Here is a 56,932-nt window from a genome sequence, read left to right on the forward strand (position 1 = left end):
CTTTATCGGCCCACGGCTTTCCGAAGACGGCCGGCCTGCTCTGCGCAGTGTCGCCTAGCGCATGTCGGCCAAAACTGTGCAGCGGCTTTGGGATCACGACACGCCCAAAATGAAAGGTATGCAGGGATGAACGCCATGACTGATCTTGGCCTCTATCGCCACCTCGACCAGATGGCGCCGTGGAACGACAGGCTGCAGGTGCTGGAAGTAACCGGCGTCAGCGACGAGGCGCCCGACGTCAAGACCTTCACCTTCCGCTCCGACAACCAGACCTGGTTCCGCTACAAGCCGGGCCAGTTCGTCACGCTGGAATTGCCGACACCGGACGGCCCGCTGATGCGCACCTACACGCTGTCGTCATCGCCGTCACGGCCATTCTCGATCGCGGTGACGGTGAAGGCGCAGGCGGGCAGCGTCGGCACGCGCTGGATGTTCGATCACCTGACGCCCGGCTCGCACGTCAAGGCCTATGGACCGGGCGGCGACTTTTCGCTGCACAGCCACCCGGCGGCGAAATACCTGTTCATCTCGGCCGGTTCGGGCGTGACGCCGATGATGTCGATGCTGCGCTGGCTGAACGACTGCGCGCCGTGGACCGATGTCGGCTTCGTCAATTGCGCACGGCGTCCGGAAGAGATCATCTTTCGCAAGGAACTCGAACTGCTCGGCGGCCATATGCCGGGGCTGTCGCTCGGCTTCATGATCGAGGAGCGGTCGAGCCGCGAGGGCTGGTACGGCCATATGGGCCGCATCGACGCCATCCGACTGCCGCTCCTGGCGCCCGATTTCCGCGAACGCGAAATCTTCTGCTGCGGCCCCGACCCTTTCATGCGCGCCGTGCGCGGCATGCTGGAGGCCGCCGGTTTCGACATGGCAAAATACCATCAGGAGAGCTTTGCCGCGCCGGCGGCGGAGGAAATCCCGGCGCCGTTTGCCTCGCCGGCTGAAGACGGCGCGGCGATTTGCGTCCAAGCCGCGACGCCGATCCGCTTCGCGCTTTCGGATGTCGACGCCGATTGTGTCGCCGGCCAGACCGTGCTGCAGACGGCGCGCGCCTCGGGTGTGCGAATACCGGCCGCCTGCGAATTCGGCCTGTGCGGAACTTGCAAAGTGAAGAAAGTCTCCGGCAGCGTCGAGATGAGCCACAATGGCGGCATCCTCGATCATGAGATCGATGATGGCTTCATCCTGGCCTGTTGTTCCAAGCCATTGTCGCCGCTTGAAATCGAGGCTTGATCCGCCCGGCTTTCGACTGAACCCGGAAATGGTCCCGCGTTGCCGGCAAAGGTTACCTTGCCAAGGAAGACCTGAAAGTTTACAGGCGTTGTTGGTGGAAGCGGTCCTGCTGGCGGGCAGGAAATGCAGGACGGGGCAACAATGACGCATGACTCCCACGCCTATGCGGTAGCGAGCCGGGATATCGTTTTCGAATCTTTCGATGGCGAGGCCGTGGTGCTCAATCTTGCCAATGGCAAATATTTCGGCTTTTCCGATTCCGGCAGCAAGGTATGGCAGGCGCTTTCATCCGGCGCGGACGCCCAGGCTCTGGTCGGGCTGAGCGCCGGCGGCTCGACAATAGGCCAGGCCGAACTCGAACGCTTCATATCGCAATTGGTCGAATTGGGTTTGCTGGTGCGCTTGGACGCGGCGGCGCAGCCTTTGCCGGGCGATTTGCCTGCCGAGCTTGCCGCCACGAACGAGCCGCTCAATGTGAGCATTCACGACGACCTCGCCGACCTGATCGTCGTTGATCCCATCCACGAGGTCGAGGAACCTCTCGGCTGGCCGGCGGTCAAGCAGGCTTCCTGACGGGGCGGCCGCAGCGTGATGGAAGGCGATTGATGCCGCGCGTCACGCTCGAAACCTTGCCGGATTACGCCAGGTATCTCATCGCCGCCGCTGAAGGCGCGGCCGCGTGCTATCCGACCATGCGAAAGGTTCGCCTGCCCTGGCTTGAACTGACCGTGCATCTCGGTCACGGCGTGCTTGCCGATGCATTGGGCCATGCTTTTGTCGAGCCCGGGCATGACCAGCCGGCACCGTCCACGGGTCGCATCTTCATCGCGCATCCCGGCGTTGACGGCATCCCGGAGCCGGCGCACTGGGGCGATGCCCATTTCACCGAGCACGGTTTTGCCAAACGGCTCGCCGAAGCCGGTTTGCGCGGGCACCATTTCCACGACCTGGATTTCTGGCAGGTCTACGATCCGCACCGCCGCGTCGGCGTGCAGCTGATGGCCTCGGCCGATGCCTTTCCGCCCTGGGAGCCGGGAGCACCGCTGCGCGCCTTCCTGCACTGGGAATATGCCGCGCGCGGCATGCGGCTGACGCATGCCGGCACGCTTGGCATCGACGGCAACGGTATTCTGCTTGCCGGCTCGGGCGGGGCCGGGAAATCGGGGACCGTCGCCGCCGGCCTGCTTAACGGGCTCGACAGTGTCGGCGACGACTATGTGCTGATCGATCTCACCGACGGCGTGACCGCGCGCCCCCTTTTTTCGACGTTGAAGCAGGACACGGAAGGTTTCGCCCGGCTTGGCCTGCGGCAGCGGCTAACGGCGCAAGGCCCGCTGAACTGGCAAGGCAAGCACACGTTCCATATTCATGATATCGCGCCTCGGCCGGTGCCCGCCATGCTGGACATCGTCGCGCTGGTGGTGCCACATATCAGCGGAGGCGGAGCAAGTTCGATTATGCCGGTGTCGCGCAGGGATGCCATGATTGCCTTGGCGCCGTCCGGCATCGCCCAGATGCCGGGCGAGCGCGAAAGCGGCTTTCGCTTCTTCAGCGAATTGACGCGCCACCTGCCGTGCTTCCGTTTGTCCCTCGGCATCGACCCGGCAGAGATCGCCCGCACGATCGAGGATTTCCTGACACGAGGCGCCCGGTGAAGCTCAGCGTGATCATGCCTGTGTACAATCGCGAGCGCTATGTCGTCTCGGCGCTGCGCTCGCTCGTGCGGCAGCAAGATGCCGCCGATCTCGACATCATCGTGATCGACGACGGCTCGACCGACGGGTCGCCGGAGGCCGTGCGTTCGATGATGGCCGAGAACCCCTGCATTCGTCTTTTCCGGCAAGAGAACATGGGCGTGACCCGGGCTCGCAACGCTGGTCTCAGACTGCTCACGCCGGAAACGGAGCTCGTGTCGTTCCTCGATTCGGATGATGTCTCGCCTGCGGGACGATTCAAGGCCGATATTGCATGCTTTGACGCCGACCCCGCTCTGGAGCTTACCTATTCCCTGATGATGATGGTCGAACACATCGACGACGATCTGCTGGAACCCTGCCCCGGCAGCCATTTCATGACCGTGCGGGGAATTCATCTGTCGTCGGGCATTTTCTCGCGTAAGCTCATCGAACGGATCGGCGGCTTCGATGAGGCCTTCGGCCAGGCCGAAGACACAGACTACCTGCTGCGCACCTTTGAAAGCGGCCCCAGATTCGTCCTGCCGGATACCGTATCGCTTTACTACCGACGTCATCCCGGCAACATGACGAAGCAGGTCGACACATCCCTTCGGGAATTCTTGCGGGCCATCCACAAATCGATGAAACGGCGCAAGGCCGACCCTTCACTGCGCGGGATCGAAGGCATATTCGATGTCAAAGAACTCGCCAACTGGCGCTTCATGTAGCATGCGGAGCTATGGCGTCGTCATACCGGCCTTCAACGCCAGCGGCACCATCGCCGAGACGCTGCGATCGGTCGCGGCGCAGACAGTGCGGCCTGAGCTGGTGGTGATCGTCGACGATGGATCCAGCGACGATCTCGCGGCGGCGATCGGCGGAACGGACCTGCCGCTGCAATTGCTGCGCCAGGCAAATGCCGGACCTGGGAGCGCCACGACAAGGGGCATCGCCGCCTTGTCGACGCCGCTCATTGCAACACTCGATGCCGACGATCTGTGGCTGCCGAGCAAGGCCGAAACACAGCTCGCGCATCTCGAAAGGCATCCCGCAACGTCGGGCGTTTTTTGCCATTTGCGAAACTTCCGCAATGACCGGCCCGATGCACCCGAGGACGCGATCGTACCCGGTTGGTCGCGGACCACGATGCTGATCCGGCGCGAGGCCGCCGAGACCGTCGGACCAATCGTCGATCCGCCGGGCGGCCGCGGCGAAATGATCGACTGGATCGCGCGGGCACGCGAGACGGGCCTTGCCCTCGACATGGTGGAAGAGGTGCTGGCGCTGCGCCGCATCAGGCCCGGCAGCCTGTCCTATGGCCGCGATGCGGCGCGCGACCGCGGCTATCTCGAAGTGGCGCGGCTCGCCATGCTGCGACGGGCCCGGAACAAGGCCGGCGCGGGCTGATGGCGGGCATTCGCCGCATCAGCCGACGTTTCCCGGACTATGGCTGGTCCTGGCCGACGGGCGGGCTCGACCAACTGCTCAAGGCCGCCCTTCTTGCCGATGAGGGCGCGGCTGCCGGTTGCGCCTTGCAGTGGCTAAGCGCGAACGACATCGACCTCGTCTCCTTCAGGGAACACCGGCTGCTGGCCGCGATCTGCGACCGGTTCGGCCGGAAATTGGCCGGCCATTCCGCGTATCCGCGCCTTGTCGGCCTGCAAAAGATGCTGTGGACCAAGTCGCGCATGGCGATGCGCGAGGCCGAACCGACGCTGCAGGCGATGACGGATTCCGGCTGCCTGGTGATGCTGATCAAGGGTGCCAGCCGCATTGCCTTGAACGCCTCGGCGCAGCGTGGCCGGGTGGCGCACGACATCGACATATTGGTGCGGCCGCAGGACATGCCGGCGGCGTTCGGCGTGCTGCGCGACGGCGACTGGCAGATCGCCACCGGGGTGAGTCCCCAATATCTGAGGACAAGGCTGGCGTCGCTGCGCTCGATGAATTTTTTCAAGGGCAGTTATGGCGATATCGACCTGCACCAGCTTGCCTATGACGGTTCGCAGCAAAGCGACGAGGATGACCAGGCGATCTGGCGGCGCGCGGCGGCGGCCGAATTCAGCGGTGTCGGTGTGCTGGTGCCGTCGCCGGCGGACCGCGTCGCGCTCGCCATCGCGCATGGCGGGCTCGATGCCCACACCCACAGCGATTGGCTGGTCGATTGCGCGGTGGCCATTCGCGCCGGCGGCGTCGACTGGGACGTGTTCCTCGATGTCGTCGCCAGGCGTGGCCTTGCCGTTGCCGCGGCGGTGGCGCTTTCCTACCTTGCGCTCGATGTTGGCGTGACGGTGCCTGACAAGGTGCTGGCGCGCGTGCTGGAGATGGCCGACCGCACCGGCCTTGCACGCTGGTCGGCGGTGCTGCAGGCCAAGCCGCGAACCGACTTCGGCAGGCTGACCTGGCTGTCGCGCGGCTTCGCCAAGCAGTTGCGGCTGAGACGCAAGAGCGGTCGGCTGCGGCAGGAGCCGCCCGCCAAGGCATGGCGCGGCAGAGCATGGCGCGGCAGGCAGGCACCTCGCGAGCCGCTGGAAGGACAGTCGCCCCTGGCCTTCTCGCAGACCATACCGTGCCCTGCGACGGCAGGGGAGATGATGCTGGACATCACGATCAGGATCAGCGTCCCGCCGGTCCGGCGCCGCATCGAAATGGAGATCAATGTGGGCGACGACCACGTCGCGCGTCTGCGTGCGATGGCCATCAGCCGGTCTGGTGGAGAGCGGGTGCTGTGCTTTCGCGGCAAGGTTACGTTCGATGGCCGACAGCATGCCCTGACGCTGGAAGCGCGGCCGTCCCGGCAGTTCCGCCAATGGGACGATCAGGCGACGGTCGCCGCCTACGGCGCTTTGCCTTTCCATCTGGTCTCGGCGATTTTTTCACCGCTGCGCTGAACTGAACTATCGCTGGTCGCCCAAAGGTCGGCGGCGCCGTGCGGGGCGCGAACCCTCGCCTATACGGCGCCCTCGTCGGGCTTCGTCACCCGCCGCAACGTCAGATTGATCCTGCCGCCATTCTTGAGCAGCGCCGAGGTCGAAGGGTAGATGCGGTCGACGCCATGGAAGGCAAGACGGCCCTCGCCGCCAAGCACGACGACATCGCCGCTTTTGAGCCTGAACGATTTGGTGGCGCCATCGCGGGTAGTCTGGCCGACCCTGAACAGGCAATCGTCACCCAGCGAGACGGAGACGACGGGTGCTGAGAAATCGGCCTCGTCGCGATCCTGATGCAGGCCCATCTTCGCTTCCGGCGTGTAGAAATTGATCAGGCAGGCCTGCGGTGGATTGGGATAGCCCGACACCTGCCGCCACAGGTCGAGCAGACTGTCGGGGATAGGCGGCCACGGCTCTCCGGTCAGCGGATGCGTCGGCTGGTAGCGATAGCCGCGTTCCTTGTCGGTGACCCAGCCGAGAGGGCCGCAATTGGTCATGCGCACGCTCATCTCCTTGCCGGTCCGAGGCATGGCCGGCACGAACAGCGGCGCCTGCTGGACAATGCTTCTCACCTCCTCGACCAGCGTCTCCTGGACGGCGCGGGACAGATGGGCCGGCATGTGACGGATGCCTTTGGGCAGAACGAGCATGGGTTGGCTCATGTGAATGGTTCGGAGCCTCAGCATGCCACCGCCAGACGAAAACGGCGACCCGAAAGCGGTCGTGGTTTTTACGAGCGATGGCCGCAGCGAATTCGTCTTGGCCAAATGGCGGTTGACGAACAAAGATGACTAACATAGTCAAGATTTAGAACCGGACCGGTTGACGCAAGAATTTTCAGCTTCCGCGTCCAGAGAAGCCGCGGGCAGCCAACGAGAGCGAGGGATATGGAAGTGACATTTCTTCAAGGCTTCAACGCGATCGAACGGGGCTGCATCTGGTCGCGGCGAGGGCTGCTTGCCACGACATGCCTGGCGACGCTGGCTGGTGCCTACCAAGCCTCCGCCCAGCAGGCAGGCACCCAGGCATCGGGCGGCGCCACCGTGCTCGAGCCCATTACGGTCAGCGGCGAGGCCGGCGGCGACACGTCCCCCGAGGACGACAAGACGGTGGCCGCCAAGCGCAGCTCCGGTGCGACCAAGACGGACACGCCGCTCATCGAAACGCCCCGCTCGGTCTCGGTGGTGACACGCAAGGAACTCGATGAGCGCGGCGCGCAGGACATTATCGAGGCGGTGCGTTATTCCTCAGGCGTCAGCACCGGCGCTTACGGATTCGACCCGCGATTCGACCAGATCTATATCAGGGGCTACGACGCAACCACGCTCGGCGACTACAAGGACGGCCTGCGCCAGCCCTATATCAACTACGGCACGTTCCGCACCGACCCCTACTCGCTCGAACGCGTCGAGGTGATCAAGGGACCGGTATCGGTGCTTTACGGCGCGGGAACGCCGGCAGGCATCGTCAACAAGGTGCCCAAGCTGCCGACCGAGGACAGGATCAGGGAAGTCGAACTGCTTTATGGCACGAAGGACAGGGCGCAGGCCGCCTTCGATTTCGGCGGTCCGGTCACCAAGGGCAGTGACGATTTCCTCTACAGGATCGTCGGCCTGGCGCGAAACGGCGACACCAATTTCGACATCGCCGACGACCGCTATTTGCTGCAGCCGTCGTTCACCTGGAATCCGGACGCCGCGACGTCCTTCACCATCTATGGGCTGGTGCAGGCGGACGAGACCGATTCCAATGTCGGCGTGATCACCGATCCGTCGGGAAAGGTCCACACCCTGCGCGAGAGCGACCCCGACTATGACCATCAGAAGATCCGGCAGCAGCAGGTCGGCTACAAGTTCGAGCACGACTTCGGCGGCGGCATCACGGTGCGCCAGAATGTACGATACTCCCATCTCGACCTGAGGTCGCGCTATCTCGCGGTTTCCGGTTGGACAGGTACGGTCGCGCATCGTTATGCGACCTCAATTCGCGACGAAATGAACGTTTTCCAGGCCGACAACCAGGTCGAGGCCAGGTTCGACACCGGGGCGCTCGCCCACACGCTGCTTCTCGGCCTCGACTACACGAACCTGACCTCGTCCTTCGGCTATGGGTTCGATCCGCCCGATCCGGCCTACGATTTCGACATTGCCAACCCGACCTACGGTTTCTCCGGCCCGACCCCGGACACCACGTTCTCTGCGTCCGACGCGGATCTGAGCCAGACCGGCGTCTATGCGCTGGATCAGGTCGAACTGGACAAATGGCGTTTCACGCTCGGTGGCCGCCAGACCTGGGTCGAGCAGACGCGCGACTATTTTGGGGGCGGTTCCGAAGCGGTGGACAAGAACGCCTTCAGCATGCAGGCCGGCGCCCTCTATCTGTTCGATAGCGGCGTCGCGCCCTTCGCCAGCTACGCGACGTCATTCGAACCGATCTCGAACCGCTCGGCCGATGGCGGCGGCATTCTTCAGCCTACGAAGGGCGAACAGTTCGAAGTGGGGGTCAAGTACCAGCCACCGGGAACGGATATCCTGCTGTCCGCGGTCGCCTACCATCTGGTCGAGAAGAACAAGCCGGTAGTCGTCGATCCCAATGCGGGCACCTATCGTTCACTGGGCGAGGTCACCAGCAATGGTTTTGAACTGGAAGCCCGCGCGGCCGTCATGGACGGGCTCGACGTGATCGCGGCCTATAACTACAACCATGCCGAGATCACGGGCGCAGGCCCTGACTCGACGGAGTTGGACAAGGTCCCCGCCGTCACCCCCGAACATGTCGCGAGCCTCTGGGCGAACTACAAATTCGACGAGGGCAGTGCGGCACCCGGCCTTTCGGTGGGAGCCGGCGTGCGGCTGCAGAGCGCGACCTATACCGACACGTCAAACACCGCCAAGAACGATGCCGCCGTCTATCTCGATGCCTCGGCGTCCTACGATTTCGGCGCCATCGACAAGAGGTATGAAGGTGTCTCGGCCGCTTTCGCCGTCCGCAACATTGCCGATGACCGCGCGACGGTGTGCAATTCCGGTTATTGCTACATGGGCCAGGGCCGCAACATCACGGCTTCGCTGAAGCGCCGCTGGTAAAGGCAACGCCGCGCGCCTTTCGGACGCGCGGCGCACTGATTTCAGCGTTTTGACACAACCATGCCCGGCGATTAGCCAAGCTCTGGAATACGCAGAACCTGGCCCGGATAGATCTTGTCGGGATGGGTCAGCATCGGCTTGTTTGCCTCGAAGATGACCGTGTTCTTGGCGCCCTGGCCCTTACCATAGCTCTTTTCGGCGATCTTCCAGAGATTGTCGCCCTTCTGGACCGTATAGAAGGTCGGCTCCTTGGCTGCGGCCGCCGTGCCGGAAGCCGGCGCGACCTGTAACTCGTCAGCCTGCACCTTGGAAACGCCCAGCGTGTTGCCGACGGCGATGACCGCCTTTTCGAAGATCGACTGGTCCTTGACGACGCCCTTCAGCACCGCCGTATCGCCCTGGACAACGACCTGCACGCCATCGGTACCGAGCTTGTGTGAATCGAGCTCTTTCTTGAGCGTGTCGGCGGTGGGTGCGGCTTCCTCGTCGCCGCCGATGCCGAGCTTCTTGCCGACGTTCTTGACGAAATCGAACATACCCATCTCTAGGTCTCCCTTGCTGTGGCAACAAGGGAAACCTCGCATCCGCAACGCAAAATTGAAAGTGGTTTTGCGGGCACGATTTGCGTGTTGCTCAATCGTTCTCCACGCGACCGCGCAGCTTCTTGATCGTACCGCGCCCCGCCTTGCTCTTCAGCCGACGCTCGACCGCGCCTTTCGACGGCCGTGTCTTCTTGCGCGGCGGCGGCGGCGGTTCTGCGGCCTTGGCGACCAGTGCCGCCAGCCTGGTCCGTGCGTCGGCGCGGTTTTGCTCCTGTGTGCGAAAGCGTCCGGCCTCGATGACGATGACACCATCCTTGGTGGCGCGCTGGCCGGCAAGTTTTATGGTCCGCTCGCGTACGCGGTCCGACAGGCCCTCGGCGTTCCGCGCGTCGAAGCGAAGCTGCACCGCCGTCGCCACCTTGTTGACGTTCTGGCCGCCGGGACCGGACGAGCGGATGAAATCCTCGTGCAGGTCGCCCGGGTGAATCACGGCTTCGCCCGATATGATGATGTCGTCGTCGATCGGCATGCCGCAGTCATGGCGCGGCGGACCGAAAAAGAAAAGGCCCGATCGAAAGCGCAGCCCCTAACTGGCATATACGATCCTGATCACGACGCCCAGGCGAGTTCGCCAAGATGGCGACGAAGCCATTTCGTCTCTTCCGACGCCGTGCGCCCGAAATGCCGTTTGAAGTCGCGGCTGAATTGGGACGGGCTCGCATAGCCTACCAAAGCCGCGACCTCTGCGATCGTCCTGTTCTGGCGTGCTATCATCAATCGTGCTTCGTGGAGCCGTATCGCCTTCACGTACTGCATTGGACTGTTGCCGGTCAGGCTCTTGAAATGGACATGGTAGGAAGGAACGCTCATGCCCACGTCTTTTGCCAGATCGCCGATCGAAATTTCAGAACCGTAGTTCTCTCGCAACCAGGCCAGGCTCTGGACAATCCTTCCAGACGTGCCTTTCTGCTGCAGCGCCGCGAGCATTGCACCGCCCTGCGGGCCGACCAGCACCCGGTAATGCAGTTCGCGCAGAATGCCGTCACCAAGGACGAGAGCTTCAACGGGGCTGCGAAGTGCTACAAGGAGGCGCAGCAGGACATCCTCTATTTCGGGGGCCATCCTGCTTGACACGAGACCTCGCGACTTGCCGCTCGCCGGTTCGGCATGCATCTGCGCTTGCATGGCGAGCTCGGCTGCCATCTGCATATCGAACTCAACATAGACCGCAAGCAATGGTCGCTCCGAACTGGCCATCGATTTCATGCGGAATGGAACGGGCACCGAAACCGCCAGATAGTGTTCCTCGTCGTAGAGGTAGATTTCCCTTTCGAGGATACCTTGCTTGCTTCCCTGTAATACGAACACCGCGCCTGGCTTATAGAGGACCGGTATGTCGTGAAGCACGGCTTCCGTCCGGAGTATGCGGACGCGGCTGAACGCGGTCGGATTGTAGCCGCGACGAGGGGCGAGAGCTCCGGCCAACTCGACCAGCTTGGATCGTCCGTGTTTGGGAGGAATAGGATTTGGCAACAAATTCAGAGAATCCGCGATCGAAACGCTCGGTTCCTCATAATATTTGTCAACTCATCACCAATCAAGGAAAGCTTGCGGATCATGTCACAGAAGACCTTCTTTATCACCGGCGCGAATTCCGGCTTCGGCTTGGCCATAGCTTCCGCGGCTATCCAGATCGGCCATAAGGTGATTGGCGCCGTTCGCTCGGAGACATCACGCGCAGCGCTCGCCGACGTTCTTACCGCAGTTCGACCGGTACTGTGCGACGTAACGGAATTCGACGCCATACCCGACGTCGTCAGGCAGGCGGAGAACGAACATGGACCGGTTGACGTGCTGATCAACAATGCCGGCTATGGGCATGAGGGAGTGCTTGAAGAGTCGCCGATCGAAGAGATGCGGCGTCAGTTCGACGTGAATGTCTTCGGCGCTGTCGCCGTCGCTAAGGCTTTTCTTCCCCGGTTCCGGGAGCGACGTCGTGGATTCATCGTCAATGTCACGTCGATGGGCGGCATGATTACCATGCCCGGCATTGCTTACTATTGCGGCAGCAAGTTTGCGCTCCAGGGCATATCGGAGGTGATGCGTTCGGAAATGGCCCCGTTCGGTGTCCGCGTGACCGCGGTCTGCCCCGGCTCGTTCCGGACGGATTGGGCTGGACGATCAATGGTCCGCACAGAGAGATCAATCACTGACTACGACGCGCTTTTTGATCCGATACGTGAGGCGCGACAGGTAAAGAGCGGCAAGCAGCTCGGTGATCCCGATAAACTGGCAGCCGCCGTTTTAGGCTTGGTCGACGCCAGTGATCCGCCGCCGCAGCTTCTGCTTGGCAGCGATGCTCTCAAGCTCGTGTCGGACAGAATCGAACGTCTCCGGCAGGAAATCGAGGTGTGGAAGTCTGTCACTGTCTCGACCGACGGCTGACGGCACCGACGTCCTGCCTGCGCCTATTCCGCCGCTTCCTGCATGTGCGGCGCCGCGCCGAGGACGGAGGCGTCGACATGGCTTTCGAACTTCTCGAAATTGACGGCGAACATGCCGACCAGCCTTGCCGCTTGCCGGTCATAGGCCGATTTGTCGGCCCAGGTCGATCGCGGATCGAGGATGGCGCTGTCGACACCAGGCGCCGCCAGCGGCACCTCGAAGCCGAAATTGGCGTCGGTGCGGAAAGCGCCTGCCTTCAGCGAGCCGTCGAGGGCAGCGGCGAGCAAGGCGCGCGTCGCCTTGATCGGCATGCGCTTGCCGGTGCCATGGGCACCGCCGGTCCAGCCGGTGTTGACCAGCCAGCAATCGGCGCCGTGGCGAGCGATGAGCTCGCGCAGAAGATTGCCGTATTCCGACGGATGGCGCGGCATGAACGGCGCGCCGAAACAGGTCGAGAAAGTCGCTTCCGGCTCGGTCACGCCCCTTTCCGTTCCGGCCACCTTGGCCGTGTAGCCGGAAAGGAAATGATACATCGCCTGCGCCGGCGTCAGCCGGGCGATCGGCGGCATCACGCCGAAAGCGTCGGCGGTCAGCATGATGATGTTCTTCGGGTGACTGGCGCGCCCGGTCTTCGAGGCATTGGGGATGAAGTCGAGCGGATAAGCGCAGCGTGTGTTTTCGGTGAGCCTGCCGTCATTGAAATCCGGCATGCCATCGGCGTCGAGTACGACGTTTTCCAGCACGGTGCCGAAGCGCTGCGTGGTGGCGAAGATCTCCGGCTCGGCTTCCGCCGACAGCTTGATCGTCTTGGCGTAGCAGCCGCCTTCGAAATTGAAGATGCCGTGCGGACCCCAGCCGTGCTCGTCATCGCCGATCAAGGTGCGCGACGGATCGGCCGACAGCGTGGTCTTGCCGGTTCCCGACAGGCCGAAGAAAATAGCGGCATCGCCGGCCGGTCCCTCATTGGCCGAGCAGTGCATAGGCATCACGCCTTTCTCCGGCAGGAGGTAGTTGAGCATGGTGAACACCGACTTCTTCATCTCGCCGGCATAGGAGGTGCCACCGATCAGCACGATCTTGCGCGTCAGGTCGACGGCGATCACCGTTTCGGTGCGGCTGCCGTGGCGGCCGGGATCGGCGCGGAAGGACGGCAGGTCGATGATCGTCATCCCGGGCACGAAGTGTTCGAGTTCGGCCGCCTCGGGACGGATGAGCAGGTTACGGATGAACAACGAGTGCCAGGCAAGTTCGGTGATTACCCTGGTGGGCAGCTTTAGCTCCGCGTCGGCACCGCCGACCAGATCCTGCACATAAAGGTCCTTGTCCCCGGCATGGGCCTGGAAATCGGCGAGCAAGGCGTCGAACTGTGCCGGCGAGATCGCCTTGTTGTTGTCCCACCAGACTTGCGGCTCGGTGGCGGCGTCGCGAACGATGAACTTGTCCTTGGGCGAGCGACCGGTGTGCTGGCCGGTCTCGGCGAGCAGCGCGCCATGCGCGGTCAGCCGGGCTTCACCGCGCCGGATCGCTTCCTCGTAGAGCGCGGCCGCGCCGAAATTGTAGCGCACCGTGCCAGAGGTTTTCAGACCGACACGATCGATCGCGCAGGCAGGATTGCGTTTGCCGACTTCCGACATTGGTGACCCTTCTCAAGATTTGCCGCATCTTTGCCGGCGTATTTCCGGCACACCCACTAAGCAGGCTCGGATGGTCAGAACCAGAAAAGCCAAATGATATCAAATCATTAATCGATTTAAATATTTTGAAAGTTGTTTAAATCGTTTATATATGCGAAAAGTTTCACGGTTGCCCAAAGGATTGGCGAGGTTCGTTCGTCCAATCCATGTCGAGGTCGGATTGTGGCCGGCGGCACCCCGCGCGTGACAGCGGTTAAGGCCTATGCCACATTTTGTACCTAATTTGTCCTGCAAAAGCCCCTTCTCTACGACAGAAGGGACAGCTCATGAGGGAGCCGCTTGAAATGGCAACAATCGCGCTTGTCGATGACGACCGCAACATTCTGACGTCGGTGTCGATCGCCCTCGAATCCGAGGGATATCGTGTCGAGACCTACACGGATGGTGCGTCCGCGCTGGAAGGCCTGGCGGCCAGGCCGCCTAATCTCGCCATCCTCGACATCAAGATGCCGCGCATGGACGGCATGGAGCTGCTGCGCCGGATGCGCCAGAAATCCGACCTGCCGGTGATCTTCCTGACCTCCAAGGACGACGAGATCGATGAATTGTTCGGTCTCAAGATGGGCGCCGACGACTTTATCCGCAAACCGTTCTCGCAGCGCCTGCTGGTGGAGCGGGTGCGCGCCGTGCTGCGCCGTGCCAGTGCCCGCGAGGCCGCGGCAAAAGCGCCGAGTCAGCAGGCCCGCTCGCTCGAACGTGGCCAGCTCGTCATGGACCAGGAACGCCATACCTGCACCTGGAAGGGTGAGCCGGTGACGCTTACCGTCACGGAGTTCCTGATCCTGCATTCGCTGGCGCAGCGTCCCGGCGTGGTAAAAAGCCGTGATGCGCTGATGGATTCGGCCTATGATGAGCAGGTCTATGTCGATGACCGCACGATCGACAGCCACATCAAGCGGCTGCGCAAGAAGTTCAAGGCTGTCGACGACGACTTCGAGATGATCGAAACCCTTTACGGAGTCGGATATCGGTTCCGCGAAGCGTAATTTGATGTATGTCGAGCAAAAGCGGTCCCCAGTGTGGGGCTGCGACATACATCAAACCTGGGACTAGCGGGAGCTGCTGTTCGATGGCAGTGGAAGCACAGCGAACAAGACCGGCGGGCGCCGCCAGGCGGCCGTCGCGCATCATGCCTTCCTTCGTGTCGAAAATCACGGTGCCGATGCGCCGCTTCCTCGGCCACCATATCTTTTCCAGCCTGACGCGGCGTATTCTTTTCCTCAATCTCGCCGGGCTGGCGGTGCTCGTCACCGGCATCCTCTATCTCAACACCTTCCGCGACGGGCTGATCGACGCGCGCGTCGAAAGCCTGATGACGCAGGGCGAAATCATCGCCGGCGCGATTGCGGCGTCGGCGACGGTCGAGACGGATTCGATCAGCATCGACCCGGAAAAACTGCTTGAGCTGCAGGCCGGCGAAAGCCTGGGGCCTGGCTCGGACCAACTCGACAATCTGGATTTTCCGATCAATCCCGAGCGCGTGGCGCCGGTCCTGCGGCGGCTGATCTCGCCGACCCGCACCCGAGCCCGCATCTATGACCGCGACGCCAATTTGCTGCTCGATTCGCGCCATCTCTATTCGCGCGGTCAGATCCTGCGCTACGACCTGCCGCCGGTCGAGGAGGAGGAGCCCGACCTTGTCGAGCGCGTCCAGAAATTCATCTTCGACTTCTTCCGCAACACCGACCTGCCGGTCTATCACGAACAGCCCGGCGGCAACGGCGCCGCCTTCCCGGAAGTGGTCAAGGCATTGACGGGCAGTCCGTCGACCATCGTGCGCGTCTCGGAACAGGGCGAGCAGATCGTCTCGGTGGCGGTGCCGATCCAGCGTTTTCGCGCCGTGCTCGGCGTGCTGATGCTGTCGACCGAAGGCGGTGATATCGACAAGATCGTCGCCGCCGAACGCAAGGCGATCCTGCGCGTCTTCGGCATCGCGGCGCTCGTCACAGCCATCCTGTCGATGCTTTTGGCGTCCACCATCGCCAACCCGCTGCGCCGGCTGTCGGCGGCGGCCGTACGGGTGCGTCGCGGCGTCAAGAGCCGCGAGGAAATCCCAGACTTTTCCGACCGCCAGGACGAGATCGGCAATCTGTCGATTGCCGTGCGCGACATGACCAACGCACTCTATGCGCGCATCGAGGCGATCGAAAGCTTCGCGGCCGATGTCTCGCATGAGTTGAAGAACCCGCTGACGTCGTTGCGCAGTGCTGTCGAAACATTGCCGCTGGCGAAGAATGACACCTCCCGTGCGCGCCTGATGGAGATCATCCAGCATGACGTGAAACGGCTGGACCGCCTCATCACCGACATTTCCGACGCCTCGCGCCTCGATGCGGAATTGGCGCGCGAAGATGCCGGCACCGTCGACCTGAAGAAATTCGTCACCGACCTCGTCGCTGTTTCGCGTGAAACCACGCGTAACAAGAAGGCGGTCGAGATCGAGCTCAAAGTCGCCAAGCTGCCGCAGGGCGCCAAGGGCTATGTCGTCGTCGGTCACGATCTGCGCATCGGCCAGGTCATCACCAATCTGATCGAGAACGCCCGTTCCTTCGTCCCCGAGGACCATGGCCATATCAGCCTGTCGCTGGCGCGCGCCGGCAAGTTCAACATCCTGACCGTCGACGACAACGGTCCCGGCATCCGCGCCGACGCCATCGACCGCATCTTCGAACGTTTTTACACCGACCGGCCCGCCGGCGAGGCGTTCGGCCAGAATTCCGGCCTTGGCCTGTCCATCTCCAGGCAGATCGTCGAGGCCCATGGCGGTACGTTGACCGCCGAAAACATACCAGGCACCAAGCCCGGCGAGATCAAGGGCGCACGCTTCGTCGTGACGCTCCCGGCCGAGGGATGACCGCCAATCGCCAGGGATCGCGACGTGCGGTCTGACAACATACACGCCACGGCGCTGCTGATCGGCGAGAGCGGCATTCTCATCAGCGGCTCATCCGGGTCGGGCAAGACAACGCTGGCGCTGACGCTGATCAGCCATTGCCTGCAACGCGGATTGTTCTCACGGCTGGTCGGCGACGATCAGCTCTTCGTCGAAGCCCATGCCGGGCGGCTGGTGTGCCGTGCGCCCGGCACCATCGAAGGCCTTGCCGAGGTGCCGGGACATGGGCCACGGTCCCTGCCGTTCGAACCGGCCTGCGTCGTCGATCTGCACGTGCGCCTGTTGCCGGCCGGCGAAATCGCACGCTTCCAGGAGGATGCAAGCGACGACATCGCCGGCTGTGCGGTGGCGCGCATCGATCTGGCCGAGCGCAATGTCGCGGCCGCCTTGCTCGCAGTGATGGCGCGGCTGTCGATCCCGCCTTTTCTATGATCCGCGCTGGGTTTTTTGCTGCAATGCGTCAAAATGGCGTGGGCCGGCGCAATTTTGGGCTTGTCAACGGGCCGCGCGTCGACAAGATAGCGCTCCCGCCGCCTGGATTGGCTGGCGAGCATAAAATGCGCCTGTGAAGCGGCGATGACGGGAGCCACCAAAGAATGATCGGACTCGTGCTTGTAACGCACGGTCAACTGGCCACCGAGTTCAGACATGCCGTCGAACATGTCGTCGGGCCACAAGACAATTTCGAAACCGTGGCGATCGGTGCCGACGACGATATGGAACAGCGTCGCCGCGACATCGTCGACGCCGTCGCCCGTGTCGATACGGGGGCGGGTGTAATCGTGTTGACGGACATGTTCGGCGGCACGCCGTCCAACCTTGCCATCTCGGTAATGGAGTCCGGCCGCACCGAGGTGATCGCCGGCATGAACCTGCCGATGCTGATCAAGCTGTCGTCGATCCGCAAGGGCGACAACATGGCGGCCGCGCTCGATGAAGCGCAAGCCGCGGGGCGCAAATATATCAACGTCGCCAGCCAGCTTTTGAGCAGCAAATGAGTACGCTGTCGCCTGACAAGGACCAGATCGTCAGGGAGTTTCCGATCGTCAACCAGCGCGGCCTGCATGCGCGCGCCTCGGCGAAATTCGTCCAGCTTGCCAGCGGTTTCAACGCTTCGGTCCATGTCGAGAAGGACGGCGTCAAGGTCGGCGGCACCTCGATCATGGGCCTGATGATGCTGGCGGCCAGCCCTGGATACTCGATCCGCGTCACCGCCAGCGGCCCGGAGGCGCTCGAGGTCATGGACGCGCTGGAGCAGCTCGTCGCCTCCCGTTTCGGCGAGGAGTGCTGACCCGGAAGTCAGCCATCCGAGACATGCACGAATAAAGATTTCTTTATATCCCATTGTCGTGCGAAGCCCGATCTGCTAGTCAGGCCGGCAATTCGCGCCCTTCGACGCGCCGACCGGCGCGGGCGCATCCGCAACCAATTCGCAAGCCAAACGATCAATTCACAGCAAGACAATTCGCATCGGAGCACTGCCATGACGGGTAGCAAGGACTATGTGGTCGCCGACATCTCTCTTGCCGGCTGGGGCCGCAAGGAACTCGATATCGCCGAAACCGAAATGCCGGGCCTGATGGCCTGCCGCGAGGAATTCGGCGCCAAGAAGCCGCTCAAGGGCGCGCGCATCACCGGCTCGCTGCACATGACGATCCAGACGGCGGTACTGATCGAGACGCTGAAGGCGCTCGGCGCCGACATCCGCTGGGCTTCCTGCAACATCTTCTCGACCCAGGACCACGCCGCCGCGGCCATCGCCGAGACTGGCATTCCGGTCTTCGCCGTCAAGGGCGAGAGCCTCGAACAGTACTGGGATTACACCGACAGGATCTTCCAGTGGGCCGATGGCGGCCTCTCCAACATGATCCTCGATGATGGCGGCGACGCCACCATGTACATCTTGATCGGCGCCCGTGCCGAAGCCGGCGAGGACGTGCTGTCCAATCCGCAGAGCGAGGAAGAGGAATATTTCTACGCCCAGGTGAAGAAGCGGCTGAAGGCTTCGCCGGGCTTCTTCACCAAGCAGAAGGAAGCGATCCGCGGCGTCACCGAAGAGACGACGACCGGCGTCAACCGGCTCTACCAGTTGCAGAAGAAGGGCCTGCTGCCCTTCCCGGCCATCAACGTCAACGATTCGGTCACCAAGTCGAAATTCGACAACAAATACGGCTGCAAGGAATCGCTGGTCGACGGTATCCGCCGCGGCACCGACACGATGATGGCCGGCAAGGTCGCGGTCGTCTGCGGTTATGGCGACGTCGGCAAGGGCTCGTCGGCCTCGCTCAAGGGCGCGGGCGCCCGCGTCAAGGTCACCGAGGTCGATCCGATCTGCGCGCTGCAGGCGGCGATGGACGGCTTTGAAGTGGTCACGCTGGAAGATGCGGCACCGACCGCCGACATCGTCATCACCACCACCGGCAACAAGGATGTGGTTACCCTCGACCACATGCGCTCGATGAAGGACATGGTGATCGTCGGCAACATCGGCCATTTCGACAACGAGATCCAGGTTGCGTCGCTGCGCAATCTGAAGTGGACCAATGTCAAGCCGCAGGTCGACATGATCACCTTCCCGGACGGCAAGCGCATGATCCTCCTGTCGGAAGGTCGCCTGCTCAATCTCGGCAACGCCACCGGCCACCCGAGCTTCGTCATGTCGGCCTCCTTCACCAACCAGGTGCTGGCGCAGATCGAGTTGTTCACCAAGGGCGAGCAGTACCAGAACCAGGTCTATGTGCTGCCCAAGCATCTCGACGAGAAGGTCGCACGCCTGCATCTCGACAAGCTAGGCGCCCGCCTGACCGAGCTGTCGGGCGAGCAGGCCGCCTATATCGGCGTCACGCCGCAGGGGCCATTCAAGCCGGAACACTACCGCTATTAACCAAAGCCGAATTTGCTACAAGATATTGATGCCGGGCGATTGACTTTTCGCCCGGCATTATTTTTGCGCCGAATGATTCTTCACGCCGATTCCAGCAGGCGCTATTGTTGTGATTCGCGGGTCCAGGGGCGAGGACCGGCGCACGCGTCAGGGCGGTCTTGCATTCAGGCGGCGAAGAGGACCAAGACATGCCGGGGGAAAACCCGCTTCACGCGGGACAGGCCGTTTCCGGCGGCCATCAGGATTCGGAGACCACTGGCTCGCGGCGCCCTTCGTGGCGTGGCCGCGCGGGGCTGCTGCTTGCCGGCTCCACACTTGCCGGTCCGCTGCTTGGTGGGGTTGCATGCGCCCAAGGCGCCGAAGTGGCGGCCAGCCTTTCGGTCAGCACGATCGAGGTCATGCAGCTAGCCGTCTTTGCCGGAGTGATGGGAGCGGCATTCCTGTCGGCCATCGTTCTCATTCGCGAACGCGCGCGCACCTCGGCGGAAAATGTCGAGCTGAGAAGCCGCGTCGCCGATATCAGCGCGGCGTTGCGACGTTCGGAAGCGCTGCTCAATCTGCGCGACCAGCGTGTGGTGGTCTGGGCCTCGGAAAACAAGAAACCCGAGCTCATCGGCACATTGCCGACCGAAAGCGGAGCGCCGGAGGAACGGGCCGCATTCCTAGCCTTTGGGCGCTGGCTGATGCCGCGCTCGGCGGCGGCACTCGAACATGCCGTGACGGGTTTGCGGGAAAAAGGCAGGGCGTTCGACCTGGTGGTGGAATCGCAGGCCGGCGCTCCGTTGGAAGTGCATGGCCGAAAGAGCGCGGCCCATGTGCTGGTGCGGTTTGTCTCGCTGTCCGAGACACAGCGCAGCCAGGCTCGGCTCAAGATCGACAACCAGCGGCTGGCCGCCGACCATGACACGATGATCGGCCTGCTCGAGGCGCTGAAGATGCCGGCATGGCTGCGTGACGAGCATGGCCGGCTGAAATGGGTCAACCGGGCCTATGCCGACGCGGTCGAAGCCGAGAACGCTGAAGCCGCCGTGCGTGACGCCCAGGAGTTCCTCGGCGGCCAGGCGCGCGAGGCCATCGCCGCCCAGCACAAATCGCATCCGGTGTTCGAGCAATCGCTTTCGACGGTGATCGAAGGCGACCGCCGCGTGTTTGCCGTGACCGACTTTGCCGGCGCCGACGGTTCGGCCGGCCTTGCCTGCGACACCAGCGCCATCGAGGCCATCCGCGGCGAATATGAGCGGACCGTGCGCAGCCATGCCGATACGCTCGACCAGCTCAACACGGCAGTCGCCATCTTCGACACGAACGAGAAGCTGCGCTTCTTCAACCAGGCTTTCCAGAAACTGTGGGGGCTCGACAGCGGCTTCCTGCACAGCGCGCCCGACAACGCCCTTTTGCTCGACCGGCTGCGCAGCGAGGGCAAGATCGCCGAACAGCCGGAATGGCGCCGCTGGAAGGAAGGCCTGCTCGGCGCTTATCGTGCGGTCGAATCGCAGGAACACTGGTGGCACCTGCCGGACGGCAAGACCATCCGCGTCGTCGCCAACCCGCAACCCAAGGGCGGCGTCACCTGGGTGTTCGAGAACCTGACCGAGAAGATGGATCTCGAAAGCCGCTACCGCACCGCGGTCCGGGTCCAGGGCGAAACGCTCGACAATCTGGCCGAAGGCGTGGCGGTGTTCGGTCCCGATGGCCGGCTGCGGCTGTCGAACCCGGCCTTTGCCACGCTGTGGGGGTTGGGCACGGAAGTCGCCAAGCCCAATGTGCACGTATCGACCATACGCGAGCTCTCAGATCGGCAGGCGGTCGAGAGCCCCTGGCCCGGCTTTGTCGCCGCCATCACCGGCTTCGACGACGAGCGCCGCGAGCGTCACGGCCAGACCGAGCTCAACAACGGCACCGTGCTGCGCTACGCGGTGATTCCGCTGCCCAACGGGCAAGTGATGATGACCTTCGTCGACGTCACGGACAGCGTCCATGTCGAACGCGCGCTCAAGGACAGGAACGAGGCACTGGAGAAATCGGACCAGCTCAAGAACGACTTCGTCCAGCATGTGTCCTACGAACTGCGTTCGCCGCTGACCAACATCATCGGTTTCACCGAGCTGCTGTCGCTGCCGGCGACTGGCCCGCTGACGCAGAAGCAGCGTGAATATGTCGAACATGTCGGCTCGTCCTCCTCGGTGCTGCTGACCATCGTCAACGACATACTCGACCTGGCGACCGTCGATGCCGGCATCATGCAGCTCGACATTTCCGAGGTGCATGTGGACCGCACCATCGCGGCTGCCGCCGAGCTTGTCGCCGACCGGCTGGAGGAGCATTCGATCCGGCTCGCGGTCGATGCCGCCGCGGCGCCGAAGACGTTCCATGGCGACGAAACGCGCATCCGCCAGATCCTCTACAATCTGCTCAGCAACGCCGCCAACTACGCGCCGGAGGCCAGCACCATCCGGCTGGCCTGCCGTCAGTTGGCGGACGGGGTCGAGTTCTCGGTTCACGACGACGGACCTGGCATGCCGCCCGATGTGCTCGATTCGGTGTTCCGCCGCTTCGAACCGCGCGCCAATGGCGGCCGCCGGCGCGGCGCCGGCCTCGGCCTGTCGATCGTCAAGAGCTTTGTCGAACTGCATGGCGGCGCCGTTCGCATCGAAACCGGCAAGGACAAGGGCACGACCGTCATCTGCACCTTTCCCGACATGCCGGGTATCCGCGCAGCGGCCGAGTAGCGCGCTCGATGACGGAACCGGTGCTGGAGCGTTTGCTCGCCGACGAGACCCAGACAGCCCGGCTGGGCGAGGATCTGGCGTTGGCGCTGCGCGTGGGCGACGTGCTGGCGCTCAAGGGCGATCTCGGCGCCGGCAAGTCGACGCTGGCAAGGGCACTGATCCGGGCGCTGGCCGACGATGCCGGTCTCGAAGTGCCGAGCCCGACCTTCACGCTGGTACAGAGCTACGATACCCGCGTGCCGGTTCACCATTTCGATCTCTACCGCCTGTCCTCGGCGACCGAGCTCGACGAACTCGGCTTCGAGGAGGCGCTGGCGCAAGGTGCCGCCCTGATCGAATGGCCGGAACGGGCTGAGGGCTATCTGCCCAAAGCGACGGTGCTGATCGAACTCGTCCAGCATGGCGAGGGCCGGCTGGCCCGACTGTCGGGGCAAGGGGTTACCTTCGACCGTGTCGCGCGCTCGCTGGCCATGCGCGGTTTTCTGGAGAGCGCCGGCTGGGGGCAAGCGCGGCGCCGGCATTTCATCGGCGATGCCTCGGCCCGCTCCTACGAGATCGTAACGCTTGCCGGCGAGGCGCCGCGCGTGCTGATGAACTCGCCGCGGCTGGTGCTCGGCCCGCCCGTGCGCGACGGCAAACCCTATGCCGTGATCGCCCATACGGCGCAGTCGGTGTCCGCCTTCGTCGCAATCGACCGTGCGCTGCTGGCCGCCGGGGTCGCGGTGCCCAGGATCGACGCGCAGGATCTCGACCAGGGCTTCCTGCTGCTCGAGCATCTGGGCTCGGAAGGTTTCCTCGACGGCAATGGCGAGCCGGTCGCCGAACGGTACGAGGCGGCGGCCGAACTGCTTGCCATGATGCATGGCAAGGTCTGGCCTCACCGCATGGCGGCGGCTCCCGGCGTCGTTCATGACGTGCCGCCCTTCGATCGCGACGCCATGCTGATCGAGGCCGACCTGCTGATCGACTGGTACGTGCCGGCGATAACGGGCGAGCCGGCAAGCAAGGCGCTGCGTTCCGGCTACCACAAGACATGGAATGCGCTTCTCGACCGGCTGCAAGGCAGCGAATACACGCTGATGCTGCGCGACTTCCACTCGCCTAACATCATCTGGCGCGGCGAGCGATCCGGCCTCGACCGGCTCGGCATCGTCGACGTCCAGGACGCGCTGATCGGGCCTTGCGCCTATGACGTCGCCTCGCTCGCCATGGACGCCCGCGTCACCATGGTGCCCGAGATCGAGAAGCGGACGCTCGACGCCTATGTCGCCGCGCGTCATGCAGCAGGCGGCTTCGACGAAGAAAGCTTCCTCGAAGCCTATGCAATCATGGCCGCGCAGCGCAATTCCAAGATTCTGGGTATTTTCGTGCGCCTCGAAAAACGTGACGGCAAACCCTATTATCTCAGGCACCTGCCGCGCATCCGTGACTATCTCAGGCGGGCGCTGTCGCATCCCGCGCTCGCCGACCTGCGGGATTTCTACAGCGCGCACGGGCTGCTGGAGGAACGAGCGCTGTGACAACGAAACCGGACACCGCCATCGTCCTTGCCGCCGGGCTCGGCAAGCGCATGAGGCCGATCACCGACGCTATGCCCAAGCCGCTGGTCCGCATCGCCGGCAAGACGCTGCTCGACTGGGGCCTCGACAGCCTGGCGGCGGCCGGCGTCGGCAAGGCGGTGGTCAATGTCCATTACCTTCCCGAACAGATCGTCGCTCATGTGGCCGCGCGCCGCGCGCCGCGCGTCGTCATTTCCGATGAGAGCGACCGGCTGCTCGATTCCGCCGGCGGCATCGTCAAGGCGCTGCCGGAGCTCGGCCAGGAGCCGTTCTACATTCTCAACGCCGATACATTCTGGATCGACCACGGCCCGCTCAATCTCGGGCGGCTTGCCCTTGCATGGGACGCCGCGAAAATGGATATTCTGCTGATGCTGGCGGATCTCCATCAGGCGACAGGGCACTGTGGCAGCACCGATTTCCTGGTGGCGCCGGATGGTGCCCTGCGGCGTTCGAAAGGCGATCCCGCTGGCCTGATCTATGCCGGCGCCGCGATCATCCATCCGCGCCTGTTCAAAAACGCACCCGCCGAACCGCATTCGCTCAATGCCTATTTCGACAAGGCGATTGCCGGCGGCCGCCTGTTCGGCATGCCGATGCATGGCCACTGGATAACCGTCGGCACGCCCGATGCCATTCCGCTCGCCGAAGACGCAGTGGCCGGCGCACTCATCGGATCGCAATGAGCGGCTCAAGCCGCGTTTTCTCCATTCCCTCCGGAGCGCCGTTTCTGCCGACGCTGGCCGAGGCGCTGCTTGACGGCCGCCTTGTCCCCGGGTTTCGGTTCGACGGTGACCCCCTCGCTTTGTCCGATGTTACCATCTATGTGCCGACGCGCCGGGCCGCACGTGCCTTGCGCGGCGTCTTCGTCGACAGCCTGAAGGCGCGTGGCGGCGGCGGTTCGGCGATCCTGCCGGTGATCCGGCCGCTGGGCGAATTCGACGAGGATGAGGCCGCATTCGAGGCCGATCCAACGGCGGCAATCGATCTCGCGCCCCCGATCACCGCCACCGAGCGACTGTTGCTGCTGACGCCGCTGGTGCGGGCGTGGAAACGCCGGTTGCCCGCCCATGTCGCGGCCCTTTTCGCCGAGGAGATCGTCGTCCCAGCCTCCACCGCCGACGCGATCTGGCTGGCGCGCGATCTGGCCGGGCTGATGGACGAGATCGAGACGGAAGGCACCGATTGGGCCAAACTTGCCGGCCTCGTCAGTGGCAACCTTGCCGGATGGTGGCAGGTCACGCTCGAATTCCTCGGCATCGTCACCGATGCCTGGCCGAAATTCCTCGCAGAGAGCGACCGCTCCAACCCAGCCGCGCATCGCAGCGCCTTGATCCGTGCCGAGGCCGCGCGGCTACGGCGCAATCCACCCGCCGGGCCGGTCATAGCCGCGGGGTCCACTGGCTCCATACCCGCCACGGCGGAACTGCTTGCGACCATCGCCGGCCTGTCCGGCGGTGCCATCGTGCTGCCCGGCCTGGACCAGATGCTCGACGAAGCCTCCTTCCAGGCTCTCGTCGCTCCCGGCGCGCGTCCAGCCGTGCTGGGCCATCCGCAATACGGCCTGGCAAAGCTGATCGGCAAGATCGGCGTGCTGCGCGGCGACGTCGAGGAGATCGGTGCGGCCGAGCCGAAGCTCGCGCGCCGCGCCGCCCTTGTCGGCGAGGCGCTGCGGCCGGCCGAGACCACGGAATTGTGGGCGGAAACACGAAACGGGTTTTCAGCGTCCGATATTGCCGGCGCCTTCGCCGACGTGACGCTGCTGGAGGCGGCAAGCGAGCGCGACGAAGCCGTCGCGATCGCCGTCGCGCTCAAGCGCGCGGTCGAAGAGCCCGGCCAGAGAGCGGCACTTGTCACTGGGGACCGCGCGCTGGCACGCCGCGTCTCGGTCGAGCTCAAGCGCTTCGGTGTCGTTGCCGACGATTCCGGCGGCACGCCGCTGTCCAACACGCCGGCGGCCAGCCTGCTCAGGCTGGCGCTCGAAGCGGTGTTCCGGCCGGGCGATCCGGTCGGCCTGTTGTCGCTGCTCAAGCATCCCCTGCTTGGCCTGGGTCTGGAACGGGTCAACGTGCGCCACGCGGCGGAATTGGTCGAACTGGTGGCGCTGCGCGGCGGCACCGGCCGCCCTGACATCGCTTCGCTGCCGGATCTTTTCGAGGCCCGCCTCACCGGGCTAGGCGACGGCAGCCGGCCGCCGTTCTGGTTTGCCCGCCTGACCGTGCGCTCCATTGAGGTTGCGCGGACCCTTCTCGCACGCCTGGCTGACGCGCTGGCGCCGCTTTCGATCTTTCGCGGCCAGGCGGAGGCCGGCCTTGCCGCGCTGGTCGAAGCCAGCGTCGCTGCCCTGGAAAATCTCGGCCGTTCCGCCGACGGTGGTCTTGGCGAACTCTACGCCGGCGATGCCGGCGAAAAGCTCGCCGAACTGCTGCGCGGGCTGGTCGCGGCTTCGGCGCCGCTGTCGTTCGCGGCAATCGAATGGCCCGATGTGATGGAGGCGCTGATCGCGCCCGAGACCGTCAAGCCAGCGCAAGGCACCGACAGGAACATCGCCATCTGGGGTGCGCTGGAGGCGCGGCTGCAGGATGTCGACACGCTGGTCATCGGCGGGCTCAACGAAGGGGTCTGGCCGCGCAAGCCGGAGAGCGACCGCTTCATGTCGCGGCTGATGAAGACCGGCATCGACCTGGAACCGCCGGAGCGGCGCATCGGGCTTGCCGCGCATGATTTCCAGATGGCCATGGGCGCGAGACATGTGGTGCTGGCCCGCTCGGCGCGTGCCGGCGACGCACCTGCCGTGCCGTCGCGCTGGTTGCAGCGGCTGCTCACCTTCATCGGCAACGATCAGGCGGCGGCACTGCGCCGGCGCGGCGATGAGCTGCTTGCCTGGGCGCGCGCGCTCGACACGGGACCGAAGCGGGATTTCGCGCCACGACCGCAGCCGAAGCCGCCGCTTTCGGTTCGCCCGACGCATTTCTCCGTCACCGAGGTCGAGACGCTGCGCCGCGACCCCTACGCTGTCTATGCCCGGAGGATCCTTGGCCTGACGCCGCTCGATCCGCTCGTCCGCGATCCGGGTGCGGCGGAGCGCGGCACGCTGTTTCACGCCATCCTGCATCTCTTTTCGTCCGAGGTGGCCGACCCGCGCGCGCTGGACGCATTGGCCGGGCTCATCGCCGCCGGCCGCGCCTGTTTTGCCGAGGCGGCGCTTCCGGCCGATGTCGAGGCGGTGTGGTGGCCGCGGTTCGAAAAGCTCGCCGCCAACATCATCGAATGGGAGCGAACGCGCGCCGACGCGGTCATCCAGCGGCATGCCGAGGAGCGCGCCGGCAAGACTGTGGTCGGACAGTCCGGCGTAACGCTGTCCGGCTATGCCGACCGTGTCGACCTGCTGGCCGGCGGCATGGCGGACATTCTGGACTACAAGACGGGTTCCTCGCCTTCCAAGGCACAGGCCCATACGCTACTGGCGCCGCAACTGGCGTTGGAAGGGGCGCTGCTCAGGCGTGGCGCATTCAAGGATTTGGGCACGCGCGAACCGTCGCAACTGGCCTTCATCAGGTTGAAGCCGAATGGCGAGGTGTTCGAGGAGTCCATACTCGAACACAACCGCCAACCACGCACCGCCGCCGATCTTGCCGAAGAGGCCTGGGCGCGGCTGGAAAAACTGCTGATCCATTATGCCGACCCGGCGACCGGCTATCTGTCGCGCGCGCTGCCGTTTCGCGAAGGCGAAACCGATGGCGATTACGACCACCTCGCCCGCGTGCTCGAATGGTCCGCCGGCGGCGACGCCGGGGATGAGGGAGGGGAGGCATGAAGAAAGCCTATCCGATCCCGAGCGATACGGCTTCAAGCCAAGCCCGGGCCGCCGATCCCGGCAATTCGGCCTGGGTGTCGGCCAATGCGGGATCGGGCAAGACGCACGTGCTGGCCCAGCGCGTCATCCGGCTGCTGCTCAACGGCACCGATCCCTCGAAGATATTGTGCCTGACCTATACGCGGGCCGCGGCCGCCAACATGTCGAACCGGGTTTTCTCCACGCTGTCGGAATGGACATCGCTGGGTGATCTGGAGCTGGCCGCCAGAATAGAGGCGCTGGAAGGGCGCCGGGCCGATCGCGACACCATGCGCCGTGCCCGCCGCCTGTTCGCCGAGGCGCTGGAGACGCCTGGCGGGTTGAAAATCCAGACCATTCACGCCTTCTGCGAATCCGTTCTGCATCAGTTCCCCCTGGAAGCCAACATCCCCGCCCATTTCGAAATGCTCGACAGCCAGATGGAGGCCTCGCTTTTTGCCGCTGCGCGCCGCGAGATGATCTCCGCCGCCGGCGACAGGACTTTGGCGGAGGCCTTCGCCACTGTCCTGGAACGCGGCGGTGAAGCCGGTCTCGACGCCTTGCTTGGCGAGATCGTGCGCAAGCGTGACGGGTTGCGCCATTTCCTCGATGCTGTCGGGCGTGACGGCTTCCAGCCGCTGTTCGATGAATTCCATTTCCAGCCCGGCCAGACCGCCGAAGGCATAGCGGCATCTGTATGGCCGCTGCCTGGTTTCCTGCCGGACTATTTTGCCGGCTTTGCCCAGGCAGCCGAAGCCACCGACGCCAGGTCGGTGTTGAACAACATCCTGCCCTATGCGCGCCAGGCCTTCGCCGAGAGCGACCCTCTCCGCCGGCTGCAGTTGCTTGCAAGAGCCTTCCTCAAGACCGACGGCGATCCTTATGATCCGGCAAAGGCGTTCAAAAAGGCGCTCACCGACCGGCTGCCTGAGCTGGCCGAGCGCTATCTGTCGGCCGCCAGCGCCATCATGGAGACTGTCGACCGGCTGGCGCTATTCCGGATGCTGGAGGGCACCCGCGCGGCCCTGACCATCGCCGACTGGCTGATCGCACGCTACGAAGTGCTGAAGCGCGGCCGCGGCTTTCTCGATTTCAACGACCTGATCACCCGCACGGTGAATCTTTTGGCGCGGCCCGATGCCGGCCCATGGGTGCAATACAAGCTCGACCAGGGCATAGATCACATCCTGCTCGACGAGGCGCAGGACACCAGCCCGGATCAATGGGAGGTGGTGAAGCGGCTGGCGGAAGAATTCTTTGCCGGCTTCGGCGCCCGCGAGCGGGTCCACCGCACGGTCTTTGCCGTCGGCGACGAGAAGCAGTCGATCTACTCCTTCCAGGGTGCGGCACCCGACTCCTTCGCCGACAGCCGGTTGTTATTCGCCGGGCGTGTGCGCGATGCCGAAGCGTCCTTCGCCGACCTCAAGCTGACCTGGTCGTTCCGCTCCACGGACGATGTGCTGGCCGCCGTCGACCGGGTCTTTGCCGATCCCATCGTGCGGCGCGGCATCAGCCACGATCCCGATCCACTGAACCACAAGGCGATCCGCACCGATGCGCCAGGCTATGTCGAGGTCTGGCCGTCGATCGGTGCCGAGGCCGTCGACGAGCCCGACGACTGGGCGCAAGCGATCGACCATGCCCATGCGCCGGCGGTGCGGGTCGCCGAGAACGTCGCGGTCACCATTGCCGGCTGGATCGGCAAGGGCGAAATCATCGAGGGGCGTGGCAAGCGGCTGCGGCCGGGCGACGTGCTGGTGCTGGTGCGCAAGCGCGACAGCTTCGTCCACGCGCTGACCCGCGCGCTCAAGCGCCGCGACATCCCGGTTGCCGGCGCCGACCGGCTGAGCCTGTCGGGCCATATTGCCGTCAAGGACCTGATCGCGCTCGGCCACCTTTTGATCCAGCCGCAGGACGACTTGTCACTCGCCGCTCTGCTGCGCAGCCCGGTCTTCGACCTGCCGGAAGAGACACTGTTCACGCTCGCCGCGCAACGGCCGCCCGGCGTGTCGCTGGCGGCATCGCTACGCCAGCATGCCGGCGAAAGCGAAACGCTCGCGGCGGTCGTCGCGCAACTCGACGGCTGGGCTGACGAGGCCGCCTTCAAGCCGGTGTTCGAATTCTATGCCGCCCTGCTGGCGCGCGATGGCGTACGCCGCAAGATGATCGCGCGGCTCGGGCCGGAAGCCGGCGATATCCTCGATGAGTTCCTGAGCTTCTGCCTTGCCGAAGAGCGGACTGGCCTGCCCGGGCTGGAAGCCTTCCTGTCGACGCTGGAAAACGCCGGGCCCGAGATCAAGCGCGAGATGGACCAGACCCGCGATGAAGTCCGGGTCATGACCGTGCATGCGGCCAAGGGCCTGGAGGCGCCCGTGGTGTTCCTGGTCGACGGCGGTTCCGCCCCGTTCAGCGACCAGCATTTGCCGCGCCTGATGCCTTTCGACGGCTCTGGCCGACATTGGGATGGCAGGGGCTATCTCTGGCGTTCGGCCAGCGACGTCGCCAACGGCTTCTCGAAGACGGCCGCCGCTCGCGCCCGCGAACTCGCCGACGACGAGTACCGCCGGCTGCTCTATGTCGGCATGACGCGCGCCGAGGACCGGCTTGTCGTCTGCGGCTATCACGGCAAGCGGGCGCCGAACGCCGGCACCTGGCATTCGATCGTCAGCCGCGCGCTGAGCGGCGCGCCCGAAAGCGAACAGCGTCCGCATCCTGCCGACGGGGAGCCTGTCTACCGTTTCCACGTCACCAAACTGCCGCCGGTTGCGCCAAGTCCGGGCGAACAGGCGCGGCAGGCCGATGCTTTCAGCCCCCTGCCGGCGACCCTGTTCAGGCCCTTGCCGCCTTTCGAGGACCTGCCGCGTCCCCTGTCGCCGTCGGGCGCCTCGGCGCTGATCGAGGAAGGCAAGGAAGCGGTTGTCGACAAGGCGTCGCCGGTGCTGGACGCCGCTGCCGAGCCGGGTTTTGCCGTGCTGCGCGGGCTCGCCCTGCACAAACTGCTGCAGATGCTGCCCGGCATCGCCGAGGACGCACGGGAGGACGCTGCGAAGCGTTATCTCTCCCGAACGGGTGCGGCGTGGCCTGAGGCCGAGCGTGAAAAGGCCCTGGCATCGGTCATCGCCATCCTTGCCGACCCCGGCCTCGGTCATCTGTTCGCGCCCTCCTCGCGCGCCGAGGTCGCGATCATGGGCAGCCTGGAGGTCAAGGGCAAGATCCGCTCCATTTCGGGCAAGATCGATCGGCTGGCGGTGACCCCGAACGCGGTCTCGATCGTCGACTACAAGACCAACCGGCCCGCACCCGCCTCCCTGGCGGAAGTCCCGCCGGCCTATCTGCTTCAGCTCGCGCTCTATCGCGCCCTGCTGCAGCCGCTTTACCCCGGGCGGGAGGTCAAGGCAGCCCTGCTGTTCACCGAAGCGCCAAGGCTGATCGAACTGCCGTCCCGGGCCATGGACGACGCCCTTGCCCGACTCACGGGAGCGTGACACAAGAACTGCTTGAAGAAGGGCGCGACAACCACCACATTTGGTGGGACGAAAAATTTCGAAAGGATTTCCGCATGACCACCGTCAAGGTCGACAAGAACAATTTCCAGGCTGACGTGCTTAATGCCCAGGTGCCGGTTGTGGTTGATTTCTGGGCGGAATGGTGTGGCCCTTGCAAGATGATCGCACCGGCGCTCGAAGACATCGCCACTGAGCTCGGCGCCAAGGTAAAGATCGCCAAGCTGAACATCGACGAAAATCCCGAGCTTGCCGCCCAGTTTGGCGTGCGCTCGATCCCGACGCTGATGATCTTCAAGGGCGGCGAAGTGGCCGACATCAAGGTTGGCGCCGCGCCCAAGACCGCACTGTCGCACTGGGTCAACGGCAATCTCGCCTGATGCCATCTGAATTCGAAGCATTGAGCCCGGCCATCGCGCCGGGCTTTTTGTTGGCGTCATCGGTGCGCCGCTCTGGCCCTCACATCGGGCCACTCCATGTCCTCTGTTGGCAGCAGAAGCAGGGAGAGAGAAATGACCGGATCCGCCAAGGCCACCGTCTTCATCGACAACGAACGCGTCATCGTCACCGAGTACCGCTTCCAGCCGGGCGACAACACCGGCTGGCATCGCCACGGCCACGACTATGTCGTGGTGCCACTGATGGACGGCAAGCTGAAGCTGGTGACCAAGGACGGCGAAACCTTCGCCGAGATGAAGAAAGGCGCGCCGTATTTCCGCAAGGAGGGAGTGGAACACGACGTCGTCAGCGCCAATGAGGGCGAGTACGCTTTTATCGAGATTGAGCTGAAGTAAGCGGCACCTCTGACGCTGAGCGAGACCTCCCTAACTTCGTCATACCAGGGCGAAGCAGGAGCGAAGCTCCGTCGCGAAGACCCAGGTATCCATGCTGTGACGGCCATCGACGAATACAGCGGAGGAAATTCCGCACCGCTGCGGCGCTTTGAAGTCGCGGTTCCTGGGGTCTGCGCTGCTTCGCTTCGCTCCTCGCTACTCCGGGGGATAACGAGGCGATGGACGGCCTCAGGTTGGGGGCGTGCCGTTCTCGGCGAGAACCGCGCCGGCCAGGTAAAGTGACCCGCCGATCAGGATGCGCGGCGTGGGGCCGTCCCAGGTGTCGCGCAGCAGCATCAGGGCGCTGGCGACGGAGCTTACCGGTTCGGCCGTCAGCCCGGCTTCCGTGGCACGGATCGCCAGTTCGTCATTCGGCACACCGGCATCGCTCATGCTCACGGGCACGGTGTAGACATGCCGGACGAGGCCCTTGAAGGCGCGGAAATAGCCGGCCTGGTCCTTGGTGTTGATCATGCCGGAAATGAGGAAGAGCGGACGCGGGTTCTTTTCTTCCTGCTCGGCCAGCGCTTCGGCGATGACGACGCCGGCGCCGGGATTATGGCCGCCGTCGAGCCAGATGTCGGCGCCCTTCGGCGCCAGTTCCGCCAGCCGGCCCTGCGCCAGCTTCTGCATGCGGCCCGGCCAGGCGACGTTGGTCATTGCCTTCTCGGCGGCGCGGTGGCTGATCTCGAAGCCGGCCGCCTTGACCGCGGCGATCGCGGCGGCCGCATTGGCGAACTGGTGCCGACCGGGCAGGCGCGGCGGCGGCAGATCCATCAACCCATCATCGTCCTGGTAGACCATGCGGCCGTTTTCCTCGAAGGCGAGAAAATCCTGCCCGTAGACGAGGGTCGGGCATTCCAGCCGCTCGGCGGCGTCGATCAGCACCTGCAGCGCCGTCTCGCTTTCCTGCGCGCCGATGACCACCGGGCAGCCACGCTTCATGATCCCGGCCTTTTCGGCGGCGATCAGTTCGACGCGATCGCCGAGATAGGCCTCATGGTCCATCGACACCGGCATGATCACCGACACGGCCGGCCGCGCGATCACATTGGTGGCGTCGAAACGGCCGCCAAGACCGACCTCGATGATCGCGACATCGGCCGGATGTTCCGAAAACAGGATGAAGGTGACGGCGGTGAGAATTTCGAAGACGGTGATCTTCTGGCCTGCATTGGCCTTGGCAACGCGGGCAATGGCCTCCGCGAAGATGTCGTCGTCGACCAGCCTGCCGCCGCCTTCGGCGGCCAGCCTGTAGCGCTCGTGCCAGCTGACCAGATGTGGCGAGGTGTGGACATGGACGAGCCGGCCGGAGGCTTCCAGCAGCGCCCGCGAGAAGGCGGCGCAGGAACCCTTGCCGTTGGTGCCAGCGATGTGGATGACCGGCGGCAGCAGGTCCTGCGGATTGCCCAACCGCTCCAACAGCCGCGAGATGCGGTCGAGCGAAAGGTCGAAGCCCTTCGGGTGAAGCGCCATCAGGGCTTCGATTTCGCGGTCCGCGGCAAGCGTCGTCATGGCAAATCCCGTGCATGGCCTGGAGCCAGAATCGCTCCCGCAAAGACCACGGCTATCGAAAGGCTACAGCGCGCAACGGATGCCGCGCAATCGCTGTTCGCGGCGGCCAATGTCGCGTCAGGCCAGTCTCACGTCAGGCCAGTCTCGCGTCATGTCGATGTAGCGTCAAGCTTGCGGCCGGACTTCGGCGGCAACCACGGCCGGCGGCAAGATTTCCGGTTCCAGAGGCTTCTGCTCTTCCGGCATCTTGAGCAGCATCTTCAACAGGCGGGCGATGGTCTCGCGCAGCTCCAGCCGCGACACCACCATGTCGACCATGCCATGCTCCATCAGATATTCGGAGCGCTGGAAGCCGTCCGGCAACTTCTCGCGGATGGTCTGTTCGATGACACGCGGCCCGGCAAAACCGATCAGCGCGCCGGGCTCGGCGATGTGCACGTCGCCCAGCATGGCATAGGAGGCGGTGACGCCGCCGGTGGTCGGGTTGGTCAGCACGACGATGTAGGGCAGGCCGGCTTCCTTCAGCCTATCGACACCAACCGTGGTGCGCGGCAATTGCATGAGGGACAAAATACCTTCCTGCATGCGCGCGCCACCGGAGGCGGCGAACAGGATCAACGGCCGCTTGCGCTGCAAGGCGACCTCGAAGCCATGCACGATGGCATCACCCGCAGCCATGCCGAGCGAACCGCCCATGAAAGCGAAATCCTGCACCGTCACCACCACCGGCAAGCCCTCGACGGTCCCCAGCGCATTGATGATGGCGTCTTCCAGGCCGGTCTTGGCCTTGGCGTCCTTCAGCCGGTCGACATAGCGTTTCTCGTCGCGGAACTTCAGCGGATCCTGCATGACCTTGGGATTGTCCAGGGTCTCGTACTTGCCGTCATCGAAGAAGAATTTCAGCCGCTCCTTGGCCGAGATCTTCATGTGATGGCCGGAAGACGGGATGACGAACTGGTTGGATTCCAGGTCCTTGTGGAACACCATCTCGCCGGTCTCGGGATCCTTGATCCAGAGATTCTCGGGCATGTCGGTGCGCCGGCCGAGCATCGAATTGATTTTCGGGCGAACGTAATTGGTGATCCAGTTCATCGCTTCGGCTCCTGTCCTGACGAAGAGTTGGGTAAAGACGTAGGGAAACTATTCGGCGGCAGCAAGGCGGGCCGAGCGCACGCCTTGCGCAAGGCCGCTGACCAGCGTGGCGACTGCCTCCGCCGGATCGGCGGTCTTTTCACCCTTCGGCCCCAGCACGTTCGCGACCGCGTTGACGATCGCCGTGCCGACGACCACGCCGTCGGCGTTGGCCCCGATCACGCGCGCCTGTTCGGCGGTCTTGACGCCGAACCCGACGCAGACCGGCAGTTTGGTGTGACCCTTGATGCGCTGGACCGCTGTGGCGACCTTGCCGGTGTCGGCAAGCGCCGAGCCGGTGATGCCGGTCATGGACACGTAGTAGACGAAGCCGGACGTGTTCTGCAGCACCTTGGGCAGGCGCTTGTCGTCGGTGGTCGGCGTCGCCAGCCGGATGAAATTGATGCCAGCCTTCAGCGCCGGGATGCAGAGTTCCTCATCCATCTCCGGCGGCAGGTCGACGACGATCAGCCCGTCGATGCCGCTGGCGATCGCGTCCTTCAGGAAGCGGTCGACGCCATAGATGTAGATCGGGTTGTAGTAGCCCATCAGCACGATCGGCGTTTCATCGTCGCCGGCGCGGAAGTCCGACGCCATCTTCAGCGTCTTGACCAGCGTCTGGCCGCCTTTGAGCGCCCTGAGGCCCGCCGCCTGGATCGCCGGGCCGTCGGCCATCGGGTCGGAAAACGGCATGCCGAGCTCGATGATGTCGGAGCCGGCGCCGGGCAGCGCCTTCATGATCGACAGCGAGGTTGCATAGTCGGGGTCGCCACCCATGAAATAGGTGACGAGGGCCGGGCGGCCTTCGGCCTTCAGCTTCGCCATGCGGCGGTCGATGCGGGTTGTCATGTCAGGCCCTTTGGACGAATTTTGCTCATAATCAACTCCCAGGTCGAATGGTCCAAAGGGCCTAGATCTCCATGCCCAGCATCGAGGCCACCGTGTGCACGTCCTTGTCGCCACGGCCGGACAGGTTGACAATGACGATCTGGTCCTTGTCCATGGCGGGCACGATCTTGACCGCATGGGCGATGGCGTGCGCGGATTCCAGCGCCGGGATGATGCCTTCGACGCGGGTCGTCAGCTTGAAGGCCTCGAGCGCCTCGTCGTCAAGGATCGGCACATAGTCGACACGCCCGGAGTCGCGCAGCCAGGAATGCTCCGGGCCGACGCCGGGATAATCGAGGCCGGCCGAAATCGAATGGCCGTCCATGATCTGGCCGTCGGCATTCTGCAGGAGATAGGTGCGGTTGCCGTGCAGCACGCCGGGGGAGCCGGCATTCATCGAGGCGCAATGCTCGATGCCGTCGAGGCCGCGCCCGCCGGCTTCGATGCCGATGATCCGAACTTCCTTGTCATCGAGGAAGGGATGGAACATGCCGATGGCATTGGACCCGCCGCCGACGGCGGCGATGATGGTGTCGGGCAGCCGCCCCTCCTGTTCGAGGATCTGCGCGCGCGCCTCGGTTCCGATCACCGACTGGAAATCGCGCACCAGTTCGGGATAGGGGTGCGGACCGGCGGCGGTGCCGATCAAATAATAGGTGTCCTCGACATTGGTCACCCAATCACGAAGGGCTTCGTTCATGGCGTCCTTCAGCGTGCCGTGACCGGCGGTGACGGGCCGCACTTCGGCGCCGAGCAGCTTCATGCGGAAGACGTTGGGGCTCTGCCGGGCAACGTCGGTCGCGCCCATATAGACGACGCAGGGAAAACCGAAGCGGGCCGCGACGGTCGCCGACGCCACGCCATGCTGGCCAGCACCGGTCTCCGCGATGATGCGCTTCTTGCCCATCCGCTTGGCCAACAGGATCTGGCCCAGGCAGTTGTTGATCTTGTGCGAACCGGTATGGTTCAAATCCTCGCGCTTGAAATAGACTTTCGCGCCGCCCCCGAGACCCTTCGCCGAGGAAACCTCACGAAGATGCCTGGTCAGGCCCTCGGCGAAGTAGAGCTTCGACGGCCGTCCGGCATAGTGGGTCGAAAGACCGGTCAATTCGGCCCTGAAATCCGGATCGTTCTTGACCTCGTTCCAGTTTTTCTCCAGGTCGAGGATCAGCGGCATCAGCGTTTCGGCAACGAAACGACCGCCGAAAATGCCGAACATGCCCTGTTCGTCGGGTCCGGTGCGGAAGGAATTGGGTGTCGCCGGCTTGTTCATCGCCGATCTCCTAGATCTGTACTTTGAGCATGTCCTGTCGGAAAACCGGTTCCCACTTTTCCGGGACATGCTCAGGGTTCGAAATTTTGTTCAGGCAGCGCGGTCGTCCCGCGCGGCCCTGACGGCCCGGAAAAACTGTTCGATCAGCGCCGGATCCTTGACGCCCGGGGCGCTTTCCACGCCTGACGAAATGTCGATCGCGGGCGGATTGGCCAGCCTAAGGGCATCGCCGATGTTGGCGGCGTTGAGCCCACCGGAAAGCATGTAATCGATCCCGGCGTCAAGGCCGGCGAGAATGCGCCAGTCGAAGGCGACGCCATTGCCGCCCGGCAGCTCCGAGCCCTTTGGAGGCTTGGCGTCGAACAGGAACCGGTCGGCGATGCCGACAAACGGCGTTAACCGTTCGAGATCGGCGGCCTCGCTGAGCGGCAACGCCTTCATCACCGGCAGCCCATGGCGGGCTTTCAGTTCAGCCACTCGCTCGGGGGTTTCGGAGCCGTGCAGTTGCAGCATGTCGGGCTGCAGCTTTTCGACGATTTCGTCGAGGAAGGCGTCTCTGGCATCGACGGTGACGGCAATCGCCAAGGCCTTGCCACGAGCCGCTTCGCGCAGACGGCCGGCTTCGGCCGGCTCAACATAACGCGGGCTTTTTGGAAAGAAAATGAACCCGACATGGCTGGCGCCGCCGGCCAGGGCCGCGGCCATTGCCTGGTCGGTCTTCAAGCCGCAGATCTTGATGTCGAGCGCCATGGCGCGGGAATTGGCACGAAAAGCGCCAAGAGTCGAGAAAAAGCATGCTGTTTGCCGGCAGGGCCAAAGGCGCTACCTATGGATTGGACAGCATGCAAGGCGGGAGCACAGCCATGGCCGACCAGACCGTTGCCGAACTGAAGCAGAAGATCGCGCAGGCGCGCGAGGTCATAGCGCACCTCATGGACAGGGCCGCCTTCAATGGCGCCGAGGCGCATCGAGCGCTGGATTATTTCGGCGGCGAAGCTTTCGACCGGAACTTTCTACCCTGGCCGCACCATGGCGACGAAGGGTTGCGGCCGGATGAGCTCAATGCGGCGAATGATGATTGAGGCGCCCTACTCGAACACAATCGCCTGCAGGGCGCCGCCATTGCGCTTCAGCCAATCCTTGCAGCGATCGGTGTCGGGGCAGAGCTTTTCGCACAATTTCCAGAATTTCGGCCCGTGGTTCATCTCCTTGAGATGCGCCACCTCATGCGCGACGAGGTAGTTTATGACAGGCTGCGGCGCCATCATGATGCGCCAGGAAAAGGACAGATTGCCTTCCGAAGTGCAGGAGCCCCAGCGGCTGGAGGTGTCCTTGTAGCGGATCGCCTTGGCGCGCTTGCCAAGCGCCTCCGTATGCTTGACGACCAGCTTCTCGATCTCCTTCTTGGCCTCGCGCTTCAAAAAATCGGCGATGCGGCGCGGCAGATGGATGCGGTCGCCATGCACGATCAGCAGCGGGCCACGGTCGTCGCGCGATATGGTGACAGTGCCGCGCTTTGACGGCTCATGCACGATACGGTGGGCCACGCCGCGCACCGGAATCTTTATGCCCGGACGCACCTGCGGCCGCGTCGGCACCTTGGCCAGCCGCTGTTCCAGCCAGTCCTGGTGGCGGTCGAGGAACCTGTCCACTTCACCGCGGCGCAGGCCCGGCGGCACGGTTATGCGCAGGCCCTGTCCGCCGGAATCGATGCGCAGCGTCAGACGCTTTGCCCTGGCGCTCTCGACGATCTTGAGCGGCAGCGTGCGGCCGGCGACGCAATATTCCCGCTCCACCACAGGCGTGGGTTTGGGCTTCGTCAGATTGCGGAAGAACCCGATGGTCATGGCGGGACGATACGCGATTCGAGGAGAACGAATAGAACAAAAAAGAAACGGCGCCGCTCGCGCGACGCCGTTATCATACCTTGGCCCTGTCGCCGAGCTTCAGTCGTCGAGCAGGTTCGAGCCTTTGCCACGCTTGGTGGGGGCCGTTCCGGTGCTCGGATCGGTCTTGGCCGGCGCTGTCGACTTGTTGCGGTTGGCCATGAACCGGTCGAACTCGTCCTGATCCTTGGCGCGGCGCAATTCGCGGGCATACTCGTCGAACTGCGTCAGCATCTCGTCGAGCTTGCGGCGCTCTTCGTTCAGACGCTCAAGCTCCTTTTCGCGCCAGTCGTCGAAAGCGACGTTGCCGGTGCGGGCGGAGCCGTTGCCCCAGCGCGCGGCCTTGTCGGAGCCACGGCGGCAGCCGGCGAAGATGCCGTCGGTCGCGCGGTTGACGTCACGCTTGAAGCCCTCGAGCCGGTCGCCCCAGATGATGTAGGCGAGCATGGCAAAGCCGAGCGGCCAGAACACCATGAAACCGATCACCATCAACGCGATGGTCGCCGGCGTCCAGGCCGGGCGGATCAATGCAGATGTGTTCATTTTCTCCCATTCCTTCGGTTGGAGACAGCCAGAACCGGCTGCGTGGAATCGAAATGGGAAGGCGAAAACGGCGATTCAAGACAATGTCCGCCAAAACCGAACAAGGGCCTGAAATGATTATCGCTTTTTGAGCATATCGAGGAAAAGCACGACCAACCCGGCGATCAGGCCCCAGAATGCGGCGCCGACACCGAACAGCGTCAGCCCGGAGGCGGTGACGACGAAGGTGACGGTTGCGGCCATGCGCTCGCCCTCGTCCTTCAGCGCGATCGCCAGCGCGTTGGCGAGCGACCCCATCAGCGCAAGTCCCGCCACCAGCACGATCAGGCTCTGCGGCAGGACGGCGAAGATCGCCACCAGCGAAGCCCCGAAAATCGCGAAGACGAGGTAGGCAAGCGCGTAGAACGGCCCGGTCTTCCAGCGCTCGGCGGGATCGGGATGGACGTCAGGGCCGGTGCAGATGGCTGCCGAGATCGCCGCCAGATTGGTGGTTCCGGCACCGAATGGCGCCGACAGGAACGAAAACAGGCCGGTGACGCCGATCAGCGGGCCAGGTTCGGGGTGGTAGCCGGCCGCCCGCAGTACCGCCAGCCCCGACAGGTTCTGCGAAGCCATGGTGACGAGGTAGAGCGGCAGCGCCAGGCCGATGATCGCCTTGGCGGTGAAATGGGGAGCGATAAACGTCAGTGTCGACAGTTCGGGCGCGGGCAGGCCGCCGACACGGCCCGTAAGGAAGGCGGCAAGGCCACCGCCAACCAGCACCGCCAGCACCGACAGCGCCGGATTGAACAGCCGGATGACGAAGAATGCCGCGATCAGCGGCAGGATGAGCCAAGGGTCCGCCGGGATGGCCTTCATGGCATTGATGGCGAAAGTGACGACGATGCCGGCCAGCATGCCGGAGGCGACCGAAGCCGGTATTCTCGATATCAGCCGGGTCAGCGGCCCAAACAGGCCGGTAGCGACCAGCAGCACGCCCGTGACGATATAGGCGCCGACGGCCTCGCCCATCGAGAAGCCGATCGAGGCGGCGACCAGTGCAAGGCCCGGCGTCGACCAGGCGGTGATGACAGGCATTTTCGTGCGCCATGACAGCCACAGGCACTCGACGGTCATGGCCAGGCAGATCGCCGTCACACCGCTTGCCGTCTCGACCTGCGTCGCGCCGACCGCCTTGGCGGCGGCAATGACGATGGCCAGCGTGCCGCCGAAACCGACGATGGCCGCGACGAAGGCGGAGATCGGGATGGACAGGCGCATCGTCACTGGCCTCGCCTGGCCATATCGCCGACAGCCCGCACCAGCATGTCGAGATCCTGCGGCCGCGACAGGCGGTGGTCGCCGTCAGGGATCAGCGACAGCGTGACATCGTCGGCCGGCAGCAGGCTGACCAGCCTCAAGGCATGGCTCGACGGCACGTCGGCGTCGGCCAGTCCCTGCAAGATGTGAACCGGGCAATGCGTGTCGATCGGCCCGGTCATCACCCGGTTGTCGCGCCCATCCTCGATCAGGGCGCGGGTGTAGACGTAAGGCTCGGGGGAATAATCCGAGGGTTCCGCGAAGAAGCCCTTTTCGGCGAGATCGCGCTTCTGTGGCTTGGTCAGCACCGGCTCGATCAGGTCGCTGGTAAAATCCGGCGCCGGGGCCAGCAGCACCAGGCCGACGACGTTTGCGTCGCCCGCCTTGCGCAATTCCTGCACCATGCGCAGCGCGATCCAGGCGCCCATCGACGAGCCGACCAGGATCTGAGCGCCCTTGGCGAAATGCCGGAAGACGGCAAGGCTTTGCGCAAGCCATTTCGAGATCGTACCGTCGGCGAAGGCGCCGCCGGATTCGCCATGGCCCGAATAATCGTGCCGCAGGAAGGCCCGGCCTTGCCGTGCCGCCCAGTCCGACAACGTCTCGGCCTTCGTGCCCAGCATGTCCGACTTGTAGCCGCCGAGCCAGACGATGCCGGGCGTCGAGCCGGCTGAATGGCGCACCGCGATATCAGATCCGTCGACATCCAGAAAAGTTGGAGCCAGGGAGGATGGGGGCGTGGCGATCATGGTTTTTCCTCAGGCCCGTCTTTTGGCACGCGGTCCTTGTGGCACAGCCGGAGGCGTGGCGAAAAGTACTCGCGCTGTTTCTTTGTTTGGTGCAGGCCAGCGATCAGGGTGATTTTCTGTCAATGCTGTGCTATTGACTCCGCCCGCGCGCTCACCACATTGGCGCGTCCACGTATCAAGACCGACAAATCCCGAACGAAACGGCCAAGGAGACCACGACCATTCGCAGACCTTTCAAAGCAGCGGCGCCGACCAAGGATGGGCCGCGCTCCAATCGTGACATCCGGGTTCCCCGGGTCCAGCTTATCGACGCCGACGGCCAGAATCGCGGCGATATTTCCATCAACGACGCATTGCTGCTCGCCGAAGAGGCCGGGCTCGATCTCGTCGAAATATCGCCCAACGCGGTCCCCCCCGTCGTAAAAATCCTCGATCTCGGCAAGTTGAAATACGCCAACCAGAAGAAGGCGGCCGAGGCGCGCAAGAACCAGAAGGTCATCGAGATCAAGGAGATCAAGATGCGCCCGAACATCGACAGCCATGACTACGAAACCAAGATGAAGGCGGTGCGCCGCTTCTTCGAGGAAGGCGACAAGGTCAAGCTGACGCTGCGCTTCCGCGGCCGCGAGATGGCGCATATGGAACTCGGCATGCAGCTTCTGAACAAGGTGCGCGAGGAGGTGGCGACCATCGCCAAGGTAGAAGCCGAGCCGAAGCTCGAAGGCCGCCAGATGATGATGGTGCTGGCGCCGCGCTAAGGTTTGCGGGACGCACTTGGATCACGATGACGTCAGGCCCGGACATCGCGCTCTAAATCCGCCTGAATTGTGCTACAGGGCGTCCCGGCGATCGGCGGGACGCCTTATTTCTTAGCTCAAAGCTGCGATCGCCGGCAAAGCTCTTCGACGATCGGATTCCCGCATGGCCAACGAAAAGGTTTCGGACGTCAAGGACGTCAAACACGGGCTGGGCAACTACCAGCAGATGCGCCGGCTGGTGCTTGCCGTGCTCGTGGTGGTGCTGTTTCTGGCGCTGCTGTTCGGCCAGTCGACCTTCCCGCCGGACACGCCGGTGCACGAAACGATCGAGATGTTCGGCGTGCTCTTGATTTTCCTCGGCATCGTCGGGCGCCTCTGGGCGACGCTCTATATAGGCGGGCGCAAATCCTCCGAGGTGGTGACCGGCGGCCCCTATTCGATCACCCGCAACCCGCTCTACGTGTTCTCGACCGTGGCCGCCGCCGGCGTCGGCGCGCAGATCGGCTCGTTCTCCGGCATCATTCTTTTCGCGGTTCTGTGCGCCGGTGCCTTCCATATCGTCATCCTGCGCGAGGAGAAGTTCCTCAAGGAGGCGCTCGGTGCACCCTATGCCGACTATCTGGCACGCGTGCCGCGCTTCTTCCCCAAGCTTTCGCTCTACCAGGAAGGCGACACCGGCAGCTTCAGGCCGAGCCTGCTTTTGACCACACTGCTCGACGGGCTGGTGTTCCTGATCGCGCTGCCGGCTTTCGAACTGATCGACGGCGCGCAGTTGTCGGGCATGCTGCCGGTCTGGTTTAGGCTGCCCTGACCGGGGACAGTGCGTCGCACGGTGCTGAGGGTGTTGCGCCCGCGCCATCTTTGATCTATAGCACCGCCGTTCCAAGAAAACCGCCCGGCAGGGCATGCCGTGGCGGTTTCATTTGCTTTTCGGGCTTTGGTCGGCCCGGAGCGAACAAGAAGCGCGATCGTGCGCCAACAATACGGAGTAGCAAAATGCCCAAGATGAAGACCAAATCGGCCGCCAAGAAGCGGTTCAAGATCACAGGTACGGGTAAAGTCCTGTCGGCTGCGGCCGGCAAGCGTCACGGCATGATCAAGCGTTCCAACAAGTTCATTCGAAATGCCCGCGGCACGATGGTTCTGGCTGAACCGGATGGCAAGAAGGTCATCAAGAATTTTCTGCCGAACGGCCTCTAAGGCATACGGTCCGGACACGCATCAGTTTTACGCAATTTCGAACGGAACGCCGCCAGGCACCTGGAATTGCTTTTAAGGAGATCATGACATGGCACGCGTAAAGAGAGGCGTCACCTCGCACGCCAAGCACAAGAAGGTCCTGAAAGCCGCGAAAGGCTTCTACGGCCGCCGCAAGAACACCATCCGCATTGCCAAGCAGGCGGTGGAAAAGTCGCTGCAGTACGCTTACCGCGACCGCAAGAACCGCAAGCGCTCGTTCCGCGCGCTGTGGATCCAGCGCATCAACGCCGCGACGCACGAGCATGGCCTGACCTATGGCCGCTTCATCGACGGTTTGAACAAGGCCGGCATCGAGATCGATCGCAAGATCCTGTCCGACATGGCCATCCACGAGCCGCAGGCTTTCGCCGCCCTGGTGGCCAAGGCCAAGGTTGCTCTTGAGTACCTCAAGAACACCACTCCGAATGCTTTTGAAAGCGCTGTCGCCTAGAGCATGATGCCAAAAAGTTTCTGACTTTTTGGACAACATCATGCTCCAGGGAAATTAGCGGGGAGCGCGATCTTTTCCGAAAAGTCTGCAACTTTTCGGGATCGGGCTCCGAGCCCAGCGCTTCCCAAGCATTCGAAATTCTGATTTGGGGAACCCGCGCTGGCACGGCTGGCGCGGGTTCTTTTGTCTCTGCCTGAAATTTCACTTTTAAAGTGACTTTCACTTTAAGCCGACTTCCAACGCAGCGAGTTTGATCGTGAACGACGCAACCATTGGCCTTGATGCACTCGAAAATACCCTGATGGCTGACATCGCCTCGGCCGCCGACGAGACGTCGATCGAGGCGGTGCGCGTCTCGGCGCTTGGCAAGAAGGGCTCAATCTCGGAAATGCTGAAGACGCTCGGCGCGATGAGCGCCGAGGAACGGCAGGTGAAGGGCCCGGCGATCAATGGCCTGAAAAATCGTGTCACCGAGGCGCTGACGGCCCGCAAGGCTGAACTCAGGGATGTGGCGATCGCCGCCCGTCTGGCGGCTGAGAAGGTCGACGTGACGCTGCCGGTGCGGCAGTCGCCGGCCGAGCGCGGCCGCATCCATCCGATCAGCCAGGTCATCGACGAAATCGCCGCGATCTTCGGCGATCTCGGCTTCGCCATCGCCGAAGGACCCGATATCGAGACCGACTACTATAATTTCACCGCGCTGAATTTTCCGGAGGGCCACCCGGCACGCGAGATGCACGACACCTTCTTCTTCCAGCCGGACGAGAAGGGCGAGCGCAAGCTTTTGCGCACTCATACCTCGCCGGTGCAGATCCGCACCATGGAGAAGCAGAAGCCGCCGATCCGCATCGTCATTCCGGGCAAGACCTATCGCCAGGATTCCGACGCCACCCACTCGCCGATGTTCCATCAGGTCGAAGGGCTGGTGATCGACAGATCGGCCAACGTCGCCAACATGAAGTGGGTGCTGGAAGAGTTCTGCAAGGCCTTCTTCGAGGTGCCGCAGGTCAAGATGCGCTTTCGCCCCTCCTTCTTCCCGTTCACCGAGCCAAGCCTCGAGGTCGATATACAGTGCGACCGCTCCAGGCCCGGCGAAGTGCGCTTCGGCGAAGGCTCCGACTGGATGGAGATCCTGGGCTGCGGCATGGTGCACCCCAATGTGCTCAGGGCCGGCGGGCTCGATCCCGACGAGTACCAGGGCTTTGCCTGGGGCATGGGCATCGACCGCATCGCCATGCTGAAATACGGCATGCCCGACCTGCGCGCCTTCTTCGACGCCGATGTGCGCTGGCTGTCGCATTACGGCTTCCGGCCGCTGGACATGCCGACGCTGTTCGGAGGCCTGAGCGCGTGACGGCCCTGAAGACTCCTGCTGCCAGCTACCACGGAACAGCCCAATGAAATTCACCCTCTCCTGGCTCAAGGATCACCTTGAAACCGACGCCACGCTGGCCGAAATCGTCGAGCGGCTGACCTCGATCGGCCTCGAGGTCGAGCATGTCGACGATAAGGCGGAGTTGAAACCCTTCGTCATCGCCAAGGTGCTGACGGCGGTGCAGCATCCCGACGCCGACCGGCTGCGGGTGCTGACCGTCGATACCGGCGACGGCAAGCCGCCGGTGCAGGTCGTCTGCGGCGCGCCGAACGCCCGCGCCGGCCTGATCGGCGCCTTCGCCGCGCCCGGCACCTATGTGCCCGGCATCGACGTGACGCTGACGGTCGGCAAGATCCGTGGCGTCGAAAGCCATGGCATGATGTGTTCGGAGCGCGAACTGGAACTGTCCGACGAGCATAATGGCATCATCGACCTGCCCGAGGATGCGCCGGTCGGCACCAGCTTTGCGTCCTATGCGCATCTCGACGATCCGGTCATCGAGATCAATCTGACGCCGAACCGGCCCGACGCCACCAGCGTCTACGGCATCGCCCGGGATCTGGCGGCGAGCGGGCTTGGCCGCCTTGTCGGCGGGGCGATCATGCCGCATGTCGGCAACGGCATGTGCCCGGTGAAGGTGACGATCGAAGCGCCGGAGCTTTGCCCCGGCTTCGCACTCAGGCTGGTCAAGGATGTCAAGAACGGGCCCTCGCCGAAATGGCTGCAGCAGCGGCTGATCGCCATTGGGCTGAGGCCGATCAGCGCGCTGGTCGACATCACCAATTACGTCACCTTCGATCGCGGACGGCCGCTGCATGTCTTCGATGCCGCCAAGGTCGCCGGCAACCTAATGGTGCGCCGCGCCAAGAATGGCGAAAAGGTGCAGGCGCTCGACGGGCGCGAATACACGCTGACGCCGGAGATGTGCGTGATCGCGGACGACAATGGCGTCGAGTCCATTGCCGGCATCATGGGTGGCGAACACTCCGGCTGTGACGAGAACACGACGGACGTGCTGATCGAATCCGCTCTTTGGGACCCGATCACCACGGCCCGCACCGGCCGCACGCTCGGCATCATCACCGACGCGCGCTACCGTTTCGAGCGCGGTGTCGACCCTGAATTCATGGTGCCGGGCATCGAACTGGCGACCAAGCTGGTGATCGATTTCTGCGGCGGCACGCCGACCGAGGCCGAGGTGGCCGGCTATGCCGGGCATCAGCCGAAGATCGTGTCGCTTCCGCTGTCGGAAGTGAAACGGCTGACCGGTATCGAGGTGCCAAAGGCGGAGAGCCTCAACATCCTGTCGCGTCTCGGCTTCCACGCGCAGGGATCGGGCGACGTCGTCGACGTGACCGTGCCGTCCTGGCGGCCCCATGTCGACGGCAAGGCCGATCTGGTCGAGGAGGTCATGCGAATCCATGGCGTCGACAATATCGCGCCGCAGCCGCTCGGCGCGCATGACGTGGTCAACGGCAAGATCCTGACCACGCTGCAGATCCGCACCCGTGCCGCGAAGCGTTCGCTTGCGGTGCGCGGCATGATGGAGGCCGTTACCTGGTCGTTCATCCCGGCCAAACACGCCGAACTGTTCGGCGGCGGCCAGACGGCGCTGAAGCTTGCCAACCCAATCGCCGCCGACATGTCCGACATGCGGCCCTCGCTGCTGCCGGGGCTGATTTCGGCCGCGCAGCGCAACGCCGACAAGGGCATCGGCGACGTGGCGCTGTTCGAGGTCTCGGGCACCTATGAGGGCGACGGCGCCGACCAGCAGCGGCGCGTCGCCGCCGGCGTGCGCCGCGGCACGGCCAAGCTCGACGGCTCCGGCCGCAACTGGGCCGGCAATTCGGGCCCGGTCGGCGTGTTCGACGCCAAGGCGGACGCGATCGCCGCGCTTGAAGCCTGTGGCGCGCCGGTCGACCGGCTGCAGATCGAGGCCGGCGGACCCGCCTGGTACCATCCCGGCCGTTCCGGAACGATCAAGCTCGGCCCGAAGACCGTGCTCGGCACGTTCGGCGAGTTCCATCCGAAGACGCTGGAAGGGCTCGATGTCTCGGGGCCGCTCTGCGGCTTCGAGGTGTTCGTCGACGCCGTGCCCGAACCGAAGGCCAAGCCGACCAAGACCAAGCCCAGGCTGGACCTGTCCGCTTTCCAGGCGGTGAAGCGCGACTTCGCCTTCGTCGTCGACAAAGCGGTCGAGGCCGGCACGCTGGTACGTGCCGCGCTTGCCGCCGACAAGAAGCTGATCACGGCTGTCTCGGTCTTCGACGTGTTCGAAGGTGCGTCGCTGGGCGAAGGCAAGAAGTCGATCGCCATCGAAGTCTCGATCCAGCCGGTCGAGAAGACGTTGACCGACGAGGATTTCGAGGCGCTGGCCAAGCGCATCGTCGAGAATGTCGGCAAGCAGACGGGCGGCGTGCTGCGCGGCTGAGACTTGCGAGCGGATGGCGAATCGCTCTCCAAGGGGCGATGGACCATCTGCGCTATTCTGGGCTCTCCTTCGAGAAACAGCGTACGGCTTTTCTCGACATCGTCGCGGCTGACCCGCTGCTTGCCGAAACGCTGGCGAGGGTGCGCGCGCTTGCGCTGCCGGATTGGCTGGTGGTTTCCGGCGCGCTTTACAACAGCGTCTGGAACCACCTGACCGGCAAGCCATCGGGCTACGGCATCAGGGATGTCGACCTGTTTTATTTCGACGACTCCGACCTGTCCTACGAGGCCGAAGACGCGGTGATCCAACGGGCCGCCAGGCATTTCGAAGGACTGCCACTGCCGGTGGAAGTACGCAACCAGGCGCGCGTGCATCTGTGGTATCCGCAAAAGTTCGGGCAGCCGTGCCCGCGCTATACGAGTGCCAGCCAATCCGTCAGCTATTTTGCCTCGAAGACGCATGCGGTCGGGGTGCGCTACGACGCCGACGGGCAGCTGGACCTCGTGGCGCCGTTCGGGCTCGACGACCTTTTTTCGTTTCGAATTACGCCCAGCCGGCTGATGGATAACCGGAAGACGCATGAGGAGAAGGGCGCGCGAGCGCGGGCGTATTGGCCGGAGATTACGGTGGTGCCGTGGTGAGCTAACAGAGTTTCAGGTTGGCGCGAGGCACCCCCCTCTGTCACAGAGGGGGGTGCCTCGCGCCAACGCCCTTTAATTCGCTGCATAAAAGGGCGCGCCCTTTTCCACCTTCACCCATTCACCAGCGCGAGCAACTCCTCCGTATAGCGCTTGCCCATAACCTTGTCGGGCGACAGCGCATCGCCGATCGCCGCGACCTCTGCCGCGCTGAGCACGATGTCAGCCGCGGCCGTATTCTGCTCCAAGTGGCGGATTTTTCGCGCACCCGGGATCGGCACGATGAAGTCGCCCTGGTGCAGCACCCAGGCCAGCGCCAGCTGCGCCGAGGTGACGCCCTTCTCCACCGCTATCCTTTCCAGCGTGGCGATCACCTTGGCATTGGCTTCCATGGCGTCGGCCTGGAAGCGCGGCAAGGTGCGGCGCCAATCGTCGTCGCTCAGGGTCTCCGGCCTCGCGATGGTGCCGGTGAGCAGGCCGCGGCCGAGCGGGCTGTAGGGCACGAAGCCAATGCCCAACTCGCGGCAGACGGCGAATGTCTCGTCTTCCGGGTCGCGGCTCCACAGCGAGTATTCGCTCTGCACTGCTGATATCGGGTGCACTGCGTGTGCCCGGCGGATGGTGGCGGCACTTGCCTCCGACAGGCCAAGCGCCCGCACCTTGCCCTCGCGCACCAGCTCGGCCATGGCGCCGACCGTATCCTCGATCGGCACGTCCGGGTCGACGCGGTGCTGGTAGTAGAGGTCGATGACATCGGTGCCGAGCCGCTTCAGCGACGCCTCGGCGACGGCCTTGACGTGCTCGGGACGGCTGTCGACACCGGCCATGCGATCCATGCCGGTGCCTTCCTCCAGGATCTTGAAGCCGAATTTGGTCGCGATCGTCACCTTATCGCGAACCGATTTCAGCGCTTTGCCCAGCAGGATCTCGTTCTCGTAGGGGCCGTAGACCTCGGCCGTGTCGAAGAAGTTGACACCTATCTCGACGGCGCGGTGCAAGGTGGCGATCGCCTCGGCTTCCGGCTGGCCGCCATAGGCAAAGCTCATGCCCATGCAACCGAGGCCGACCGGATAGACTTCGAGTTCAGTTCCTAGCTTGCGGGTTTTCATCACGCATCTCCTTGTTGTGATGCCTAGGAAATAACGCCTTGCAGCACGTTCGATAATCGGCTCTTCTTCGTACGGGTCGTTCCATGAAATAGATCAATGAATCGGGCACATCTCTCACAGCTCGCGGTGCTGGCAACCGTTGCCCAATGCGGCAGTTTTCGCGGCGCGGCCAGGGAACTGGCGATAGCTCCCTCCGCGGTGAGCCACGCGGTCTCCAGCCTGGAGGCACGGCTTGGCGTGCGCCTTTTGGCGCGCAGCACACGCAGTGTCGCTCCGACCGAGGAAGGCGCACAATTGCTGGAGCGATTGCGGCCGGCGCTTTCCGAGATCGACCTGGCGCTGGAGACGGCCGTCGAGGCGCGCGACCGGCCCGCCGGGAACTTGCGGCTCAGCGTGCCGCGCACGTCAGCGCATCTGGTGCTGACGCCACGGCTCAGCGCCTTTGCATCGGCCTATCCCGACATCGTGCTGGAGATCATCATCGAGGATCGCTTCACCGACGTGGTGGCAGGCGGTTTCGATGCTGGTGTCAGGCTCGGCGAGAGCCTGCAGCGCGACATGATCGCGGTGCGCATCGGGCCGGACATTCGTGGCGCGGTGGTGGGCGCACCATCCTATTTCGAGGCCATGCCCCGGCCGCGCCACCCGCGCGACCTCGCCGAGCATCGCTGCATCCGCTTCCGCTTCTCCAGCGGCATCCTCTACCGCTGGGAATTCGAAAAGGACGGCGAGGAGGTCGAGATGGCGGTGCAAGGGCCGCTGATCCTCGACGAGGACCATCTGATCGCCCAGGCCGCGGTCGACGGCGCCGGGCTCGCCTTCGTTTTCGAGGACTATGTCCGCGCGCCGCTCGCCGACGGACGGCTGATCCGCGTGCTGGAGGACTGGTGCCCACCCTTCCAAGGATTCTTCGTCTATTACCCGAGCCGCCGCCAGATGCGGCCGGCGCTGAGGGCTTTCGTCGATTTCTTCAAGGTGGGTGGGTAGGCAACTCTCCTCCTCGTCGGCAAGGGGAAGAAAGCTGGCCGCGCCAACGTTCGCCTCGCATGCAGGCTTCAATCACCAACACCGCGACCCGCTATGGATGGGCAACCATCGTCCTCCACTGGCTGATCGGGATTATCTTCATCGGCCAGTTCATGCTCGGCTTCGTCATGGTCAGGACCCCGAGCCAACGCACGGCCTTCGAATTGATCCAGCTGCACAAATCCCTGGGCTTCCTGCTGCTGGGGCTCATCATCCTGCGTATAGCCTGGCGGCTCGGCAATGCGGCACCGCCCTTGCCGCCTTCTGTCGGCGCCCTGGAGCGCCGCTCGGCGCCGCTGGCGCATCTGGCGCTCTATGCCTTCCAGGTCGCCCTGCCCCTGTCAGGCTGGGCACTGGTGTCGGTCTCGACGCTGGAGATTCCCAGCATGCCGTTCAACCTGTTCGTCATGCCGAACCTGCCGCTCGCCGAATCCGATGCCGCCGAAAGCTTTTGGACGTCGGCACACTGGTATCTCGCCTATGCCGGCGCGGCGCTTGTCGCCCTGCATGTCGCGGCGGCCCTGCGCCATCATTTCCTGCTTCGCGACGGGGTGCTCACGCGTATGATCACGCCTTCGTCAGCCGGGGAATAGAACGCGCCTTGGTCTCGTTTGTGGGGTGAGGACGCCAGAGAGCGCTTCCTCCTAACAAGGAACAACCCAATGCGTGCGCGAATCCTCGGATTGGCGGCTGCCGCCGCCTGCCTAGCCATGCCTGTTTATGCGGCGGTCGTGCTCGGCGATGCCGCCGGCAGCTATACGATCAGCCAAACTGGCTCCGCGATCCGCTTCACCATCGGCAAGGCCGGCGGCGGCGGGTTCGACGGCGCCTTTGCCCGTTTCAAGGGCATGATCCGCATCGACAACAATGATGTCGGCCGTTCGAAGGTAGACCTGACCATCTATCCCGAAAGCGTGGGCACCGGCCAAGGCCGCATCGATGCGTTCCTGCGCTCCGACGCGGTGTTCGACGCGGCCAACAGTCCCGAAATCCAGTTCCGCTCGACCAGCGTGACCCGCACCGGCGACACGTCGGCCCTTGTCACCGGCAGGCTGACGGCGCGCGGCAAGACGTTTCCGGAAAAATTCACCGCCGAGCTCGACGGGTTGAAGGGCGGGACGATCAAATTCCATGTCACCGGCAAGGTGCTGCGCTCGCGCTACGGCATGGATGTCGGCACGCCGCTCTATTCCAACGTCGTCGATTTCGACATGACGCTGACCGGGAAAAGGGGCTAGCGCGCGGCTGAGGTGCCTGGGTTCCTTGCCCGCTTTCGTGGGGCGAGGAACCTAGCGACCTGCATTGGCTTTTCCAGCGATTTCAGGCAAACCTCCTTGCCTGTAGTCTATAGGGAGAAGCGTGATGTTCCGATGGGGTGTGTTGTCGACGGCCAAGATCGGCCGCGAGCAGCTGTTGCCGGCAATCGTCGAAGCGGAGAACGGCGTGCTGTCGGCGATCGCCAGCCGCGACCTAGCGAAGGCCAAGGCATTGGGCGACCGCTTTGGCGCGCGCCATGCCTTCGGCTCCTATGAGGAGTTGCTCGCTTCCAACGAGGTCGATGGCGTCTACATCCCGTTACCGACCTCGCAACATGTCGAATGGACTGCAAAAGCCATCGAAGCGGGCAAGCATGTGCTGGTCGAAAAGCCGCTGGCACTCGATGCCAAGGACATCGCGCCGCTGATCAAGGTGCGCGACCAGAAGAAGGTGCTGGTCTGCGAAGCCTTCATGGTTATCTACCACCCGCAGTGGATCAAGGTGCGTGATCTCATCGCCAGCGGCGCCATCGGCCGGCTGCGCCATGTGCAGGGCGCGTTTTCCTACTACAATGTCGACCCCAACAACATGCGCAACAAGCTCGATCTCGGCGGCGGCGCGCTGCCCGACATCGGCGTCTACCCGACCGTGTCGACACGCTTCTCGACCGGCAAGGAGCCGCTGCGCGTACAGGCGACGATCGAGCGCGACAAGACATTCGGCACCGACATCTATTCATCGATCCGCGCCGATTTCGGCGATTTCGAGCTGTCTTTCTACCTGTCGACGCAGATGGCGGCGCGGCAGATGATGGTGTTCCACGGCGAGAAGGGTTTCATCGAACTGTTCTCGCCCTTCAATGCCGGGCTCTACGACCATCACCGCGTCGAACTGCACAACCAGAACCACACCGAGGCGCAGGTGTTCCGCTTCCCCGGCACGCAGCAATACAGGCTCGAGGTCGAGACCTTCGCGCGGGCAGCTCTTGGCGGCAAGGAGCGCGTCTTCACGCTGGAAGAATCCGTGCTCAACCAGAAAGTCATCGACGCCATCTTCCGCGCCGGCGACACAGGCGGCTGGGAGACCGTCTGAAACCCATATTACATAGCCGGCTAATCCTGGGGAGGAAAAATGGCTGACGACGCGGATGTGATCATTGTCGGCGCCGGCCTTGCCGGACTGGTCGCCGCCGCCGAGCTTGCGGAAGCGGGCAAGAAAATCATCATCGTCGACCAGGAGCCGGAGCAATCGCTGGGCGGCCAGGCGTTCTGGTCCTTCGGCGGGCTTTTCCTCGTCGATTCACAGGAGCAGCGGCGCATGCGCATCCGCGACTCCCATGACCTGGCGCTCGAGGACTGGATGGGCACCGCCGCCTTCGACCGGCCGGAAGACCACTGGCCACGCAAATGGGCCGAGGCCTATGTCGGCTTCGCCGCCAGCGAGAAACGCTCCTGGCTGATCGAGCGCGGGCTGAAATTCTTTCCTGTCGTCGGCTGGGCCGAGCGCGGCGGCGGCAACGCCATCGGCCACGGCAATTCGGTGCCTCGCTTCCACATCACCTGGGGCACCGGTCCCGGCGTGCTCGAACCTTTCGTGCTGCGCGTGCGCGAGGCGCAAAAGCGGGGATTGATCGACTTCAGGTTTCGTCACCGGGTCAATGCCCTGACGCGGACGGGTGCAGCCGTGACCGGCGTACAGGGCGACATCCTGCAACCGAGCCCTGTCGAGCGCGGCCACAAGAGCCCGCGCGACGTATCAGGCGATTTCGCATTGCAAGCGCAGGCGGTGATCGTCGCCTCCGGCGGCATTGGCGCCAACCATCGGCTGGTGCGGGAAAACTGGCCCACGCGGCTGGGCAACGCGCCGCAGCGCATGATCACCGGCGTGCCGGACCACGTCGACGGCCGCATGCTGGCCATATCGGAACAGGCCGGCGGCAGGGTCATCAACCGCGACCGCATGTGGCACTATGTCGAGGGCATCAAGAACTGGGCGCCGATCTGGACAGACCATGCGATCCGCATCCTGCCCGGCCCATCCTCGCTGTGGCTCGATGCCCGGGGAAAACGCCTGCCAGTGCCACTCTATCCCGGCTTCGACACGCTGGGCACGCTTAGCCATATCATGAGCACCGGCTTCGACTATTCCTGGTTCATCCTGACGAAAAAGATCATCCAGAAGGAATTCGCGCTGTCGGGCTCGGAGCAGAACCCCGACCTGACGGGAAAAAGCTGGCGCCAGGTGCTCGGTCGCGCCACGTCGGGCATTCCCGGCCCGGTCAAGGCGTTCATGGAAAAGGGCGAGGACTTCATCGTCGAGGCCAATCTTTCGAAACTGGTCGCGCGCATGAACGCGCTGGCCGGCGGCGAACCGCTGCTTGACGTCGCAACGGTCGAGCGCGAGATCCGCGCCCGCGACATGCAACTCGACAATCCGTTCTCCAAGGACATGCAGGTGACCGCGCTGCGCGGCGCGCGCGCCTATCTCGGCGACCGCCTGATCCGCACGGCAAAGCCGCACAAGATGCTCGACCCGGCGAACGGACCGCTGATCGCGGTGCGCCTCAACATCCTGACCCGCAAGACGCTGGGCGGCCTGCAGACCGATCTCGACAGCCGCGTGCTCGATGCCGGCGGCCAGCCGGTGCCGGGCCTCTATGCGGTCGGTGAAGTGGCGGGCTTCGGCGGCGGCGGCGTGCATGGCTACGCGGCGCTTGAGGGCACATTCCTGGGCGGCTGTATCTTCTCGGGCCGCAGCGCCGGCCGGGCGGCGGCACGTTCGGTGGGGTGAGACAGCGGCGTGTTGCCGGCACTTGGCTGAGCCGCTGCCATCGACCGTGCACCCAATAAACCGCGGCTTAGGAGATTTGGCGCGCCCGAAGAGATTCGAACTCCTGACCCCCAGATTCGTAGTCTGGTGCTCTATCCAGCTGAGCTACGGGCGCGCATCAGGCCATGTTTTCGACGGCCCCGCGATCCGGTCCGAAAGACCGGCCGCGAATGTGTGCAGTTCCCTAACGACTGAATTCGCGAAAAGCAAGCCGATCCGGCAAAAGTTTTGTCGCAAGCCTGTCATGCGGCGATGCCGGCGCTCATCCCGGCACTTCGAGCCGCTGTGACTGGCCTGATCCTGGCGATCGGGAACTGTTGGAGAGAGCGACGGGTCCGCAAGGTGGTAATCTCGGGAAACGGGACGGAAGCCGTCAGGCTGGGCGGCGCAGGCTGCCACGGGCCTGGTCGAGCCGCACCGGCTGGTCGGGGATGGTGACGGCGAATGTGGTGCGCCCGCCGATCGATTCGACCAATTCCACCGTGCCGCCATGCGCCCTGATCAGTTCATGCGCGATCGCCAGGCCAAGGCCGGTGCCGCCGCTGCGCGCCGAGCCGCGGAAGGCCGCGAACAGGTTTTCGCGCGCCTTGGGCGGCAGGCCAGGGCCGGTGTCGGTGACGGCGATGCGGCTGACGCTGCCCATGCGCTCGGCCGAGACCGCCAGCCGCCGCACCACGGCGCTTTCGGTATCGGCCGCCATCGCCTGCACCGAGTTGCGGCAAAGATTGGTGAGCACCCGGAAGAGCTGGTCGGAATCGGCATCCACCTCGAAAGCCATCTCGACCGCGTTGATGAACTCGATGCCCTGCTCGATGTCGAGCAGGCCGTGCACGTCCTCGACCAGTTGGCGCAGCCTCACCCTGCGGCGCGACGGCGGCGGCTCCTGCGTGCGGCCGTAATGAAGCACGCCCTCCGAATAGGAGACGGCGCGGTCGAGCGCGCGCAGAAGCTTCGGCGCAAAGGCCTGCACGGTCGGATCCTTGACCAGGCGAAGGCGGTCCGACATCAGCTGGGCGGAGGCCAGGATGTTGCGCATGTCGTGGTTGATCTTCGACACGGCGAGACCGAGGTCGGCCAGATGCTTCTGCTCGGCCAGCATCTTTTGCAGCCGCTCCTGCATCTGCGACAGTTCGCGCTCGGCCACTCCGATCTCGTCGGAACGAGCAGCGGGGCGGATGATCCGTCCAGGGTCGTCGGGAGCTTCCGAGAAGGAGAGCATCGAGCGCGTCATGGTACGGATCGGCCCGATCATGATCAGGTCGATCGCGGCATAGACCAGCATGGCCGTGAACAGCGAGATCAATAGCGAGACGAAAGCGACGTTGCGCGAATAGATGAGCATGGCCTTGCGGAGCGAATAGTCCGGCATGATCAGCTCGAACTCCTTGTCGCTGTCGCCGACCGGCCCGAAGACGCGCAGCATCCTGTCGCCGCCGAAAAAAAGCGTATCCAGCGCGCCGGTCATGCCCTTGACCATGCCGACGCTGGCGAGATCGATGTGTTCGTCGACCTGCGGCGGCATGTCGGCCACCACCAGAAGCCGCGACACGCCGCCGTCGCGCACCGCGATCGCCTTGGCGCCGATCGCCATCAGCACGTCATTCTGGGCCGTACGCGACAGCGAGGTCGACTCGCCCTGCACCAGCACGATCGACACGGCTGCGGCCGTGCTCAGCCTCTCCTTGAGCCAGCTCAGCCGGTAGCTGGCGATCCAGGGCAGGAAGATGAGCACTTCGGCCAGCAGCACGAAAACGATGGTGAGCAGCAGCAGCTTCGTCGACAGACCACGCGACAGCGGTACCGTGCGGACAGCGGCTGACGCCGGTCCGGTCCCTTCGCCTGCTTGGCTGGCTTCGCTCATGCGACTCGATCTTCACAATCACTTGATCAGCCAAGATTAGGCGATTACGGCTTTTTTGCCAATTTCTCCATTGGTCGGAAAAATAGATGCTCCAAAACAGGTGCGTCTTTAGGGCGCCGACGCCGGATTGACTTCCAAAACCCTTCTTTCTATAAGCCCGCTCACGCTCGGGCCATTCGTCCCGGCGCGGTTTCGATCGCGCCAAAACCGGCCCGGCAAAGCTCCTGTTACAAAGTGACAGAATCAAGAAGGGCCGCACCCCGCGGTATTAAAACAAATGAAGCGTACCTACCAACCGTCCAAACTCGTCCGCAAACGCCGGCACGGCTTCCGTGCCCGCATGGCCACCAAGGGTGGCCGTGGCGTCGTCGCAGCTCGCCGCAACCGCGGCCGCAAGCGGCTCAGCGCCTAAGCGAGACGAGATCGTTGCCCGCAACCGGCAAGCCAGTGGGGCAAAATCCCGAGCGGCTTCTGAAACGCGCGGAATTCCTGGCCGTCCGTCGTGGTGAAAAGCGACGCGGACGGTTTTTCCTCGTCGAGGTCCTCGACCGCGGCGATGGCGGGGTGCCGCGCGTCGGCTACACCGTCACCAAGAAGGTCGGCAACGCCGTTGTGCGCAACCGCGTCAGGCGCCGGCTGAAAGAAGCCGTCCGCGTCCATGCCGCAGATGACATGGTGCCCGGCAATGATTATGTCATCGTCGGGCGCGATGATGCGCTGCGCGCCCCTTTCGGCCAGTTGAAGGCCGAACTCTCCCGCCGACTTCGCGGAACACGATAGGCCAAGGGCTCTCGATGGAAAACAACCGGAACTTCTTCATCACCATCGC

At 64.1% G+C, this 56,932-nt stretch carries 53 protein-coding genes, 1 tRNA gene and 1 pseudogene (2 of these 55 running past the window's edge); 38 read left to right on the forward strand and 17 right to left on the reverse strand.

All coding sequences use genetic code 11. From position 1 onward, the window contains the following. The 7 genes and pseudogenes from MESAU_RS32290 to MESAU_RS01860 all read left to right on the forward strand — a co-directional run. Window positions 1-58: pseudogene (locus MESAU_RS32290) on the forward strand (aromatic ring-hydroxylating oxygenase subunit alpha) (it extends 1,189 nt beyond the left edge of the window). A gap of 77 nt (window positions 59-135) precedes the next feature. Then, the gene (locus tag MESAU_RS01835; RefSeq protein WP_083883131.1) at window positions 136-1,236 is read left to right on the forward strand and encodes an FAD-binding oxidoreductase; all 1,101 of its coding nucleotides are present in this window, start codon (window positions 136-138) and stop codon (window positions 1,234-1,236) included. A gap of 141 nt (window positions 1,237-1,377) precedes the next feature. After that, on the forward strand, window positions 1,378-1,809 hold the full coding sequence (locus tag MESAU_RS01840) for a PqqD family protein (protein WP_015314345.1): 432 nt from the start codon (window positions 1,378-1,380) through the stop codon (window positions 1,807-1,809). Between the two features lie 32 nt (window positions 1,810-1,841). Further along, entirely contained in the window at window positions 1,842-2,891 is a 1,050-nt protein-coding gene (locus tag MESAU_RS01845) for a hypothetical protein (RefSeq protein ID WP_015314346.1), read from the forward strand. After that, window positions 2,888-3,640: a glycosyltransferase family 2 protein gene (locus tag MESAU_RS01850; protein ID WP_015314347.1), complete on the forward strand. Its 753-nt coding sequence runs from the start codon at window positions 2,888-2,890 to the stop codon at window positions 3,638-3,640. Before MESAU_RS01845 ends, MESAU_RS01850 begins: the two co-directional genes overlap by 4 nt. A 1-nt stretch (window position 3,641) precedes the next feature. Further along, window positions 3,642-4,319: a glycosyltransferase family 2 protein gene (locus MESAU_RS01855; protein ID WP_015314348.1), complete on the forward strand. Its 678-nt coding sequence runs from the start codon at window positions 3,642-3,644 to the stop codon at window positions 4,317-4,319. Continuing rightward, complete coding sequence (locus MESAU_RS01860) at window positions 4,319-5,803, forward strand: nucleotidyltransferase family protein (protein ID WP_015314349.1); 1,485 nt, start codon at window positions 4,319-4,321, stop codon at window positions 5,801-5,803. The genes MESAU_RS01855 and MESAU_RS01860 overlap by 1 nt, the downstream gene beginning before the upstream one ends. Window positions 5,804-5,862: 59 nt before the next feature. Here MESAU_RS01860 and MESAU_RS01865 read toward each other — a convergent pair whose 3' ends face one another. Beyond that, window positions 5,863-6,492, reverse strand: coding sequence for an alpha-ketoglutarate-dependent dioxygenase AlkB family protein (locus MESAU_RS01865; RefSeq protein WP_015314350.1), 630 nt, complete (start codon window positions 6,490-6,492; stop codon window positions 5,863-5,865). 237 nt (window positions 6,493-6,729) lie between these two features. Between MESAU_RS01865 and MESAU_RS01870 the strand changes: the two genes are divergently transcribed. After that, window positions 6,730-8,928, forward strand: a complete 2,199-nt coding sequence (locus MESAU_RS01870) for a TonB-dependent siderophore receptor (RefSeq protein ID WP_015314351.1) — start codon at window positions 6,730-6,732, stop codon at window positions 8,926-8,928. Window positions 8,929-8,999: 71 nt separating this feature from the next. Here the strand turns inward: MESAU_RS01870 and lysM are convergent, their stop codons facing one another. From lysM to MESAU_RS01885, 3 genes are all read right to left on the reverse strand, one after another. Then, on the reverse strand, window positions 9,000-9,470 hold the full coding sequence (lysM, locus tag MESAU_RS01875; protein ID WP_015314352.1) for a peptidoglycan-binding protein LysM: 471 nt from the start codon (window positions 9,468-9,470) through the stop codon (window positions 9,000-9,002). A gap of 91 nt (window positions 9,471-9,561) precedes the next feature. Then, window positions 9,562-9,999, reverse strand: coding sequence for an alternative ribosome rescue aminoacyl-tRNA hydrolase ArfB (gene arfB, locus MESAU_RS01880; protein WP_015314353.1), 438 nt, complete (start codon window positions 9,997-9,999; stop codon window positions 9,562-9,564). 80 nt (window positions 10,000-10,079) lie between these two features. Further along, window positions 10,080-11,006, reverse strand: a complete 927-nt coding sequence (locus MESAU_RS01885) for an AraC family transcriptional regulator (RefSeq protein ID WP_015314354.1) — start codon at window positions 11,004-11,006, stop codon at window positions 10,080-10,082. A gap of 81 nt (window positions 11,007-11,087) precedes the next feature. On the opposite strand from MESAU_RS01885, the gene MESAU_RS01890 reads away from it, so the two are divergent. Continuing rightward, on the forward strand, window positions 11,088-11,915 hold the full coding sequence (locus tag MESAU_RS01890; protein WP_015314355.1) for an oxidoreductase: 828 nt from the start codon (window positions 11,088-11,090) through the stop codon (window positions 11,913-11,915). 23 nt (window positions 11,916-11,938) lie between these two features. On the opposite strand, the gene MESAU_RS01895 is transcribed toward MESAU_RS01890, so the two are convergent. After that, window positions 11,939-13,549 (reverse strand): phosphoenolpyruvate carboxykinase, encoded by a 1,611-nt coding sequence (locus tag MESAU_RS01895; RefSeq protein ID WP_015314356.1) that lies wholly within the window; start codon window positions 13,547-13,549, stop codon window positions 11,939-11,941. Window positions 13,550-13,893: 344 nt separating this feature from the next. On the opposite strand from MESAU_RS01895, the gene MESAU_RS01900 reads away from it, so the two are divergent. The 13 genes from MESAU_RS01900 to MESAU_RS01960 all read left to right on the forward strand — a co-directional run bounded on the left by MESAU_RS01900 (window position 13,894) and on the right by MESAU_RS01960 (window position 31,806). Next, window positions 13,894-14,595 (forward strand): response regulator transcription factor, encoded by a 702-nt coding sequence (locus MESAU_RS01900; RefSeq protein WP_010912942.1) that lies wholly within the window; start codon window positions 13,894-13,896, stop codon window positions 14,593-14,595. A gap of 83 nt (window positions 14,596-14,678) precedes the next feature. Beyond that, window positions 14,679-16,463 (forward strand): sensor histidine kinase, encoded by a 1,785-nt coding sequence (locus MESAU_RS01905; RefSeq protein WP_015314357.1) that lies wholly within the window; start codon window positions 14,679-14,681, stop codon window positions 16,461-16,463. A gap of 24 nt (window positions 16,464-16,487) precedes the next feature. Further along, window positions 16,488-16,934: an HPr kinase/phosphorylase gene (locus MESAU_RS01910; protein WP_015314358.1), complete on the forward strand. Its 447-nt coding sequence runs from the start codon at window positions 16,488-16,490 to the stop codon at window positions 16,932-16,934. A 164-nt stretch (window positions 16,935-17,098) separates the two neighbouring features. Then, entirely contained in the window at window positions 17,099-17,500 is a 402-nt protein-coding gene (locus tag MESAU_RS01915; protein WP_010912939.1) for a PTS sugar transporter subunit IIA, read from the forward strand. After that, window positions 17,497-17,793, forward strand: coding sequence for an HPr family phosphocarrier protein (locus MESAU_RS01920; RefSeq protein ID WP_015314359.1), 297 nt, complete (start codon window positions 17,497-17,499; stop codon window positions 17,791-17,793). Before MESAU_RS01915 ends, MESAU_RS01920 begins: the two co-directional genes overlap by 4 nt. Before the next feature lie 192 nt (window positions 17,794-17,985). After that, window positions 17,986-19,386, forward strand: a complete 1,401-nt coding sequence (gene ahcY, locus MESAU_RS01925) for an adenosylhomocysteinase (RefSeq protein WP_015314360.1) — start codon at window positions 17,986-17,988, stop codon at window positions 19,384-19,386. A 188-nt stretch (window positions 19,387-19,574) separates the two neighbouring features. After that, complete coding sequence (locus MESAU_RS01930) at window positions 19,575-22,115, forward strand: sensor histidine kinase (protein WP_015314361.1); 2,541 nt, start codon at window positions 19,575-19,577, stop codon at window positions 22,113-22,115. 8 nt (window positions 22,116-22,123) lie between these two features. Next, window positions 22,124-23,635: a bifunctional tRNA (adenosine(37)-N6)-threonylcarbamoyltransferase complex ATPase subunit type 1 TsaE/phosphotransferase gene (locus MESAU_RS01935; protein WP_015314362.1), complete on the forward strand. Its 1,512-nt coding sequence runs from the start codon at window positions 22,124-22,126 to the stop codon at window positions 23,633-23,635. After that, window positions 23,632-24,360 carry a nucleotidyltransferase family protein gene (locus tag MESAU_RS01940; protein ID WP_015314363.1) on the forward strand — a complete coding sequence of 243 codons (729 nt, stop codon included), beginning with the start codon at window positions 23,632-23,634 and terminating at the stop codon, window positions 24,358-24,360. The genes MESAU_RS01935 and MESAU_RS01940 overlap by 4 nt, the downstream gene beginning before the upstream one ends. After that, window positions 24,357-27,491, forward strand: coding sequence for a double-strand break repair protein AddB (gene addB / locus MESAU_RS01945; protein WP_015314364.1), 3,135 nt, complete (start codon window positions 24,357-24,359; stop codon window positions 27,489-27,491). The genes MESAU_RS01940 and addB overlap by 4 nt, the downstream gene beginning before the upstream one ends. Then, the gene (gene addA, locus MESAU_RS01950; protein ID WP_015314365.1) at window positions 27,488-30,994 is read left to right on the forward strand and encodes a double-strand break repair helicase AddA; all 3,507 of its coding nucleotides are present in this window, start codon (window positions 27,488-27,490) and stop codon (window positions 30,992-30,994) included. The genes addB and addA overlap by 4 nt, the downstream gene beginning before the upstream one ends. Window positions 30,995-31,068: 74 nt before the next feature. Then, the gene (gene trxA, locus MESAU_RS01955; RefSeq protein WP_015314366.1) at window positions 31,069-31,392 is read left to right on the forward strand and encodes a thioredoxin; all 324 of its coding nucleotides are present in this window, start codon (window positions 31,069-31,071) and stop codon (window positions 31,390-31,392) included. 132 nt (window positions 31,393-31,524) lie between these two features. Further along, window positions 31,525-31,806: a cupin domain-containing protein gene (locus MESAU_RS01960; protein ID WP_015314367.1), complete on the forward strand. Its 282-nt coding sequence runs from the start codon at window positions 31,525-31,527 to the stop codon at window positions 31,804-31,806. Between the two features lie 228 nt (window positions 31,807-32,034). Here MESAU_RS01960 and MESAU_RS01965 read toward each other — a convergent pair whose 3' ends face one another. The 5 genes from MESAU_RS01965 to MESAU_RS01985 form a co-directional block, all read right to left on the reverse strand. Further along, complete coding sequence (locus MESAU_RS01965; RefSeq protein WP_015314368.1) at window positions 32,035-33,360, reverse strand: bifunctional folylpolyglutamate synthase/dihydrofolate synthase; 1,326 nt, start codon at window positions 33,358-33,360, stop codon at window positions 32,035-32,037. A gap of 165 nt (window positions 33,361-33,525) precedes the next feature. Further along, entirely contained in the window at window positions 33,526-34,452 is a 927-nt protein-coding gene (accD, locus tag MESAU_RS01970) for an acetyl-CoA carboxylase, carboxyltransferase subunit beta (RefSeq protein WP_015314369.1), read from the reverse strand. 48 nt (window positions 34,453-34,500) lie between these two features. After that, window positions 34,501-35,340: a tryptophan synthase subunit alpha gene (trpA, locus tag MESAU_RS01975; RefSeq protein WP_015314370.1), complete on the reverse strand. Its 840-nt coding sequence runs from the start codon at window positions 35,338-35,340 to the stop codon at window positions 34,501-34,503. 61 nt (window positions 35,341-35,401) lie between these two features. After that, complete coding sequence (gene trpB / locus MESAU_RS01980) at window positions 35,402-36,652, reverse strand: tryptophan synthase subunit beta (RefSeq protein ID WP_015314371.1); 1,251 nt, start codon at window positions 36,650-36,652, stop codon at window positions 35,402-35,404. A gap of 90 nt (window positions 36,653-36,742) precedes the next feature. Then, window positions 36,743-37,402, reverse strand: a complete 660-nt coding sequence (locus MESAU_RS01985) for a phosphoribosylanthranilate isomerase (protein WP_015314372.1) — start codon at window positions 37,400-37,402, stop codon at window positions 36,743-36,745. Between the two features lie 113 nt (window positions 37,403-37,515). Here MESAU_RS01985 and MESAU_RS01990 point away from each other — a divergent pair, with 113 nt between their 5' ends. Continuing rightward, complete coding sequence (locus tag MESAU_RS01990) at window positions 37,516-37,734, forward strand: hypothetical protein (protein WP_041163587.1); 219 nt, start codon at window positions 37,516-37,518, stop codon at window positions 37,732-37,734. 6 nt (window positions 37,735-37,740) lie between these two features. Here MESAU_RS01990 and MESAU_RS01995 read toward each other — a convergent pair whose 3' ends face one another. From MESAU_RS01995 to MESAU_RS02010, 4 genes are all read right to left on the reverse strand, one after another. After that, window positions 37,741-38,499, reverse strand: a complete 759-nt coding sequence (locus MESAU_RS01995; protein ID WP_015314374.1) for a M48 family metallopeptidase — start codon at window positions 38,497-38,499, stop codon at window positions 37,741-37,743. Between the two features lie 99 nt (window positions 38,500-38,598). After that, window positions 38,599-39,081, reverse strand: coding sequence for a DUF2852 domain-containing protein (locus MESAU_RS02000; protein ID WP_015314375.1), 483 nt, complete (start codon window positions 39,079-39,081; stop codon window positions 38,599-38,601). Between the two features lie 117 nt (window positions 39,082-39,198). Further along, the gene (locus tag MESAU_RS02005; protein ID WP_015314376.1) at window positions 39,199-40,341 is read right to left on the reverse strand and encodes a benzoate/H(+) symporter BenE family transporter; all 1,143 of its coding nucleotides are present in this window, start codon (window positions 40,339-40,341) and stop codon (window positions 39,199-39,201) included. 2 nt (window positions 40,342-40,343) lie between these two features. Beyond that, window positions 40,344-41,129, reverse strand: coding sequence for an alpha/beta hydrolase (locus MESAU_RS02010; RefSeq protein WP_015314377.1), 786 nt, complete (start codon window positions 41,127-41,129; stop codon window positions 40,344-40,346). Window positions 41,130-41,350: 221 nt separating this feature from the next. Between MESAU_RS02010 and infC the strand changes: the two genes are divergently transcribed. The 7 genes from infC to MESAU_RS02045 all read left to right on the forward strand — a co-directional run bounded on the left by infC (window position 41,351) and on the right by MESAU_RS02045 (window position 48,024). Next, on the forward strand, window positions 41,351-41,887 hold the full coding sequence (gene infC, locus MESAU_RS02015) for a translation initiation factor IF-3 (RefSeq protein WP_023772325.1): 537 nt from the start codon (window positions 41,351-41,353) through the stop codon (window positions 41,885-41,887). 163 nt (window positions 41,888-42,050) lie between these two features. Next, complete coding sequence (locus MESAU_RS02020; protein WP_015314379.1) at window positions 42,051-42,698, forward strand: methyltransferase family protein; 648 nt, start codon at window positions 42,051-42,053, stop codon at window positions 42,696-42,698. A 185-nt stretch (window positions 42,699-42,883) separates the two neighbouring features. Continuing rightward, window positions 42,884-43,087, forward strand: a complete 204-nt coding sequence (rpmI, locus tag MESAU_RS02025) for a 50S ribosomal protein L35 (RefSeq protein WP_006201248.1) — start codon at window positions 42,884-42,886, stop codon at window positions 43,085-43,087. Window positions 43,088-43,175: 88 nt separating this feature from the next. Next, window positions 43,176-43,577, forward strand: coding sequence for a 50S ribosomal protein L20 (gene rplT / locus MESAU_RS02030; protein ID WP_006201247.1), 402 nt, complete (start codon window positions 43,176-43,178; stop codon window positions 43,575-43,577). Window positions 43,578-43,878: 301 nt separating this feature from the next. Beyond that, a complete protein-coding gene (gene pheS / locus MESAU_RS02035; RefSeq protein WP_041163588.1) occupies window positions 43,879-44,931 on the forward strand; it encodes a phenylalanine--tRNA ligase subunit alpha in 1,053 nt (350 codons plus the stop codon). A gap of 43 nt (window positions 44,932-44,974) precedes the next feature. Then, window positions 44,975-47,383, forward strand: coding sequence for a phenylalanine--tRNA ligase subunit beta (gene pheT / locus MESAU_RS02040; protein ID WP_015314381.1), 2,409 nt, complete (start codon window positions 44,975-44,977; stop codon window positions 47,381-47,383). A 38-nt stretch (window positions 47,384-47,421) separates the two neighbouring features. Then, window positions 47,422-48,024 carry a nucleotidyltransferase family protein gene (locus MESAU_RS02045; RefSeq protein ID WP_015314382.1) on the forward strand — a complete coding sequence of 201 codons (603 nt, stop codon included), beginning with the start codon at window positions 47,422-47,424 and terminating at the stop codon, window positions 48,022-48,024. A 110-nt stretch (window positions 48,025-48,134) separates the two neighbouring features. Here MESAU_RS02045 and MESAU_RS02050 read toward each other — a convergent pair whose 3' ends face one another. Continuing rightward, complete coding sequence (locus MESAU_RS02050) at window positions 48,135-49,130, reverse strand: aldo/keto reductase (protein WP_015314383.1); 996 nt, start codon at window positions 49,128-49,130, stop codon at window positions 48,135-48,137. Window positions 49,131-49,226: 96 nt separating this feature from the next. Between MESAU_RS02050 and MESAU_RS02055 the strand changes: the two genes are divergently transcribed. From MESAU_RS02055 to MESAU_RS02075, 5 genes are all read left to right on the forward strand, one after another. Next, the gene (locus MESAU_RS02055) at window positions 49,227-50,117 is read left to right on the forward strand and encodes a LysR family transcriptional regulator (RefSeq protein ID WP_015314384.1); all 891 of its coding nucleotides are present in this window, start codon (window positions 49,227-49,229) and stop codon (window positions 50,115-50,117) included. A gap of 59 nt (window positions 50,118-50,176) precedes the next feature. After that, entirely contained in the window at window positions 50,177-50,749 is a 573-nt protein-coding gene (locus MESAU_RS02060; RefSeq protein WP_015314385.1) for a cytochrome b, read from the forward strand. A 69-nt stretch (window positions 50,750-50,818) separates the two neighbouring features. Continuing rightward, entirely contained in the window at window positions 50,819-51,394 is a 576-nt protein-coding gene (locus tag MESAU_RS02065; RefSeq protein WP_015314386.1) for a YceI family protein, read from the forward strand. 124 nt (window positions 51,395-51,518) lie between these two features. After that, on the forward strand, window positions 51,519-52,505 hold the full coding sequence (locus tag MESAU_RS02070) for a Gfo/Idh/MocA family protein (RefSeq protein WP_015314387.1): 987 nt from the start codon (window positions 51,519-51,521) through the stop codon (window positions 52,503-52,505). Between the two features lie 39 nt (window positions 52,506-52,544). After that, the gene (locus tag MESAU_RS02075) at window positions 52,545-54,203 is read left to right on the forward strand and encodes an FAD-binding dehydrogenase (protein WP_015314388.1); all 1,659 of its coding nucleotides are present in this window, start codon (window positions 52,545-52,547) and stop codon (window positions 54,201-54,203) included. Window positions 54,204-54,280: 77 nt separating this feature from the next. Here the strand turns inward: MESAU_RS02075 and MESAU_RS02080 are convergent. Together MESAU_RS02080 and MESAU_RS02085 are read right to left on the reverse strand one after the other, a co-directional pair. Further along, a tRNA-Arg gene (locus MESAU_RS02080) sits at window positions 54,281-54,357 on the reverse strand. Window positions 54,358-54,615: 258 nt separating this feature from the next. After that, a complete protein-coding gene (locus MESAU_RS02085) occupies window positions 54,616-56,103 on the reverse strand; it encodes an ATP-binding protein (RefSeq protein ID WP_015314389.1) in 1,488 nt (495 codons plus the stop codon). A gap of 277 nt (window positions 56,104-56,380) precedes the next feature. On the opposite strand from MESAU_RS02085, the gene rpmH reads away from it, so the two are divergent. The 3 genes in view from rpmH to yidC are tightly spaced (at most 14 nt apart) and all read left to right on the forward strand, a layout consistent with a single transcriptional unit that may run on beyond the window. Then, window positions 56,381-56,515 (forward strand): 50S ribosomal protein L34, encoded by a 135-nt coding sequence (rpmH, locus tag MESAU_RS02090; RefSeq protein WP_008833937.1) that lies wholly within the window; start codon window positions 56,381-56,383, stop codon window positions 56,513-56,515. Between the two features lie 14 nt (window positions 56,516-56,529). Continuing rightward, entirely contained in the window at window positions 56,530-56,883 is a 354-nt protein-coding gene (gene rnpA, locus MESAU_RS02095) for a ribonuclease P protein component (protein ID WP_015314390.1), read from the forward strand. Between the two features lie 14 nt (window positions 56,884-56,897). Further along, window positions 56,898-56,932 carry the 5' portion of a membrane protein insertase YidC gene (yidC, locus tag MESAU_RS02100; RefSeq protein WP_015314391.1) on the forward strand. It continues 1,786 nt past the right edge of the window, so only the first 35 of its 1,821 coding nucleotides appear in the window; it begins with the start codon at window positions 56,898-56,900; its stop codon lies beyond the right edge, outside the window.

Origin of the sequence: Mesorhizobium australicum WSM2073, from assembly GCF_000230995.2 — a bacterium.
Classification (GTDB): Bacteria; Pseudomonadota; Alphaproteobacteria; order Rhizobiales; family Rhizobiaceae; genus Mesorhizobium; species Mesorhizobium australicum.

Coding starts and splice junctions, on each gene's coding strand:
- MESAU_RS01835 (WP_083883131.1), top strand. CDS start 136: ATGACTGATCTTGGCCTCTATCGCCACCTCGACCAGATGGCGCCGTGG.
- MESAU_RS01840 (WP_015314345.1), top strand. CDS start 1,378: ATGACGCATGACTCCCACGCCTATGCGGTAGCGAGCCGGGATATCGTT.
- MESAU_RS01845 (WP_015314346.1), top strand. CDS start 1,842: ATGCCGCGCGTCACGCTCGAAACCTTGCCGGATTACGCCAGGTATCTC.
- MESAU_RS01855 (WP_015314348.1), top strand. CDS start 3,642: ATGCGGAGCTATGGCGTCGTCATACCGGCCTTCAACGCCAGCGGCACC.
- MESAU_RS01860 (WP_015314349.1), top strand. CDS start 4,319: ATGGCGGGCATTCGCCGCATCAGCCGACGTTTCCCGGACTATGGCTGG.
- MESAU_RS01865 (WP_015314350.1), bottom strand. CDS start 6,492: ATGCTCGTTCTGCCCAAAGGCATCCGTCACATGCCGGCCCATCTGTCC.
- MESAU_RS01870 (WP_015314351.1), top strand. CDS start 6,730: ATGGAAGTGACATTTCTTCAAGGCTTCAACGCGATCGAACGGGGCTGC.
- lysM (WP_015314352.1), bottom strand. CDS start 9,470: ATGGGTATGTTCGATTTCGTCAAGAACGTCGGCAAGAAGCTCGGCATC.
- arfB (WP_015314353.1), bottom strand. CDS start 9,999: ATGCCGATCGACGACGACATCATCATATCGGGCGAAGCCGTGATTCAC.
- MESAU_RS01890 (WP_015314355.1), top strand. CDS start 11,088: ATGTCACAGAAGACCTTCTTTATCACCGGCGCGAATTCCGGCTTCGGC.
- MESAU_RS01895 (WP_015314356.1), bottom strand. CDS start 13,549: ATGTCGGAAGTCGGCAAACGCAATCCTGCCTGCGCGATCGATCGTGTC.
- MESAU_RS01900 (WP_010912942.1), top strand. CDS start 13,894: ATGGCAACAATCGCGCTTGTCGATGACGACCGCAACATTCTGACGTCG.
- MESAU_RS01905 (WP_015314357.1), top strand. CDS start 14,679: ATGGCAGTGGAAGCACAGCGAACAAGACCGGCGGGCGCCGCCAGGCGG.
- MESAU_RS01915 (WP_010912939.1), top strand. CDS start 17,099: ATGATCGGACTCGTGCTTGTAACGCACGGTCAACTGGCCACCGAGTTC.
- MESAU_RS01920 (WP_015314359.1), top strand. CDS start 17,497: ATGAGTACGCTGTCGCCTGACAAGGACCAGATCGTCAGGGAGTTTCCG.
- ahcY (WP_015314360.1), top strand. CDS start 17,986: ATGACGGGTAGCAAGGACTATGTGGTCGCCGACATCTCTCTTGCCGGC.
- MESAU_RS01930 (WP_015314361.1), top strand. CDS start 19,575: ATGCCGGGGGAAAACCCGCTTCACGCGGGACAGGCCGTTTCCGGCGGC.
- MESAU_RS01935 (WP_015314362.1), top strand. CDS start 22,124: ATGACGGAACCGGTGCTGGAGCGTTTGCTCGCCGACGAGACCCAGACA.
- addB (WP_015314364.1), top strand. CDS start 24,357: ATGAGCGGCTCAAGCCGCGTTTTCTCCATTCCCTCCGGAGCGCCGTTT.
- addA (WP_015314365.1), top strand. CDS start 27,488: ATGAAGAAAGCCTATCCGATCCCGAGCGATACGGCTTCAAGCCAAGCC.
- trxA (WP_015314366.1), top strand. CDS start 31,069: ATGACCACCGTCAAGGTCGACAAGAACAATTTCCAGGCTGACGTGCTT.
- MESAU_RS01960 (WP_015314367.1), top strand. CDS start 31,525: ATGACCGGATCCGCCAAGGCCACCGTCTTCATCGACAACGAACGCGTC.
- MESAU_RS01965 (WP_015314368.1), bottom strand. CDS start 33,360: ATGACGACGCTTGCCGCGGACCGCGAAATCGAAGCCCTGATGGCGCTT.
- accD (WP_015314369.1), bottom strand. CDS start 34,452: ATGAACTGGATCACCAATTACGTTCGCCCGAAAATCAATTCGATGCTC.
- trpA (WP_015314370.1), bottom strand. CDS start 35,340: ATGACAACCCGCATCGACCGCCGCATGGCGAAGCTGAAGGCCGAAGGC.
- trpB (WP_015314371.1), bottom strand. CDS start 36,652: ATGAACAAGCCGGCGACACCCAATTCCTTCCGCACCGGACCCGACGAA.
- MESAU_RS01985 (WP_015314372.1), bottom strand. CDS start 37,402: ATGGCGCTCGACATCAAGATCTGCGGCTTGAAGACCGACCAGGCAATG.
- MESAU_RS01990 (WP_041163587.1), top strand. CDS start 37,516: ATGGCCGACCAGACCGTTGCCGAACTGAAGCAGAAGATCGCGCAGGCG.
- MESAU_RS01995 (WP_015314374.1), bottom strand. CDS start 38,499: ATGACCATCGGGTTCTTCCGCAATCTGACGAAGCCCAAACCCACGCCT.
- MESAU_RS02000 (WP_015314375.1), bottom strand. CDS start 39,081: ATGAACACATCTGCATTGATCCGCCCGGCCTGGACGCCGGCGACCATC.
- MESAU_RS02005 (WP_015314376.1), bottom strand. CDS start 40,341: ATGCGCCTGTCCATCCCGATCTCCGCCTTCGTCGCGGCCATCGTCGGT.
- MESAU_RS02010 (WP_015314377.1), bottom strand. CDS start 41,129: ATGATCGCCACGCCCCCATCCTCCCTGGCTCCAACTTTTCTGGATGTC.
- MESAU_RS02020 (WP_015314379.1), top strand. CDS start 42,051: ATGGCCAACGAAAAGGTTTCGGACGTCAAGGACGTCAAACACGGGCTG.
- rpmI (WP_006201248.1), top strand. CDS start 42,884: ATGCCCAAGATGAAGACCAAATCGGCCGCCAAGAAGCGGTTCAAGATC.
- rplT (WP_006201247.1), top strand. CDS start 43,176: ATGGCACGCGTAAAGAGAGGCGTCACCTCGCACGCCAAGCACAAGAAG.
- pheS (WP_041163588.1), top strand. CDS start 43,879: ATGGCTGACATCGCCTCGGCCGCCGACGAGACGTCGATCGAGGCGGTG.
- pheT (WP_015314381.1), top strand. CDS start 44,975: ATGAAATTCACCCTCTCCTGGCTCAAGGATCACCTTGAAACCGACGCC.
- MESAU_RS02045 (WP_015314382.1), top strand. CDS start 47,422: ATGGACCATCTGCGCTATTCTGGGCTCTCCTTCGAGAAACAGCGTACG.
- MESAU_RS02050 (WP_015314383.1), bottom strand. CDS start 49,130: ATGAAAACCCGCAAGCTAGGAACTGAACTCGAAGTCTATCCGGTCGGC.
- MESAU_RS02055 (WP_015314384.1), top strand. CDS start 49,227: ATGAATCGGGCACATCTCTCACAGCTCGCGGTGCTGGCAACCGTTGCC.
- MESAU_RS02060 (WP_015314385.1), top strand. CDS start 50,177: ATGCAGGCTTCAATCACCAACACCGCGACCCGCTATGGATGGGCAACC.
- MESAU_RS02065 (WP_015314386.1), top strand. CDS start 50,819: ATGCGTGCGCGAATCCTCGGATTGGCGGCTGCCGCCGCCTGCCTAGCC.
- MESAU_RS02070 (WP_015314387.1), top strand. CDS start 51,519: ATGTTCCGATGGGGTGTGTTGTCGACGGCCAAGATCGGCCGCGAGCAG.
- MESAU_RS02075 (WP_015314388.1), top strand. CDS start 52,545: ATGGCTGACGACGCGGATGTGATCATTGTCGGCGCCGGCCTTGCCGGA.
- MESAU_RS02085 (WP_015314389.1), bottom strand. CDS start 56,103: ATGAGCGAAGCCAGCCAAGCAGGCGAAGGGACCGGACCGGCGTCAGCC.
- rpmH (WP_008833937.1), top strand. CDS start 56,381: ATGAAGCGTACCTACCAACCGTCCAAACTCGTCCGCAAACGCCGGCAC.